The 57671-nt window shown below is 61.7% G+C and carries 51 protein-coding genes, 1 tRNA gene and 1 other RNA gene (1 of these 53 running past the window's edge); 13 read left to right on the top strand and 40 right to left on the bottom strand.

All coding sequences use genetic code 11. The annotated features are described in order from the left end of the window. Positions 1 to 699, top strand: the 3' portion of a protein-coding gene (locus tag ACFE72_RS14415) for a replication-relaxation family protein (RefSeq protein ID WP_375413782.1). It extends 135 nt beyond the left edge of the window; 699 of the gene's 834 nt are visible here — the last part of the coding sequence; its start codon lies beyond the left edge, outside the window; its stop codon occupies positions 697 to 699. A 193-nt stretch (positions 700 to 892) separates the two neighbouring features. Here ACFE72_RS14415 and ACFE72_RS14410 read toward each other — a convergent pair whose 3' ends face one another. After that, positions 893 to 1750, bottom strand: a complete 858-nt coding sequence (locus ACFE72_RS14410) for a hypothetical protein (RefSeq protein ID WP_375413781.1) — start codon at positions 1748 to 1750, stop codon at positions 893 to 895. Positions 1751 to 2140: 390 nt separating this feature from the next. Here ACFE72_RS14410 and ACFE72_RS14405 point away from each other — a divergent pair, with 390 nt between their 5' ends. Next, a complete protein-coding gene (locus tag ACFE72_RS14405) occupies positions 2141 to 2464 on the top strand; it encodes a hypothetical protein (protein WP_375413780.1) in 324 nt (107 codons plus the stop codon). Between the two features lie 259 nt (positions 2465 to 2723). On the opposite strand, the gene ACFE72_RS14400 is transcribed toward ACFE72_RS14405, so the two are convergent. From ACFE72_RS14400 to ACFE72_RS14350, 11 genes are all read right to left on the bottom strand, one after another. Continuing rightward, the gene (locus ACFE72_RS14400) at positions 2724 to 5162 is read right to left on the bottom strand and encodes an AAA family ATPase (RefSeq protein ID WP_375413779.1); all 2439 of its coding nucleotides are present in this window, start codon (positions 5160 to 5162) and stop codon (positions 2724 to 2726) included. Between the two features lie 404 nt (positions 5163 to 5566). Then, positions 5567 to 5642: transfer RNA gene (locus tag ACFE72_RS14395), tRNA-Lys, on the bottom strand. Positions 5643 to 5810: 168 nt separating this feature from the next. Next, the gene (locus ACFE72_RS14390; RefSeq protein ID WP_375413778.1) at positions 5811 to 6398 is read right to left on the bottom strand and encodes a Spy/CpxP family protein refolding chaperone; all 588 of its coding nucleotides are present in this window, start codon (positions 6396 to 6398) and stop codon (positions 5811 to 5813) included. A 117-nt stretch (positions 6399 to 6515) separates the two neighbouring features. Continuing rightward, positions 6516 to 7799, bottom strand: coding sequence for a TRAP transporter large permease (locus ACFE72_RS14385; protein ID WP_375413777.1), 1284 nt, complete (start codon positions 7797 to 7799; stop codon positions 6516 to 6518). Next, positions 7799 to 8374: a TRAP transporter small permease gene (locus ACFE72_RS14380; RefSeq protein WP_375413776.1), complete on the bottom strand. Its 576-nt coding sequence runs from the start codon at positions 8372 to 8374 to the stop codon at positions 7799 to 7801. Before ACFE72_RS14380 ends, ACFE72_RS14385 begins: the two co-directional genes overlap by 1 nt. 202 nt (positions 8375 to 8576) lie before the next feature. Beyond that, positions 8577 to 9578 carry a TRAP transporter substrate-binding protein gene (locus ACFE72_RS14375; protein WP_375413775.1) on the bottom strand — a complete coding sequence of 334 codons (1002 nt, stop codon included), beginning with the start codon at positions 9576 to 9578 and terminating at the stop codon, positions 8577 to 8579. Positions 9579 to 9825: 247 nt separating this feature from the next. After that, the gene (locus ACFE72_RS14370) at positions 9826 to 11385 is read right to left on the bottom strand and encodes a 2-isopropylmalate synthase (RefSeq protein ID WP_375413774.1); all 1560 of its coding nucleotides are present in this window, start codon (positions 11383 to 11385) and stop codon (positions 9826 to 9828) included. Between the two features lie 101 nt (positions 11386 to 11486). Beyond that, on the bottom strand, positions 11487 to 11615 hold the full coding sequence (locus tag ACFE72_RS14365; RefSeq protein WP_375413773.1) for a hypothetical protein: 129 nt from the start codon (positions 11613 to 11615) through the stop codon (positions 11487 to 11489). Between the two features lie 189 nt (positions 11616 to 11804). Further along, on the bottom strand, positions 11805 to 12773 hold the full coding sequence (locus ACFE72_RS14360; RefSeq protein ID WP_375413772.1) for a polyphosphate kinase 2 family protein: 969 nt from the start codon (positions 12771 to 12773) through the stop codon (positions 11805 to 11807). Positions 12774 to 13014: 241 nt separating this feature from the next. After that, positions 13015 to 13713 (bottom strand): NUDIX hydrolase, encoded by a 699-nt coding sequence (locus tag ACFE72_RS14355; protein ID WP_375413771.1) that lies wholly within the window; start codon positions 13711 to 13713, stop codon positions 13015 to 13017. Between the two features lie 13 nt (positions 13714 to 13726). Beyond that, complete coding sequence (locus tag ACFE72_RS14350; RefSeq protein WP_375413770.1) at positions 13727 to 14755, bottom strand: ABC transporter substrate-binding protein; 1029 nt, start codon at positions 14753 to 14755, stop codon at positions 13727 to 13729. Positions 14756 to 14891: 136 nt separating this feature from the next. On the opposite strand from ACFE72_RS14350, the gene ACFE72_RS14345 reads away from it, so the two are divergent. Next, positions 14892 to 15341 carry a cupin domain-containing protein gene (locus tag ACFE72_RS14345; protein ID WP_375413769.1) on the top strand — a complete coding sequence of 150 codons (450 nt, stop codon included), beginning with the start codon at positions 14892 to 14894 and terminating at the stop codon, positions 15339 to 15341. 114 nt (positions 15342 to 15455) lie between these two features. Here ACFE72_RS14345 and ACFE72_RS14340 read toward each other — a convergent pair whose 3' ends face one another. Together ACFE72_RS14340 and ACFE72_RS14335 are read right to left on the bottom strand one after the other, a co-directional pair. Next, complete coding sequence (locus tag ACFE72_RS14340; protein ID WP_375413768.1) at positions 15456 to 16244, bottom strand: ABC transporter permease; 789 nt, start codon at positions 16242 to 16244, stop codon at positions 15456 to 15458. A gap of 175 nt (positions 16245 to 16419) precedes the next feature. Next, positions 16420 to 17253: an ABC transporter ATP-binding protein gene (locus ACFE72_RS14335; protein ID WP_375413767.1), complete on the bottom strand. Its 834-nt coding sequence runs from the start codon at positions 17251 to 17253 to the stop codon at positions 16420 to 16422. 130 nt (positions 17254 to 17383) lie between these two features. Here ACFE72_RS14335 and ACFE72_RS14330 point away from each other — a divergent pair, with 130 nt between their 5' ends. Both ACFE72_RS14330 and ACFE72_RS14325 read left to right on the top strand, forming a co-directional pair. Further along, the gene (locus tag ACFE72_RS14330; protein WP_375413766.1) at positions 17384 to 18172 is read left to right on the top strand and encodes an ATP-binding cassette domain-containing protein; all 789 of its coding nucleotides are present in this window, start codon (positions 17384 to 17386) and stop codon (positions 18170 to 18172) included. Next, positions 18169 to 19728, top strand: coding sequence for a glycine betaine ABC transporter substrate-binding protein (locus ACFE72_RS14325; protein WP_375413765.1), 1560 nt, complete (start codon positions 18169 to 18171; stop codon positions 19726 to 19728). The genes ACFE72_RS14330 and ACFE72_RS14325 overlap by 4 nt, the downstream gene beginning before the upstream one ends. A gap of 372 nt (positions 19729 to 20100) precedes the next feature. Here ACFE72_RS14325 and ACFE72_RS14320 read toward each other — a convergent pair whose 3' ends face one another. From ACFE72_RS14320 to miaA, 9 genes are all read right to left on the bottom strand, one after another. After that, positions 20101 to 21801 (bottom strand): sulfatase-like hydrolase/transferase, encoded by a 1701-nt coding sequence (locus tag ACFE72_RS14320; RefSeq protein ID WP_375413790.1) that lies wholly within the window; start codon positions 21799 to 21801, stop codon positions 20101 to 20103. A 275-nt stretch (positions 21802 to 22076) separates the two neighbouring features. Continuing rightward, complete coding sequence (locus tag ACFE72_RS14315; protein ID WP_375413764.1) at positions 22077 to 23303, bottom strand: ABC transporter substrate-binding protein; 1227 nt, start codon at positions 23301 to 23303, stop codon at positions 22077 to 22079. Positions 23304 to 23888: 585 nt separating this feature from the next. Then, complete coding sequence (gene ilvC, locus ACFE72_RS14310; protein WP_375413763.1) at positions 23889 to 24908, bottom strand: ketol-acid reductoisomerase; 1020 nt, start codon at positions 24906 to 24908, stop codon at positions 23889 to 23891. A 120-nt stretch (positions 24909 to 25028) separates the two neighbouring features. Further along, a complete protein-coding gene (locus ACFE72_RS14305) occupies positions 25029 to 25601 on the bottom strand; it encodes a LysE family translocator (RefSeq protein WP_375413789.1) in 573 nt (190 codons plus the stop codon). Positions 25602 to 25636: 35 nt separating this feature from the next. Beyond that, positions 25637 to 26512 carry an EamA family transporter gene (locus ACFE72_RS14300; RefSeq protein ID WP_375413762.1) on the bottom strand — a complete coding sequence of 292 codons (876 nt, stop codon included), beginning with the start codon at positions 26510 to 26512 and terminating at the stop codon, positions 25637 to 25639. Between the two features lie 10 nt (positions 26513 to 26522). Beyond that, the gene (gene ilvN / locus ACFE72_RS14295) at positions 26523 to 27068 is read right to left on the bottom strand and encodes an acetolactate synthase small subunit (protein ID WP_375413761.1); all 546 of its coding nucleotides are present in this window, start codon (positions 27066 to 27068) and stop codon (positions 26523 to 26525) included. Positions 27069 to 27196: 128 nt separating this feature from the next. Beyond that, positions 27197 to 28183, bottom strand: coding sequence for a threonine dehydratase (locus tag ACFE72_RS14290; protein WP_375413760.1), 987 nt, complete (start codon positions 28181 to 28183; stop codon positions 27197 to 27199). A gap of 55 nt (positions 28184 to 28238) precedes the next feature. Beyond that, a complete protein-coding gene (locus ACFE72_RS14285) occupies positions 28239 to 30017 on the bottom strand; it encodes an acetolactate synthase 3 large subunit (protein ID WP_375413759.1) in 1779 nt (592 codons plus the stop codon). Between the two features lie 394 nt (positions 30018 to 30411). Beyond that, on the bottom strand, positions 30412 to 31341 hold the full coding sequence (gene miaA / locus ACFE72_RS14280; protein WP_375413758.1) for a tRNA (adenosine(37)-N6)-dimethylallyltransferase MiaA: 930 nt from the start codon (positions 31339 to 31341) through the stop codon (positions 30412 to 30414). 3 nt (positions 31342 to 31344) lie between these two features. Between miaA and serB the strand changes: the two genes are divergently transcribed. After that, positions 31345 to 32235, top strand: a complete 891-nt coding sequence (gene serB / locus ACFE72_RS14275; protein WP_375413757.1) for a phosphoserine phosphatase SerB — start codon at positions 31345 to 31347, stop codon at positions 32233 to 32235. A gap of 283 nt (positions 32236 to 32518) precedes the next feature. Here the strand turns inward: serB and ACFE72_RS14270 are convergent, their stop codons facing one another. The 12 genes from ACFE72_RS14270 to ACFE72_RS14215 all read right to left on the bottom strand — a co-directional run bounded on the left by ACFE72_RS14270 (position 32519) and on the right by ACFE72_RS14215 (position 43274). After that, on the bottom strand, positions 32519 to 34030 hold the full coding sequence (locus tag ACFE72_RS14270) for a Do family serine endopeptidase (protein ID WP_375413756.1): 1512 nt from the start codon (positions 34028 to 34030) through the stop codon (positions 32519 to 32521). Positions 34031 to 34224: 194 nt separating this feature from the next. Further along, the gene (locus ACFE72_RS14265) at positions 34225 to 34425 is read right to left on the bottom strand and encodes a DUF2065 domain-containing protein (protein WP_375413755.1); all 201 of its coding nucleotides are present in this window, start codon (positions 34423 to 34425) and stop codon (positions 34225 to 34227) included. 226 nt (positions 34426 to 34651) lie between these two features. Next, positions 34652 to 35569 (bottom strand): protease modulator HflC, encoded by a 918-nt coding sequence (hflC, locus tag ACFE72_RS14260; RefSeq protein ID WP_375413754.1) that lies wholly within the window; start codon positions 35567 to 35569, stop codon positions 34652 to 34654. Beyond that, on the bottom strand, positions 35566 to 36714 hold the full coding sequence (gene hflK, locus ACFE72_RS14255) for an FtsH protease activity modulator HflK (RefSeq protein WP_375413753.1): 1149 nt from the start codon (positions 36712 to 36714) through the stop codon (positions 35566 to 35568). The genes hflC and hflK overlap by 4 nt, the downstream gene beginning before the upstream one ends. Before the next feature lie 155 nt (positions 36715 to 36869). Further along, entirely contained in the window at positions 36870 to 37391 is a 522-nt protein-coding gene (locus tag ACFE72_RS14250; RefSeq protein WP_375413752.1) for a dihydrofolate reductase, read from the bottom strand. Between the two features lie 29 nt (positions 37392 to 37420). Continuing rightward, complete coding sequence (locus ACFE72_RS14245; protein WP_375413751.1) at positions 37421 to 37828, bottom strand: hypothetical protein; 408 nt, start codon at positions 37826 to 37828, stop codon at positions 37421 to 37423. A gap of 129 nt (positions 37829 to 37957) precedes the next feature. After that, positions 37958 to 38752: a thymidylate synthase gene (locus ACFE72_RS14240; protein WP_375413750.1), complete on the bottom strand. Its 795-nt coding sequence runs from the start codon at positions 38750 to 38752 to the stop codon at positions 37958 to 37960. Between the two features lie 175 nt (positions 38753 to 38927). Further along, positions 38928 to 39914 carry a tripartite tricarboxylate transporter substrate binding protein BugD gene (locus tag ACFE72_RS14235; RefSeq protein WP_375413749.1) on the bottom strand — a complete coding sequence of 329 codons (987 nt, stop codon included), beginning with the start codon at positions 39912 to 39914 and terminating at the stop codon, positions 38928 to 38930. Positions 39915 to 40024: 110 nt separating this feature from the next. Continuing rightward, positions 40025 to 41542, bottom strand: coding sequence for a tripartite tricarboxylate transporter permease (locus ACFE72_RS14230; protein WP_375413748.1), 1518 nt, complete (start codon positions 41540 to 41542; stop codon positions 40025 to 40027). A 7-nt stretch (positions 41543 to 41549) separates the two neighbouring features. Beyond that, a complete protein-coding gene (locus ACFE72_RS14225; RefSeq protein WP_375413747.1) occupies positions 41550 to 42050 on the bottom strand; it encodes a tripartite tricarboxylate transporter TctB family protein in 501 nt (166 codons plus the stop codon). Positions 42051 to 42138: 88 nt separating this feature from the next. Beyond that, positions 42139 to 42672: a chromate transporter gene (locus tag ACFE72_RS14220; protein ID WP_375413746.1), complete on the bottom strand. Its 534-nt coding sequence runs from the start codon at positions 42670 to 42672 to the stop codon at positions 42139 to 42141. Continuing rightward, on the bottom strand, positions 42669 to 43274 hold the full coding sequence (locus ACFE72_RS14215; protein ID WP_375413745.1) for a chromate transporter: 606 nt from the start codon (positions 43272 to 43274) through the stop codon (positions 42669 to 42671). The genes ACFE72_RS14220 and ACFE72_RS14215 overlap by 4 nt, the downstream gene beginning before the upstream one ends. 93 nt (positions 43275 to 43367) lie before the next feature. Here ACFE72_RS14215 and ssrA point away from each other — a divergent pair. The 5 genes from ssrA (at position 43368) to ACFE72_RS14190 (ending at position 46655) form a co-directional block, all read left to right on the top strand. Continuing rightward, positions 43368 to 43729, top strand: a transfer-messenger RNA (tmRNA) gene (gene ssrA, locus ACFE72_RS14210). 171 nt (positions 43730 to 43900) lie between these two features. Then, a complete protein-coding gene (locus ACFE72_RS14205) occupies positions 43901 to 44413 on the top strand; it encodes an SspB family protein (protein WP_375413744.1) in 513 nt (170 codons plus the stop codon). Positions 44414 to 44511: 98 nt separating this feature from the next. Then, positions 44512 to 45945: a class II fumarate hydratase gene (fumC, locus tag ACFE72_RS14200; protein ID WP_375413743.1), complete on the top strand. Its 1434-nt coding sequence runs from the start codon at positions 44512 to 44514 to the stop codon at positions 45943 to 45945. A 276-nt stretch (positions 45946 to 46221) separates the two neighbouring features. After that, positions 46222 to 46410, top strand: coding sequence for a DUF4169 family protein (locus ACFE72_RS14195; protein ID WP_375413788.1), 189 nt, complete (start codon positions 46222 to 46224; stop codon positions 46408 to 46410). After that, positions 46407 to 46655 (top strand): ribbon-helix-helix domain-containing protein, encoded by a 249-nt coding sequence (locus tag ACFE72_RS14190; protein ID WP_375413742.1) that lies wholly within the window; start codon positions 46407 to 46409, stop codon positions 46653 to 46655. Before ACFE72_RS14195 ends, ACFE72_RS14190 begins: the two co-directional genes overlap by 4 nt. A 7-nt stretch (positions 46656 to 46662) precedes the next feature. Here ACFE72_RS14190 and ACFE72_RS14185 read toward each other — a convergent pair whose 3' ends face one another. The 4 genes from ACFE72_RS14185 to ACFE72_RS14170 all read right to left on the bottom strand — a co-directional run bounded on the left by ACFE72_RS14185 (position 46663) and on the right by ACFE72_RS14170 (position 54881). Beyond that, positions 46663 to 50328, bottom strand: a complete 3666-nt coding sequence (locus ACFE72_RS14185; RefSeq protein ID WP_375413741.1) for an AsmA-like C-terminal region-containing protein — start codon at positions 50326 to 50328, stop codon at positions 46663 to 46665. 216 nt (positions 50329 to 50544) lie between these two features. Next, positions 50545 to 51777, bottom strand: coding sequence for a cytochrome P450 (locus ACFE72_RS14180; protein WP_375413740.1), 1233 nt, complete (start codon positions 51775 to 51777; stop codon positions 50545 to 50547). A gap of 111 nt (positions 51778 to 51888) precedes the next feature. Continuing rightward, positions 51889 to 53205, bottom strand: a complete 1317-nt coding sequence (locus ACFE72_RS14175) for an MFS transporter (protein WP_375413739.1) — start codon at positions 53203 to 53205, stop codon at positions 51889 to 51891. Positions 53206 to 53450: 245 nt separating this feature from the next. Continuing rightward, positions 53451 to 54881: an FAD-binding oxidoreductase gene (locus ACFE72_RS14170; RefSeq protein ID WP_375413738.1), complete on the bottom strand. Its 1431-nt coding sequence runs from the start codon at positions 54879 to 54881 to the stop codon at positions 53451 to 53453. Positions 54882 to 54962: 81 nt separating this feature from the next. Between ACFE72_RS14170 and ACFE72_RS14165 the strand changes: the two genes are divergently transcribed. Beyond that, the gene (locus ACFE72_RS14165) at positions 54963 to 55475 is read left to right on the top strand and encodes a thioesterase family protein (RefSeq protein ID WP_375413737.1); all 513 of its coding nucleotides are present in this window, start codon (positions 54963 to 54965) and stop codon (positions 55473 to 55475) included. Positions 55476 to 55507: 32 nt separating this feature from the next. On the opposite strand, the gene ACFE72_RS14160 is transcribed toward ACFE72_RS14165, so the two are convergent. Beyond that, positions 55508 to 55681, bottom strand: coding sequence for a DUF1328 domain-containing protein (locus ACFE72_RS14160; RefSeq protein ID WP_375413736.1), 174 nt, complete (start codon positions 55679 to 55681; stop codon positions 55508 to 55510). Positions 55682 to 55967: 286 nt separating this feature from the next. Here ACFE72_RS14160 and ACFE72_RS14155 point away from each other — a divergent pair. Then, positions 55968 to 57671, top strand: a 1704-nt coding sequence (locus ACFE72_RS14155; protein WP_375413735.1) for an ATP-dependent helicase, incomplete at its 3' end; no start/stop codon positions are given.

The following is a 57671-nucleotide window of genomic DNA, read 5'->3' as shown; positions in this document are numbered from 1 at the left end:
TATTTGCGCCGGCCGTCGCAACAAAAGGACAGCGCCAACTACCGCTACAGCCCAAAGATTTATGAGCTGGGCACCCTCGGCAAAGCTGAGTTGAGAAATCTCGGCGTTGAACCAACCGTGTGGAAGGGGGAGCGGCATTTCTGGCATCAACTCATGGTCGCCGATTTCGTACTCTCTATCGAGATCTGTTGCCGCTCGCGCGGCTTACGATTCAGGCACCGGCGAGAACTGCTCGGCAGCCTCCCTGTTTCATTCTCAACGGATATTTCCTTCCGATATCCGAGTGGGAAGATCGAAAGTTACAGTGGACGGCTGCAACCGGACGATTTTTTCGCTATCAACGATACATACTTCGCCTTAGAAGCCGATCGCGAGAACGAACCGATCACGAGACTAACGCTCCAGAGTTCAAGCTACGCGCGCAAGCTGCTGCAGTATCGCGAGGTGCTGATCGGAGAAAAGTATAAACAGCTGTTCCCCAATCTAATCGTTCTGAACATCACCACGAGCCCCCAACATGCCGCCAACATCATGACGTTCATGGATGGTGTACTTGGGGCCAAATCCAAGTTTCTCCTTTTTAAAGGAATACCAATTTTGGCGTCCCGAAAAGAATGCCTCAATCCCCTGACCGGCCTGCTCGATGAACCATTCGATCGAGTTGGCTATGAGCCGTACGTAATATCACAGGAGGTATAAATGGAAATCGATATCCCGCGCTTGAAAGAATTGATCGACAAACGAGAGCCATTGACGCAGAGATCGCCATTGTTGCGAGCGGCGGCGCGCCGGTCCGGAAATCCGTCACCTGCAGCGTCTGCAAGTCCGAAGGGCACACGGCGCGGAATTGCCCGGACAAATTATCGGGGTAGGCGCCTATTCGACTGCGCCTTTAGCTGAGTGCGAGACCGACGGCGACTTCTGATGGGAGAGCAAGCCTAAGCTTGTGGAGTTCCTCAGTATACGCACTCAGGATAGGTCTGATATCAGAGCGCGGAGTGTAAACCCAGATATCGGATGACTTTCCCTCTTCGAGTATTCCCAATGCACAAAGCTCATTGAGAACCGCTTCGACATCACCTGCTGGCATTCCTATGGTCGTATAGATTTCCCGCTTAAACCCCTCCACAGTGTTGATTGTTTCTCTGTCACCCAAGTGCTTTTTCCATGTCGCTAGAATTATGACCCAGTAGGTCGAGTTGCGAATTATCTTATCCCGGTCGCCACCGCCACTCGCGGCTAAAATTTGATCGATGGCTTGCTGCCAAGCGTCCCAGTGTTTTGTCCTGATAAATTTTATGATATGTCTAAATAGCCGCTTGGCCTCACTCGTAGGCATCTTTTCGGGAATTGATAAATTTGGCACCACCATTTCCTTGAACTTTGCGAGGTACCGCCGAACGCATTCGTCGTAGTTGCTGTTGAAAGCAATGTATCGGTCCTTGTGCGGCCGGGTCCTTATCAGACGCCACAAGGAGCCAGCCTCATTCTTAAATCCATTCATCAGGCCGTCAAACTTGTGGCGAGGCTCTTGGCCCTCCTTGAGGTCTAGGAGTTTGTGAATGCGCTTATTTTGCATTAACGCTTTCACTTTTAGTTCCTCCGGGCGGCAGTCCAGCAAGATATTCAACAAATCGAAATACTTGATCCGGTCATTCCCAATCATGAACGCGTCGAAATAGACCCTAGAAAATCGCGTAACAAACGTGATCTCCTGACGCATCTCCTCATTTGTCAGCGCCATCGGCATCTCCCACTCCTACGAGTGGTAGTTGCAACGTATTTCTGCGGAAAAAACCAGCTTTTTAACGCAAAAATGCACAACGAGCGCAAAAGCCAATCTTGGATTTGCATCAGTATAATGTATCAAAACAGCAGACAAAGAGCTTTTCGGCTCACGATATAAAATATAAAAATGCTAGAATATGTACGTTAAGCTTTTAGAGGACCGCTATCAAGGATTTTAACCTGACTAAACAGCTGGTTTTATTGCAATTACAATCAAAATTATTAGATTATGCATGGTTAAATTTGAGTTATAACAAGAACCCCCACAAGGAAGACCTTGTGGGAGCCTTTCACAGCGGCTGGCAGGCCCCGTGAAACCGGCTACGAACCCTACACAAGAAGGTCCGCAACAATGGGAATTTTATCACAATATGCACCTGATTGGAAGGGAGGCCATAAGCCGGCCCCCGCTCGTTTGAAATCAGGCGTTGCGCCTGAGGCAAAAGTTCACGTACGCACAATCAAATCAAAGCCGGATTTGAAGGGAGATGAGCATCGGAATTGGCGTTTTACAAAAGTTTTGTTCAAGCGATTACGTGAACTTTCCGCTTCTGCATTTCGGCGAACTTCTTCAAAACGTTTGGTTCAATCCAGTCGAGGAAAGGTCTACGAGCTCAAAGTTACGGAAGAGGTGGTCGCTGCCATGCGCGCTCGTGAAGAACGCTTTAACGATTGAATATAAAGCGACGTCGCTATATGTGGAATTTAGTGACCCTGGTGGCGGTAGTGCCAGCGCCTCAGGATATCCTGCAACACTTGGTCGAATTTGATATAAGTGCTGTTTCAACGAACTTCAGAGACGATCGAAGCTGGGTGAATAAAATGTGTCTATCTGGATAAACGAAGGGCATCCGACCGGCCTTGCACTCTTAGAGCCTTGCCCTTCGCTACGTCATATTATGCGCGCATATTTTTAAACGTGAGATTCCTAACCTTCAGCGAGCCGTCCGACCGCGTTGTGATGTCATACGCTCAATCTGTTTGTGCGCCATCTGCAATTGCGAATACAGATCGTTGGGCGGAATAGTAATTCGACCCGAATCTATCTTAATGATGTAGCGAAGAAATTGGTCACGAATATCGTTGAACCTTCCTGCGAAAAGTGATTTTCGGATTTCATCGCGCGCAAATATTTCATTGATACCTGTCACTAGACCCATTTGGTCGATGTACACAGGCGACGATAGCAAGAGCTCAAGGTGAGCAACACCGCTCTCCTTGATCGCCACTTTATCGGCGAGGGTCACGTTTCGAATGTTCGGGTCAAGAGCCTCGATCAGTCGGCGATCGTATAGCCGCTTGACGGCGGCAACGACTAGTTCCTCCGCTACACCGCATCCTTCAAAGAATTGCACAAAATTCGATACGGCCCAGTGTGCCGCCTCGATATTCTCATCTTGATTGTTGCGCGCATTTTGCATTTGCCGGCGCAAAATCCAAAGGATGTAATAGCCGAGCAGCGGCGGGCCGGGCTTCTGCGGGTTGGTTTGGAACAGGTTCGAGATAAACTCATTTTCTCGTTCACTAAACCGGTCGTACTCACCCCTTATCAGAGCTCGGTGCGTTCGAACGCGATCAGTCGTTACGTCCTCGCCGGAAAACTTTGATTTGATAATGTCGTCGATCGCAAGTTCGGGAGATAGGAATATTCTTTCTGCGATCTTGAGCATGCGCCGAATGTCAAAATTCCCGAGGCGCCCGATAAAGCCGGAAACATAATCGTTTTCGACGAAGATCTTGCCTACCGCGTCGGCCAAAATGGCGAGGTCGTTGACCTTAACCTGGAAACCACGCCGTGAAAAATAAGATTCCGTGGCCTTAGGTTCACCCCTCACTTTTCCCTTCAAAAAATTTACGCGGCGCGAGATGATTTCCTTCGCATCGGGTACCGGCAGATAAAAGCTCTTGGCCGAATAGCTCTGCAGAGCGCCCGCTTTCGACAACCGCCACACCGTCCTGTCAGTGATCGGTACAATAGTAAACACAGGTGCGGCGCTTTCAAGGGAATGCGCCAACTGGTAGACCATGTCCTGAATATCCGCAGGAAACTGATCCGTGTTGTCGAATACCAGACACGATAATTTTTGATGGCCGGAAGCTGCCCAAGCGAGCAAGAGCCTCACGTATTCGTCAGGCTGTTTCTCACGTCGCTCTTCGATGTGCTGACCAAATTTATCCCTGAATTCTGTTCTATTGGTCTCGTAAAGGTGCTTCCGCGATCCAGTAGATAGCCGCTGGTATTCGGCGAAAAAGATGCCACGCAGCTCATCATAACTCGGCGGGTTTGTCGCACAGACGGCCGACTCAAGTTTTTCACGCAACTGCAATATCGCCCACGGAACAATAGCTTTGGGATCCGCGTGGTATTCCTCCAGATCGACCCGGGAGACGATACACTTTTCGCGAAGCTGTCGCGCTAGAACCTGTTCGAAAAACCTATCCACGAAGGTCGATTTGCCGGCACCTTTGTTTCCGACGAGCAAGATTGTTTCAGATCGGCGCGTTGTGATAACGCGCTGAATCTCACTCTGAAGCTCGTTGCTCTGAGCCGTGTCGAGTGAGGAGATATTGTTCAACACCCGCTGTACGATCTTCTCTAGCTCGAAGTCGGCTCTCTGGCTCTCTGACGTTTCGACAAAGCAATCTCGCAACATCTCTCGATCTTTTTCATTCGATAATCGGGAGAAGAACTGCTGGAACAAAAGTGCCGCGTCGCTCGCAAGGGGGTCTCGCTGTTTCATACTCGCTTCGCCAGGATCGAGGACAAAGAGTTGTTGCTCTGCTTCCGGCACCCCTAAACCATCCGCATCAGCCAAATGCGCCAAATGTAAACGCTTTACGATTGCGGAGACGTTCAGCAACTCGACAAATTTGGCGAAATTCGCAATAACCGTCTCAAAACAAGGGAAGAGAACACCCTTCCCTTCTAGCGGCTTTAAACCGTCTGTACGAGACGCTCGGAAAAATAGCCAAGTATTCCCATCTGTCACCGCGGCGACCGCAACGCCATTTTCAAGTGCGTACCACATGGCCTGCTTGATGCCTGGCATCAGCGGTTTGACCACCGGGCCAGACAGCGTGACGATCATCACGTCTTTGGTTTTGGTGGCCGGATGAAGCAGTCCGGGCTTCTTCGCTTCGATAACCATGGCTCCGCGGCGATCACCAATCGTCAGAAGGTAATCGATATATCCTGACGCCGTTGGTGGTTCGGTGAATACTGCCTCGTGCTTCCACTCCAGTACCTCGAACAAAAACCGGTCCAGAACCTTCAGCCGCGTATCGGCCTCATTCAGTTTTGCCGCGAGTGCCGCTTCAATATCGGGCTTCAGTTTCAGCAGACGCTCATACGCTTGGTCGATGGAGTTGGTCATAGAATTCCTGCCCCGATACGCCAGGACAGCCGAATAGCTGAAAAACGACGCGAAATCGAGCTTAGGATTGGTAGGCCTACCAGAGCTGTTTTGTTGCCGTCGTACTCGTTTTGCCTGTCATTAAAGGCCATCATGGACGAGGTCCACGGGCGCCACTTAAGATGGTTGAGTAATGAAAATGTATGCTCAACCACAGTACAGATCAGGCGGGATATGGTGAACAGCTATGGTGAACAGCTACGCCGCCTTACGCCTCAATCGAGATCAACGGCACTTATTAACACAGCCAACGCAAACGGTGCCAAATCGGTGCCACGTAGATTTCGCGCTGTTGGACCGTCGCCATCTAACTAAAAACTGAAATAAAAAAGAGTCTTGTTTCCAGTAGGTTGCCTGCTAAGGCTTGGTGGGCGCACCAGGGCTCGAACCTGGGACCCGATGATTAAGAGTCATCTGCTCTACCAACTGAGCTATGCGCCCGGAACCCATCCGGCAAAGCCCTTCGCAAGAGGGCGTCGTTTAGCAAAGCGACCCGGTGATGTCCAGCAATGCGCAGGCGCTTTTCCCCGCTTAGAGCCTTGTCCGACAGACGAAAGCCGCCGGGTTGCGGCGGCTCTCCTGTAATGGGCGGAAGCCTGTGCTAGGCGATCAAAGCCGCTCGGGCCCGCCTCGCCCTTCCCGATCCCGACCGGGTCCGCGATCACGGTCATAACCGCGGTCCCGATCGCCGCCATCATCGCGCTCGAAGCCGCGATCGCGATGACGCCAGCCGTCATGGCCGAACCGGCGTTCCATATGGGTCAGGATCGCTAGACGGCGCTTCTGGCCATCGTCGAGGGTCTTATAGAGCGGATCGGCCGCATCGGCGATCTTCTTCATGGCCGCCGCGGTGGCCGCCATGGTGTCGGCGCGGTCGCGCAGGCGCGAAACCGGATCCCCGGACTTCTGCTGATCGCGCGAGTCGTCACGCGCCGCGTTCATGCGCGCATTGGCGCGGTCGATCCGCAGCTTGGCGAATTCCTTCACCGCGGTTTCAACCGGCGGCCAGAGCTTGTCCTGGTCTGGATTGAGCTTCAGCCCGGCATGGACCGCGGCAATCCGCGCGTCGGCGAACGCCGCCCGGTCTTCGGCGCTCATGCGCATATGGCCATGGAGCCAGGGGCGGTGCTGGGCATAGACGGCGGTGGAGCCGACGATGGCGAGTGCCGCCACGCCGGCGAGAAGGACTTTCTTCATGCGAACCTCCATTGAGAAGTTGCCTGAGGATGGGCGCGCGGGGGGCCGCAATCAAATTACATCTTGGACAGAGAACCTCTGTTACCAACATTTAATACGGCGTCATTCACCGATCGTTCAGATCATGCCAAGCAGCCGCGGCAGCCACAGCGAGATTTCCGGGACGTAGGTTATCAGCCCCAGGAAAACCAGCATCGCGCACAGCCATGGCAGCACCGCGATGGTGATTTCGCTGATCCCCATCTTGGCGATGCTGGAGGCGATGTAGAGATTGAGTCCTACGGGCGGATGACACAATCCCACTTCGGTATTGACGATCATCAGTATGCCGAGATGAACCGGATGCACGCCGAGCTTGGTGGCGAGCGGAAACAGGATCGGCGCCATGATCAGCAGGATCGAGGACGGGTCCATCACGTTGCCCGCAAGCAGCAGGATAATGTTAACGACCAGGAGGAACACTACAATCGAGAAATTCTTGTCGATGATCCAGGCCGCCATCTCCTGCGGAATCTGCTCGCTCGTCATCAGGAATGAGAACAATACCGCGTTGGTGATGATATAGAGCAGCATCGAGCTCATGCTGGCCGCCTGCAGCAGCACCTTCGGCACTTCGCTGAGCTTCAGCTCCTTGTAAACGAATACGGTAATGAAGAAGGCGTAAGTTGCAGCGACGGCGGCGGCCTCGGTCGGCGTGAAGATGCCGCCATAGATGCCGCCGAGCACGATGCCGATTAGCAGCAGGCCCCACAGGCTTTCGCGGAACGCGGTCACTATCTGTTTCAAACTCGCGCGGGGCATCTTCGGATAGCCGTTGCGCAGGGCGACGACGAACGTCACCGCCGCCAGCATCAGCGCCAGAATAATGCCAGGCACGATTCCGGCCATGAACAGCGCGCCGATCGACGTATTGGTCGAAACGCCATACAGCACCAAGATGATCGAGGGCGGCACCAGAATGCCGAGCGCGCCGGAGGTCGCGATCACGCCGACGCCGAACCGGCGTGGATAGCCATGCTCCACCATGGCTGGCATCATGATCGAGCCGATTGCCACCACGGTTGCGACGCTTGAACCTGAGATTGCGGCAAACATGGCGCAGGCGGCGACGCCCGCCAACCCGAGGCCGCCGGGAAAGTGACCGACCAACGAGGTCGTGAACGCGATCATACGCCGCGCGACTCCGCCCCGGGTCATGAAGGTGCCGGTAAGAATGAAAAACGGAATCGCCATGATGCCGAAATTGTCGAGGCCGGAAAACAGTTTCAGGCCAACGCTTTCGATCGGCACCTGCGTCATCGTAAACAGGAAGGTCAAAACGGTAAGGCCGAGCGAGATCGAAATCGGCATGCCGGTCAGCATCAGGGCGAACAGCAGAACGAAAATGAGAGTAGCGTTCATCACGCTTCTCCCATGGCAATCGGCGCTTTCGCGCTGGTAACCTCGATTCCTTCGACATGCGCCGCGTCATGATGCGGCAGGTCGCCGGTTCGCCAGTAGGTCCATATCACCTGCAGGAAGCGGAAGCTCATCAGATACGAGCCGAGCGGGATGCAGGCATAGACCAGCCAGCTCGGCAATTCGAGATCGGGCGAGACCTGGTCGGTGTACATCAGCTCATAGACGAATTTCGCGCCCATGGTGCCGACGATGGCGGTGAAAAGCGCGCCGCCCGCCAGGCCGAACAGAATGGTTACCCTGCGCCAGCGGTCGTTGAGCCGGTTGATCAAAACGTCGACGCCGACATGGATACCGGTCCGTACGCCATAGGCGGCGCCGAACTTCGCCATCCAGATGAACATGTAGATGCAAAGCTCCTGCGTCCAGGCGATGTGGATCTGGATCAGATAAGGATAGAGAAACGGGATACCGGTGCCGAACCGGTGCAGCACGGCCACGAAAATCAGCACCGTCGCCGCACCCATCAGCGTACTGATCAGGATTTCCTCGAAACGATCAAGGATACGAAGAAACACCAAGCCCCCCTTTGGAATTCGGCCGGAAATGCAGCCAGCAGAACGCGCCGTTTATAACAGAACTCGTCATGCCGGGCTTGTCCCGGTTATCCACGTCTTAAAGGTTGCGTAAGAAGACGTGGATGGCCGGGACAAGCCCGGCCATAACGGATGAGATATTGCTCGTACCTACCAAAGCGGAAAACGACCTGTCGCTATCGCGCTAGTGGCCGGCCTGACCGGTCTCCTTTAGGAATTCGTCGATCAGCGGTTGCCCGACGCGGGTTGCAACATCCTTGTAGACCGGCTCCATCGACTTGCGCATCGCAGCGTCCTGCTCCGGCGTCAGGGAGACGATCTCGGTCTTGCCGCTCTTCTTGATTTCGGCCAGCGCGTCCTCGTTTTCCTTGGCGGACTGGCCGTTACCGAACGCGGTAGCTTCCTTCATCGCCTTGTCGAGGTTGGTTCGAACGTCGGCAGGCAGGCCGTCCCAGAATTTCTTGTTCACGACCACGACGTAGCCGATGTAGCCATGATTGGTGACCGTGGCGTACTTCTGCACTTCATGCATTTTCTGCGTATAGATGTTCGACCAGGTGTTTTCCTGGCCATCGACCACGCCGGTCTGCAGCGCCTGGTAGACCTCGCCGAACGCCATCACCTGCGGAATCGAGCCGAGCGCGCGGAACTGCGCTTCGAGAACCTTGGACGACTGGATGCGGAACTTGACGCCTTTGTAGTCGGCGGGCGCAACCAGCTTCTTGTTGGCGGTCATTTCCTTGAAGCCGTTGTCCCAATAAGCCAGACCCGTCATGCCTTTTGAATCGAGCAGCTTGAGCAGCCGGGCGCCGAGCGGGCCGTCGGTGACTTTGCGCAAGGTGATGAGATCGGGAAGGATGTAGGGGAGATCGAACACCTCGAATTCCTTCACCCCGATCGGGCCGAACTTCGAGTTCGACGGCGCCAGCATCTGGACCGCGCCCAGTTGCAGCGCCTCGAGCTCTTCCTTGTCCTTGTACAGCGTCGAGTTCGGATAGACTTCGATCTTGACCTTGCCGGCGGTGTATTTCTCGGCCAACTCCTTGAACTTGTCCGCCGCCTTGCCCTTGGGCGTGTCGGACGCCACCACGTGGCTGAATTTGATGACCACCGGCGCCTGCGCCGAAGCCGGTCCGATCAGAGCCAAAGCCGCGACCGATGCCGCGGCCAAAATCAGTTTGCGCATGTTTCCTCCGGATTTTATTGGAAGCGCGCAATGGCGCCGCTCCTGTGGACGTTGGTTGCCAGCGGGACCAATACAGAGAAGCAGGCGGAAATGCCATTGCTCGTTAGCAGGGGCTCTGCGCGAGCTTTGCTGCAATGCAAAATTCTCTGACCATCCTGCCGGGCTTCCAGGTTTTTCTGCCGGGCCGTAAGACGTAGATGGCCGGGACAACAAGCCCGGCCATGACCGTAGGCGAGAAATCGAGCAATCAGCTCGCCGCCGCTTCCGGCAGGTCCCGCTGCCGCTTCATGACGATCTTGTTGAGCGCGCCGAGATAGGCCTTGGCCGAGGCCACCAGCGTATCCGGATCGGCGGCCTTGGCCGTCATCGAGCGGCCTTCATGCGCCAGCCGTACCGACACTTCGGCCTGCGCGTCGGTACCCTCGGTCACGGCATGGACCTGATAGAGTTCCAGCTTGGCTTCGTGCGGCACCAAGGCCTTGATGCAGTTGAACACCGCATCGACCGGGCCGTTGCCTTCGGCTTCCTCGATTCTGACCTGACCGCCGATGTTGAGCTTCATGGTGGCGCGTTGCGGGCCATGGGTACCTGCGATGACCGTGAGGGACGCCAGCTTGATGTGGTCATGCGCGTTGGCGATCTCCTGGTCGACCAGCGCCTCGATGTCCTCGTCGTAAATGTCCTTCTTGCGGTCGGCCAGCGCCTTCATCCGGACGAAGGCATCTTCGAGCTGGTTGGCGCCGAGCCTATAGCCCATTTCTTCCAGCTTGTGCACGAACGCATGCCGCCCGGAATGCTTGCCCAGCACCAGCGAGGAGTGCTTCAGGCCGACGGTTTCCGGCCGCATGATTTCATAGGTCGAGGCATCCTTGAGAACGCCGTCCTGATGGATGCCGCTTTCATGGGCGAACGCGTTACGGCCGACGATCGCCTTGTTGTACTGCACCGGAAACGACGTCGCCGCCGAGACCAGCTTGGACGCCCGGGTCAGCATGGTGGTGTCGATCTTGTTCCACCACGGAAACTTGTCGTTGCGGACGTTGATCGCCATCACGACTTCCTCAAGCGCGGCATTGCCGGCCCGCTCGCCGATGCCGTTGACGGTGCATTCGATCTGCCGCGCGCCGCCGGAAATGCCGGCCAGCGAATTCGCCACCGCCATGCCAAGATCGTTGTGGCAATGCACCGAGAATACCGCCTTGTCGGAATTCGGCACCCGTTCGATCAGGGTGCGCATGAAGTGGGTGTATTCCTCGGGCACCGTGTAGCCGACGGTGTCCGGAATATTGACCGTGGTGGCGCCGGCCTTGATCACGGCTTCGACGATGCGGCAGAGAAAATCCATCTCGCTGCGGGTGCCATCCTCCGCCGACCACTCGACGTCGTCGATATGGTTGCGGGCGCGGGTGACGTTGGCGACCGACAGTTCTAGCACCTGCTCGGGCGTCATGTTCAGCTTCACCCGCATATGCAGTGGCGAGGTGGCGATCACGGTATGGACGCGCCCGCGCCTGCCGAACTTCACGGCTTCCGCGCAGCGGTCGATGTCTTTCGGATTCGCCCGCGACAGGCCGGCGATCACGGCATTTTTGGAGCGCCGGGCGATCTCGCTGACCGCCTGGAAATCCCCCTCCGAGGTGATCGGGAAACCGGCCTCGATGACATCGACGCCCATGTCGTCGAGCATCTCGGCGATGTCGAGCTTCTCTTCGAACGTCATGGTGGCGCCAGGGCACTGTTCGCCGTCGCGCAAGGTGGTGTCGAATATGATGACGCGGTCCTTGTCGGACTTGTTCACGGTGGTCATGGAAGATTCCTTATGGTCGGTAGCGCTGCTCTGAAGCGCTGAAGGGTTCTGGTGATCTCGCGCAACCCCTGAGTGCCCAGGCATAACTGCCCAGACGGCTCTCAGGGGCCGATAAGAAGCAGCAGCCCGCCGATAAGCAGGATTGGCATGGACGCAGCCGGAATCGCGCCGGGATTAACGGCATCGGCCGATCCTCCGGTCATTCCTGGTTTTTCGCTGCGAATCAGCATTGCCCAACCCTTGAGAGGCGTATCCTCAGCCAAAACCATTGACGGTTTGTTGCCAAAGGCGCTTCGGCACGGTTTTAGACGAAAACCGGGGGAAATCGCAATGCCAAAAGATAGTCAGACCGGCTGGCCTACCTACTTTCATAGGTCGGTAGTCCGCAGGATGGCAAAGCGACGCGTGCTCCCTACGCCTTACGGTCCAAGCTCGCCTCGCCTGGAATCCTTGTTCACCACCGCCTCGTTCGCTTGCCCGCTTTTTCCCTCATTCTCGAGCGCCGTACGCACCGTCTTGAACTCCTGCAGCGAGTCGGCGTCGACTTTCGGGAAACGCAAATCCAGCTTGTCCAGCGCGCTGACGATGGTCGAACCTATCACCACGCGTGCAAACCATTTATGGTCGGCCGGTACCACATGCCAAGGCGCCGCCGCCGTCGAGGTGGCACGGATCAGGTCCTGATATGCCGCCTGGTATTTGTCCCACAGCGCCCGTTCGGCGACGTCGTCCATCGAAAATTTCCAGTTCTTCGACGGCTCTTCCAGCCGGTCCAGAAAACGGCGGCGTTGTTCTTCCTTCGAGACGTTGAGGAAGAATTTCAGAACTATCGTGCCGTTACGCGCAAGATATTTCTCGAATGCCGAAATATCCTCGAACCGCTCGCGCCAGATGGTCTTCTTGACCAGCTCCGGCGGCAGCTTTTCCTTGGCGAGAATTTCCGGATGCACCCGCACAATCAGGACCTCCTCGTAATAGGAGCGGTTGAAAATGCCGATGCGGCCACGCTCGGGCAGGCAGATCATGCTACGCCACAGGAAATCGTGGTCGAGTTCCTTTGACGACGGCGCCTTGAACGAGAACACCTGACAGCCCTGCGGGTTGACGCCGTCGAACACGCTCTTGATGGCGCTGTCCTTGCCGGAGGCGTCCATGCCCTGGAAAATCAGCAGCAGCGACCAGCGGTTCTGTGCGTAAAGTCTGGCCTGGGAATCGCTCAGGCGCTTGCGGTTCGCCTCGATGATTTTTTTGCCCTTGTCCTTGTCGAGACCTCCCTTTTCGCTGGTTTTTTGCGACTTGAGGTGAAACTCGCCCGACCCATCGAAGCAGAACGGCGCGACGTATGGCTTCAATTCAGCCGCCAGGGGCTCTTGCTTCTTTTTGCTCATGACGGCAACACTCCGGGTTGCGGGTACGGTATATCGCGGGTGTCATGAACGCCAGACCTGACCGGCTTTGCGAGCAGAGCCAAGCAATCCGGAGGCGCCCGGACAACCGGATTGCTTCGTCGCTGCGCTCGTCGCAATGACGATGCGCAGCCATGCTGCTGAGGCGGCCACCAATCGCTTCATCACGCAATCAAACAGGGAGGCCGCTCGATCGGCCAGTTGTTGCCGGTGCTGGCGAGGCTTAGAATGCTTCCTGCGCCTCGATGAATGCCGTGACGAAGCGCGGCATGGCAGGCGTAACATCACCCGCGCCGCGCACCAGATGGATGGCGCTGAGCTCCGGCGACCGGTGCGTGGCGAGACTGGCTTCGATCTTCCTGCGCAGCGCCTCGCCGGTCATCTCCACGTCCAGGATGCGGATGATGGCAATTGCGGCACCGGAGACGACGCAATCCCAATGAGCGGCAGCGGTATAGTCCGCAGCCGTCAGGCCGGTTTCTTCTTCGACCTCGCGCGCGACGCTGCCGGCGATGTCGACCATCCCGCCTCGGAGATCATCGAGGTCGGGAGTGCCGGAGGGAAAATAAATTCGCCCCGCATTCGCGGTGTGAGCGGCCATCTCGCCGAGCACGAACGCGCCGTCCTCGCCGCGCAACGCCCCCATTCCAAAGCCGTTGAATACGCTGCCATCCGGAAAACCCCAGTCGCGCCATGCCAGGAAACTGGCGAAATCGGTCTCAAAATACGCGGCGCTAAAGCGGTCGCCGGCGAAGACCGGATTGCGGCCGAGCAGCACCCGGCCATTCCACAGTTGCGGTTTTTCGCGCTGCTTCCGCGCAAAATGCGCATCAATCTCGGCGCGCCGCGCTTCCGCAAACGACCACGTCCATGAATTGCATTTGAGATCGAGCTGCGTGACACGATGAATGGTGACCGGCACCGGCGCCGCCGCTCTATTTTACGCTCATCCCCGTCGTCTTGTGGGCTTGGTCGACGTACTTGTTGGTGTAGGTTTTTGTGACATCGATGTTGGCCTTGGCGACTTCCGGCGAGCTCGCGCTGAACACCGCGAGCACGGCCTCGGCACCCTTGGGATCCATTCTGCCGGTTTCCGAGTACATCGGAATCGTGTTTTTCAGGGCCGCGAGATACAGCGCCCTGTCCTTGCCGACGATCTCGGCGGGCATTTTCGCCATGATGTCCTCCGGTGAATGCGTGTGTATCCATTTCAAGGTGTTCACGATGGCATCGGTCAACGCCTGCACTTCCCTTTCGTGCGAGGCGACCCACGCCGTGGTCGAATAAAGCGCGCCGCCCGGGTAATCGCCGCCGAACACGGCCTGATTGTCTTTCTCCGTCCGGGTGTCGCTGAAAATGCGCAGGTCCGGATGGGCGCCTTGAAGCACGGTCACGGCGGGATCCAGCATGACGGCCGCATCGATCTGGCCCTGCTCCATCGCCGCCACCACGGTGGCGCCGAGGCCGACGCCGATCACGGCAACCGCCGTCGCATCGACACCGTTTTTCTTCAGCAGGTATTTGAGAAAGAAATCGGTCGAGGAGCCCGGCGCGCTGACCCCAACTTTCTTGCCGGCCAAGTCCCTGATCGACTTGATTTCATCATTGTGCCTGGGCGACACCACCAGAACCAATCCCGGATAACGGTCATACACAACGAAGGCTTGCAAATCCTGCTTCTTGGCCGCCAGATTGACGCAGTGGTCGAAATAGCCGGAAACCACGTCGGCACTGCCGCCGAGCACCGCCTTCAGCGCATCGGAGCCGCCCTTCAGATCGACCAGTTCGACGGCAAGTCCGGCCTTGTCATACTCGCCGAGCTGTTTCGCCAGCACGGTCGGCAGATAGCACAGGCAGGCACCGCCCCCGAGGGCAATGGTGATTTTGGTTTGCGCTGCGGCAAAACCGGACGTCAGAAATAACGTCAGCAGCATCGCAAAAAGCCTGCCGAACATCGTCCTCATGGTTTCCTCCACGGTCCCTGGTCTGGCGCACGATAGGCGAGCGGGCGCAGCTTGAGAAGCCGCCTTTAGAAGGCCTAGCCAGCACGCTTCTGGCGACATAGCATCGACGCCATAAAATCTCAGGGAGGACTAATCGATGAACCGTACTGTTTTTGCCGTGTCGGTCGCTGCAGCCTTCGCCGCCGGCTGCGGCATAACGCATCTGTTGCGCCCCGCGCTCGCTGCCGAGACCATCACCGCGCAGATCATCCATACCGGCGACCTGAACGGCGACCAGCTCGGCCCGGCCAATGCAGGCGGGATGCACTCCAAGACGTACGTCTCCGCGGATGGAGCCACAATCTCGATTCAGGACGGCAATGTGGGCAAGCACATGCATCCCAACACCAACGAGATCCAGTACATCCTCGATGGCACCGGGACGATCTGGCTCGGCGACAAGGAAGTGAAGGTCAAACCGGGCGATCTCGTCGTGATCCCCAAGGGCACTCCGCACGGCGGCACCAAGCCGGACGGACGCACGCTCAAGGCGATCGCGATCAAGACCCCGCCGCAGGCGCCGGATGACACCAAGATGCTGAACTGACGGCGTAGCCGTCATTCCAGGGCGCGGGCAAAGCCCGAGAGCCCGGAATCCATAATCGCGATGGGTGTTTATGTATCCGGGGCTGCGCCAAGGCGCATCCCGGAATGACGAATTCTACCCCCGCCCCTCCGCCGCTTCCGGCCGCCACACCAGCAGCCGCCGTTCGACCACCGTCACCAGCAGGTCGATAAGGATCACAAACGCGGAAAGCACGGCCATGCCGGCGAACACGCCGGCGACGTCGAAAACACCTTCGGCCTGCTGGACCAGATAGCCGAGCCCCGCCGCCGACCCGAGATATTCGCCGACCACGGCGCCGACGACGGCGAAACCGACCGAGGTATGCAGCGACGAAAACATCCAGGACAGCGCCGACGGCCAAAACACATGGCGCATCAATTGCCGTTCGCTCATGCCGAGCATGCGGCCGTTGGCGAGCACGGTGGGTGAGACTTCCTTGACGCCCTGGTAGACGTTGAAGAAGACGATGAAGAACACCAGCGTAACGCCAAGTGCCACCTTCGACCAAATGCCGAGGCCGAGCCACAGCGTGAAAATAGGGGCAAGAACGACGCGCGGAAGCGCGTTGGCCATTTTCACATAGGGGTCGAAGATCGCGGCTATTCGAGGCTGACGCGCGAACCAGAACCCGACAAGCACGCCGCTGAGCGAGCCGATCACGAAAGCGAGAATCGACTCCCACAGCGTGATCAACAGATGTTTCCAGATCACGCCGGTAGCAAACCAGACCACGATCTGACTGCCGACATCGACCGGATTGGAAAAGAAGAACGGCGGCAGCAGCAGCCGGCCGAAGATCGGCACGGTGGTGAGTAATTGCCACAGCCCGAGGAATACGACCGCGACGAGCAATTGGCAGACCAGGAGCGTCAGGCGCGACATGGCGCATCCATGGCGTTCCCGCAATGATCTCTCCACGAATCGTCTCCGCGAAGGCGGGGACGATTATGCTGTGTCCTTCCGTTTCGGCACTGGGAGGTATGCTTTCTGCAACAAGCACCGCGGGTGGTTATGGGTCCCCGCCTTCGCGGGGACGCTTCGTTGAGAGCTAAGGCCATCATCCAGCCTCCGCGGCCTGCGACGATTGCGCGTAGCCCTTCATGACTTCGTCCTTGAGCACACTCCAGATCTCGCGATGCAGCGTGTGGAATTCACTCGAGAGCCGGACCTCGAATATATCGCGCGGCCGTGGCAGCGGCACGCGCCAGTTGCCGATGATACGCGCATTCGGCCCCGCCGACATGATCACCACCCGGTCCGCAAGCGCGATCGCTTCTTCAAGGTCATGGGTGACGAACAGCACCGCCTTGCGGTCCGCGCCCCATAACCGCAGCAGCAGATTGCCCATGATCTGCCTGGTCTGGGCATCGAGCGGCCCGAACGGTTCGTCCATCAGCAGGATTTTGGGATCACGGATCAGCACCTGCGCGAGCCCGACGCGCTTGCGTTGGCCGCCCGACAGCATATGCGGATAACGGCCGGCGAAGGCGCCGAGTCCCACCGAGGTCAGCCAGTCCTGCGCTCGGCCAAGCGCCTCGGCGCGCGGCACGCCCTTGATCTCCAGTCCGATCGCGATGTTGTCGATCGACGTCTTCCACGGGAACAGCGCGTCGGCCTGGAACAGGTAGCCGGCCTTTCGGTTGAGGCCGGCCAGCGGCTGATCGAAAACGCGAACCGCGCCCGATACCGGCTGGAGCAAGCCCGCCACCAGATTCAGCAGCGTCGATTTTCCGCATCCGGTCGGGCCGACGATGGCAACGAACTCGCCGTGGTCGACCGTCAGTTGCGCCCGTTCCACCGCGGTATAGGCCCGCCCATTCCGCAGCCGGAACGCCACCGTCGCGCGGTCAAGCACGACCGCCGTCGATGCTGCGGCCTCATTTGCCTGCACGCGTTTTCCCCGATTTGATGCAAGTTGGACGATTGGCTTACCGCCGTCGCCGCGACAATTCAACGGACCGCGGCAATAGGCAAGCGCCGCGTCGGCTTGGTGGCTCGAAGGCCGTGTGATATTCCACCCCATGACCATGGCCCCACTCATCGCCTTCGCGCATGTCGGCAAGAGTTTTGACCGCGGCCGGGTAAAAGCCGTCGACGACGTCTCGCTCGACGTCGCGGAAGGCGAATTGCTCGCCATTGTCGGCGGCTCCGGCTCCGGCAAGACCACGCTGCTGCGGCTCGCCAACCGGTTGATCGAGGCCGACAGCGGCTCTGTCCGGATCGAGGGCGCGGATGTGCGCGCGGTGGACCCGATCGGACTGCGTCGCCGCATCGGCTATGTGTTCCAGAGCGGCGGGCTGTTCCCGCATATGAGCGTCGCCGACAATATCGGCATTACGCCGAGACTGCAGGGCACACCGGCGGCGGAAATCTCGGCGCGGATCGATGAACTGCTCGATCTGGTGCGGCTCGACTGCAATCATCATCGCAACCGCTTTCCCCACGAATTGTCCGGCGGCCAGCGCCAGCGCGTCGGCGTCGCGCGGGCGCTGGCAGCCAAGCCGCGCATCGTGCTGATGGACGAGCCGTTCGGCGCACTCGATCCCCTCACCCGCGACGCGCTCGGCGATGATTTTCGCGCGCTGCACCGCAAGCTCAGGCTGACCACCATCATGATCACCCATGACATGACCGAGGCGGTGCTGCTGGCCGACCGCGTCGCGGTGATGCGCGGCGGACGGCTGCTGGCCCAGGGCACGCCGGCGGAACTTGGCGGGAGCGCGGACCCGTACGTCTTGGAATTGCTGGGCACGCCACGACGGCAGGCCGAACGGCTGCAAAGGCTGTTGCCGAAGGACGGCGCGGCATGAACCCCTGGTCGGACCCGCGCTGGAACGAGGCGCTCGGCCATCTGCCGGATTATCTCGGCAATCATGTGCGCGTCAGCGTGACGGCGCTGGGGTTGGGATTGCTGGTCAGCCTGCCGCTGGCGCTGTTCGCGCGTAACAAACCGGTGCTGCGCGGCGCACTGCTCGGCTTCGCCAGCATCGTGCAAACCGTTCCCGGGCTCGCGCTGCTGGCGCTGTTCTATCCGCTGCTGCTGGCGCTGGCCGCAATCTCGCTGACCTGGCTGGGCGTCGCCTTCTCCGCCTTCGGATTCCTCCCCACGGTGCTGGCGCTGGCGCTCTATTCGATGCTGCCGGTGCTGCGCAACACAATTGCAGGCCTGCAGGGCGTGGACCCGGCGGTCCTTGAAGCTGCCCAGGGCGTCGGCATGACGCCTTGGCAGTCGCTGTTCATGGTGGAACTGCCGCTGGCGCTGCCGGTGATGATGGCGGGCATCCGCACTGCCGCGGTCTGGGTGATCGGCACCGCGACGCTGTCCACTCCAATTGGGCAGACCAGCCTCGGTAATTATATCTTCGCGGGGTTGCAGACCCAGAACTGGGTGTTCGTGCTGTTCGGCTGCTTTGCCGCCGCGGCGCTGGCGCTGATCGTCGATCAATTGCTGGCGCTGGCCGAAACCGGCGTTCGCACCCGCAACCGGATACGGGCCGCTATCGGCTGCGCCGGCTTGCTGGCGCTGCTGGCGGCGACGCTGGTGCCGTCGATGACGCGCCTGCAATCGACGACCATTGTTGGCGCTAAAACCTTTACGGAGCAGTATGTGTTGGCGGCGCTGATGGCGCAGCGGCTACAGGCGGCGGGACTCTCGGCCTCGTCGCGCGAGGGCCTCGGTTCCAATGTCATCTTCGATGCGCTGGCCTCGAACGATATCGACGTCTATGTCGATTACTCCGGCACGCTGTGGGCCAACCAGTTTCACCGCACCGACGTCAAACCGCGCGAGCAACTGCTCGCCGACTTGAAAGCGACGCTGGCGCGGCAGAATATCGCGCTGCTCGGCGAACTCGGCTTTGCCAACGCCTATGCCCTGGTGATGCCGCGCCAGCGCGCCGAGGCGCTCGGCATCCGTTCCATTGCCGATCTGACTTCGCATGCGGCGACGATGTCGATGGCGGCCGACTACGAATTTTTCTCGCGGCCGGAATGGGCCGGGCTTCGGAAGGCATACGGCCTGCCCTTCCGCGCGCAACGGCAGATGCAACCGGATTTCATGTATGCCGCCGTCGCCTCGGGAGAGGTAGACGTGATCGCGGGTTACACCAGCGACGGGCTGATCGCAAAATACGATCTGCTGGTGCTGGACGATCCCAGACATGCCATCCCTCCTTACGATGCGATCGTCCTGATTTCGCCGAAACGCGCAGAAGACCAGGCACTGCGCGCGGCGCTCACGCCGCTGCTGGGGGCGATCGATATCGCCACCATGCGCGAGGCCAATCTGCGCGCCGCCGGCAACGACGCCGCCAGTTCGCCCGACGCCGTCGCGCACTGGCTGTGGGAGAGGATTGGCAAACGATAGCGCGACCGCCACACTGTGGACCGGTGCAACTTGATGTGACAGGTGTTTATGATGTCCCTCAGCCTCGGCCGCACCCTCTCCCGCATTTGCTTTAAGGCTGCTGTCGACAATCCGACGCGACTGTATTGGCCGGAAAAAGGGCGACACGTCGTTGCCGGGCTTGACTTCACACATCTCGTCATGCGCGGGCTTGACCCGCGTATCCATCCAGCATCGGAAGATGTCGTTTCGAGGGGGTTGGATTGCCGGGTCAAGCCCGGCAACGGCCGAGATGTGTGCATCCAAGAGGGCCTGACCCGGCAATCCATCCCCTTTGAAGGACTCTTGCGAAGATGGATGGGTAGCCCGTGCAAGGCGGCGTTTGGTTTTACCCTACAAATTCTTGATCATCCCGGCGTCGATCAAGAGCCGGTTGAAGCGCCGCGCCTCGGCGCCGTCCTTGCAGGCGTAGAACAGCCCCTTGCAGCGGAGCATGATCTTCTTCTGCTCCTCGAACGAGGGATCGAGCGGGATGCCGGCGGCCTCCTGGACCACCAGCGGCAGATACGCGGCATCGACGGTATCCATCACCGCCGGGCTCCTGACCGGCTCGAAATTGATCGCATCGATCGCGTAATAGGTGCCGTAATAACGCGGGTCATAGTCCATCAGCTTCTTGCCGACGCCTGCTTCATCGAGGTCGGGATCCAGCAAATGCGGCGAGAATTCCGGTTGGTGGTCGCCATAGCGCACGATCAGGAACGGCTCGGCGGGAAATCGTTTTTTCAGGTTGGCGACGAAGGCGCTGTAATCGTCGAAACTCATGGCCTGCCGCCGCAGATATTCGTCGACCACCGGCGCGTTACCGAGACCGCGCCAGCCCGGCGTCAGGTCGGGGCGAAACCTGGTTTCCCACGGAAAATGATTGGCGGCGAGATAGATGAAGGTGAACAGCGGCGTCGCCGGAGGTTCCTGCGACATCAGCCTGAGCGCCTTGTCGTAGAAGAAGCTGTCGGGCTCGACATCCTTGGCGCCGAGATCGCGCGCGTCGAGAAACCGCTGGATGCCGGTGGTGGTCTGGAAGCTGCGCGCGCTCATGAACGCGCCATAGGCCGGATACAGCGAGGTCGTGCTGTAGCCGCAGCGGCGCAGCGCCAGCGGCAATCCGCGCTCGACACGCCCGGTCGCGATCCGCGTCACGAAATAGGAAAACCGGCCAAACGAACGCGAGGAAAGCCCGGCAAGTACGTTGTATTCGGTGAACCAGCTCGGGCCGCCGTTGCTCTCGGCAAGGAACGTGCGCGCCTTGCCGTCGAACGAATTGAAGTGGCCGCCATACCCTTGCGGCACCTTGACCCCGGCTGCCCGGCGAATGTCGAAGCTGGATTCGTCGTGGATCATGATGATGTGCGGCCGCCGTCCCGCGGGATGGCAGGAATCCAGCAGCGGCGTTTTCAGGCGCTCGGCGACCGCGGCGTCGGATTCCATGAATCCGTAATTGATGAAATCCGACACCGCGGTGACGCCGGAACGCGCAAATTTCGAGAGATAACCGTCGTCGTAATAGCCGCGCCAGGCTTCGTCCGGCCAGGTTAAGGAATACCCGACCAGCGCCGCGAGACACGCCAGCGCGCAAGCCGCGGCGGGCAGGCGACGGATCCGGAACGGATCAAGCCACCACAGCGCATACATCAAGGGCAAGGTGACGAAAGCAGCGCCGATCACCGACCAGCGCAGATTCGGGAAGATCGTAAACAGGAACGCGGCGGTGTCGCGGTCGATCACCATCACGTCGACGAAGTTCGCGGTCATCTGCACGATATCGTGCTTCAGCCGCGACAGCAGCACGAGAACGACGATCAAGGTCAGCGACAGCGCGCCCGAGAGCGCCGGCCGCCGCAGCAATGCGATCCAGAGGAAATTCAGGATTCCCCATGCCAGCAGAAATCCGACCCGCGCGCCGAAATCGGTTTCGGTCTGCATCATCACGGCCAGCGCGCCGAGCTGAGGCGCCGCCACGGCGAGCAGCCGCCAGATTCCGACGGAAGCGACGCCGCTCGCGATGGCGGCAGATGAATTAGGCAACGGCGCCATGGCCTGATCGCAAAAAACCCGGGCACTGCGGCCTTTGCTGGCGCCGGCCAGAAAGGCGGACATCGCAACCGGAAACTGCGAGGTGTCATGAAAACGTAATGGAACCGTCATGACCGCGCAATGTATTTTGCATCGTCATTGCCGGGCGCGACCTGCGGATCGATGCGCGGGTCGAACCCGCGCATGACGCCCCTAAGGGGGAATTTAATGCGCCGCCCAACCCTTAGGGCAACAGCCCGGCCGACTGGCGATGACCCGGGCTACGTAATGCACTCCTATTCGGCATGCCCGTCAATGACCGGGCCGAACAACTGCCATTTCTCGCCGGTGAATGTCATCATCTGAACCTGTTCGATCGGATAGAAATCCGTCGGCGAGGTCTTGATGCGGATCCCGGGAATGTAGGTGTCGATCTCGAAATCCATGTTCGAGACCACCTTCATGACGTTCTCGCGCGTCAGATTGTCGCCGCAGCGCTTCAGCACCTCCACCAATGCGGTCGACGTGTTGTAGCCCGTCAGCGGCCCGCTCTCGGATTTATCGGCTTCCGGATAATACTTCGCCATGAAGGCGCGGTATTTCTGCATCCCCGGATAGCCGTCCCATTGTGGATCGGTGACGTCCATCTGATAGCCCGCGCTCAGGATGCCCTTGGAATTGTTGAGGCCGGCCGGCCCGAGCACGGCTCCGACGGAGGCCGATACGTTGGTCATGATGTGAATCGGATGCCAGTCGAGCTCGGCGATCTTCTTGATCGCCTGGGCGGCGAATTTCGGCGTGCCGATGTTGACGAAGATCTCCGGGTTCGCGGTCTTGATCGCCACCACCTGGGAATCCACGGTCGGCACGCTGGTCTCGTAGGGAATGCTGGCGACGACCATCCTGTCATATTTGTCACGCAGCACATCCTTGAGGCCGAGGACATAGTCCTTGCCGAAATCGTCGTTCTGGTAGAGCACCCCGATCCTGGCGTTCGGATGGTGCTGCAGGATGTAGGTCGCATAGATGCGCGCTTCGGCCCGGTAGTTCGGCTGCCAGCCGATAGTCCAGGGAAAATGTTCGGGATCGCCCCAGCGCGAGGCGCCGGTGGCGACGAACAGCTGCGGCACTTTCATGGTGTTCATGTATTTCTGGATCGCCGCGTTGGACGCGGTACCCAGCGAGGCGAAGATCAAAAACACCTCGTCGCTTTCGACCAGCTTGCGCGCCTGCTCCACGGTTTTCGGCGGCGAGTAGGCGTCGTCGTAGGAAATGAAGTTGATCTTGCGGCCGTTGATGCCGCCGCTGTCGTTGATCATGCGGAAGTAAGCGCTCATCGTCTTGCCGATGATGCCGTAGGCCGAGGCCGGTCCGCTGTACGGCATGATGTTGCCGATCTTGATCTCGGTGTCGGTGATACCCTTGTCGTATTTCTTCTGCGCAAGCGCGGAAGCCGAGGCTGCGGCGAGGATGGCTGCGGAAATTCCAAGCGTCTTTACGAAATCCTTGAGCGCGCGCTTCATAGAGTCTCCTCCTGCAGGGCTGGGCCAGGCGTGACGGCTTTGGGGGGCGGGTCCTCAAATGTTCTTTGTATTGGCCGCACGATAGCAGCCGGCCAGAATTCCCGAAAGGCGCCGGCCAATATGCCGAGACGTGATCAGCAGGGACGATTTGTCGCGTGAGGGCGCGAGGTGCAGTGCAACAATCCTCTGGCGCAAAATACGCGCAGTCGTTCCAGCAAAACGCATCGTCCATTAAGCGTCGAAGGATGCGCGGGTCGAGCCCGCGCATGACGCTGTGTAAGGCGCGAGCGTTTGGGGCGGTCCCGGTTCTGCGAAGCGCATGAGAATGCCGCATCGCGCCCGGGCAACGGCAGTTCGTCATGGCCGGGCTTGTCACATCTCGTCATACGCGGGCTGACCCGCGTATCCATCACCTTTGGAAGACTCTTTGAAAGGATGGATTTCCGGGTCAAGCCAGCAATGACGATGAGATGTGTGCATCAGTAGGGCTTGTCCCGGCCATCCACGTCTCTCTCGCCTGGATGCGGAAAAGACGTGGATGCGGGGACGAACCGGGCATGACGAATGCCCGGCCAGAGCACAGCCTCAGTTCTTCGTCTTGTCGACCAGCGCGCCCTTCTTGATCCAGGGCATCATGTCGCGCAGCTTGACGCCGACTTCCTCGATCGGGTGCGCGGCGAGTTTTGCGCGGGTGGCCTTGAACGAGGTCTGGTTGACCTTGTTCTCGAGCATCCAGTCGCGGGCGAATTTTCCGGACTGGATGTCGTGCAATACGCGCTTCATCTCGGCCTTGGTCTCGTCGGTGACGATGCGGGGACCGGTGATGTATTCGCCGTATTCGGCGGTGTTGGAAATTGAATAATTCATGTTGGCGATGCCGCCCTCATAGATCAGGTCGACGATCAGCTTCACTTCGTGCAGGCATTCGAAATACGCCATCTCAGGCGCATAGCCTGCTTCCACCAGCGTCTCGAAGCCGCCCTTGATCAGTTCGACCAGGCCGCCGCACAGCACCACCTGCTCGCCGAACAGGTCGGTTTCGCACTCTTCCTTGAACGAGGTTTCGATGATGCCGGCGCGGCCTCCGCCGATCGCCGAGGCATAGCTGAGGCCGAGATCATGGGCATTGCCCGAAGGGTCCTTGTGGATCGCGATCAGGCAGGGCACGCCGCCGCCGCGCTGGTATTCCGAGCGCACGGTGTGGCCCGGACCCTTTGGCGCGATCATCAGCACGTCGAGGTCGGGCCGCGGGTCGAGCAGGTTGAAGTGCACGTTGAGGCCGTGCGCGAACACCAAGGCCGCGCCCTTTTTCATGTTGTCGTGCAGGTGGTCGCGGTAGATATCGCCCTGCAGTTCGTCGGGTGTCAGCATCATCACGAGGTCGGCCCATTTCGCAGCCTCGGCGACTTCCATGACCTTGAAGCCGGCGGTTTCGGCTTTTTGCGCCGACGCCGAGCCCTTGCGCAGCGCAATCGCGACGTCCTTGACGCCGGAATCCTTCAGGTTGAGCGCGTGTGCATGGCCCTGGCTGCCATAGCCGACGATGCAGACCTTCTTGCCCTTGATCAGGTTGATGTCGGCGTCGCGATCGTAATAAACCCGCATTGGTCGTTCCTCTGCTACGGCGGCCGTTTGCCGGCCCCTCAAGTCGAATTGCGCCCGGTTTCTAGGGCGCTGGGTGCCACGAGACAAGCCCGCGGCGGCGATTTCCGGCTCGCACCTGCCTCATGGCTCGCGCAGAACCGGATACAGGGAGGCCAGCAGCAGCATAGCCATGACGATGTTGAAGCCCCGTACCGCCTTCGGCGAGGTCAGAACTGGCCGCAGCGCACTGCCGAACAGCGCCCAGGCCGAGCAAGCCACCGCTCCCAGCAGCAGACTGAGCCCGACCTGCAGAACGATATTCCAGGGAAAGCTGGCGATGCCCGCATAGGCGGTGATGGTGCCGATCACCATCACCCAGCCCTTGACGTTGATCCACTGGAACATCGCCGCACCCCAAAAGGACATCGGGCCGCGACGGTTGGCTGACGCGGATTCGACCGGTCCGGATATCGCGATCGCGGCGGCGAGATAGACCAGATAGGCGATGCCGGCGTATTTGAGGATGGTGTGCAGCACCGGGCAGGCGATGAAGACGGCGCCGAGGCCAAGGCCCACCGCCCCGATCATGAAGGCGAAGCCGATCGTGATGCCGGCGACGTGCGGCAAGGTCCGGCGGAAACCGTAGGTCAGGCCGGACGACAGCAGCATGATGTTGTTGGGGCCGGGCGTGAAAAACATCACGGTGGCGAACATCACGAAGGCGATGAAAAGCTGGGACACGTTTCCGCTCACGCGATGTTCGGCACGGCCTGCGGCCGCTTCGACAGCAGCATGATCGCAATCCCCGCGACCACGACGATCATGCCGGCCAGCCGCAGCGGCCCGAAGCGCTCGCCGAACACGATGCTGGACGCGGCGGCGCCCACGAACGGCACCAGCAGCGCGAACGGCACCACCTGCGCCGCCGTATAATCGCGCAGCAGCCGGCCCCACAGCCAGTACGCGATGCTGGTCGAGACGGCGCCGATGGTCAGGATGCTGACGACGCCGATCAGCGACATGTTGAGCAGTGCGTGAGCGGCCGCGGATGGGCCATCCGTGATCAGTGTCAGCGCCAATAGCGGCACCGCCGCCGCGAGGCAAAGCCAGGCGAACAGGTCGAACATCGGCACGTCACGCGCCCGGCGCAGCAAGAGATTGCCGATCGCGAACACGACCGGCGAAATCATCAGCACGGCAAAGGCGCCCACGCTGAAATCATAGCCGACGGTGCCGCAGATCATCAGCAAGCCGATCGCGGCAATGCTGATTCCGATCACCTGCATCCGGGTCGGCACCTCGCCAAAGGCGATGACAGCCAACGCGACCGTAAACAGCGCCTGGCTCTGCACGATCACGCTGGCGAGGCCGACCGGCACGCCATGCGCGATGCCGAAGGCCTGCGCCAGGAACTGGCCGAGGAACAGCGTGGAGCTGATGGCGATCAGCAGCGGCCACGATACGTCCGGCTTGCGGAGAAACAGGCACGGCGCCGCGGCGATGGCAAAACGCATCATCGTCATCAGCGTCGGCGGCAGTTCGTCGAGCGCCAGCCGGCTCGCCACGAAGCCGAGGCCCCAGATCACCGCGACGAGGGTGGCAAGGAAGATGTCGGCGAGTTTCATGAATATGCCGCTACATCCCCTCCGCGCCGCGGCCGATGGCGGCGACGCCGGTGCGGGACACTTCGACCAGGCCGAGCGGACGCATCAGGTCGACGAACTGGTTGATCTTGGAGGAACTGCCGGTGATCTCGAATACGAAACTCTCGGTCGAGGCGTCGATCACGCGCGCGCGGAACGCATCCGCCAGCCGCATCGCTTCCACGCGCGGCTCGCCGAAGCCCCGTACCTTCACCATCGCCAGTTCGCGCTCGATCGAACGGCCGCCGATCAGCGTCATGTCAACCACGCGATACACGGGAATCATGCGGTCGAGCTGGTTCTTGATCTGCTGGATCACCATCGGTGTTCCGGTGGTGACGATGGTGATGCGCGAGACGTGCTTCTGGCTTTCGGTCTCCGACACGGTGAGACTTTCGATGTTGTAGCCGCGTCCGGAAAACAGCCCGATTACCCGCGCCAGCACGCCCGGCTCGTTCTGCACCAGCACCGAGAGCGTATGGGTCTCGCTGGGGTCGCGCCGGTCTTCCATGAAGTAGGCGGATGCGGGCTGATTCATTGTCGTCCCTCAGTCTCTCGTTCGTCACGCCCAGCCTCGTGCCGGGCATCCACGTCTTTAAAGTCTTCGCAAGAGAGAGGACGTGGATGGCCGGGACGCGCCCGGCCATGACGGCTTCCATCTTGTCGTTATGCAGACACGCCGTCCCCGGTCAGGGCGGCCTCCGGCATCACCCATCGGTGAAACAGATCGAGATCGATATTGCCGCCGCTCAGGACAAGGCCGATGCGCTTGCCGCGGATGTTCGGCTTGTCCTGCAGCGCGGCGGCGAGCGCCGCAGCGCCGGCGCCTTCGGCAAGGTTGTGGGTGTCGGTCCAATACGCCCGCATGGCTGCTGCGATCTCATCGTCCGTGACCTGCAGGATGCGGGAGGCGCCCTTGCGGATGATCGCAAGCGCCTCGGGATCGGGAACGCGCGTCGCCATGCCGTCGGCACGCGTATTGCTGCTGGCGGTCGTCACCACCGTGCCGGCGGCGAACGACAGCGCATAAGCCGGCGCCTCGGTCGATTGCACGCCGACGATATCGGTAGCCAGCCCCAGCAGGTCTCGGGCCAGGATGCAGCCGCAAATGCCGGACCCCTGCCCGATCGGGACATAGAGAACATCGAGATCCGGCGCCTTCCGAAACAGCTCGAGCGCATAGGTCGCCACGCCCAATACCAGATCGGGATGAAACGCGGCCACGAACTCGAGCCCATCGCGCGCGGCGCGGCGATGGGCTTCCTCGCGCGCGGCCTGAAAGTCTTCGCCGTATTCGACCAGGTCGGCGCCGAACGCCCGCATCGCGTGATTTTGATCGACCGAATTACCCAACGGCACCAGGATCGTAACCGGCACGCCATGGCGGCGCGCGGCAAAGGCGAGGCTCTGGCCATGATTGCCGCGCGTGGCCGAGATCAGTCCCGGCGTACCCGGCCGTTCACGCTTCAGGCGGTCGATATAGACGAGCCCGCCGCGCACCTTGAAGGCCCCGGTCGGGGTATGATTTTCATGCTTGACGATCACCGCGGCTCCCAGCCGCTCCGACAGCCGCGGCCAGGCATGCGCCGGCGTCGGCGATATCGCCGCTCCGACGATCGCGTGTGCCCGTTCCAGTTGCCGCAAATCAAACATCCGCCGTTCTCATCGTCTCGCCGTCACTGTTGCGCAACGGGATGCCGTCAGTGTCTCACACCAGTGCCTTGCCGCCGGAAAACGCGGCCGCGGTGGTCTCGTCGTTGGCTTCCGCCGGCAGCAGCATTTCGTTATGCGCCTTGCCGGACGGAATCATCGGGAAGCAGTTTTCCAGAGCAGCCACCCGGCAATCGAACAGCACCGGCTTTTTCACGCTGATCATCTCCTTGATCGCACCATCGAGATCGCCGGGTTTTGTCGCCTGGATGCCGACGGCGCCGAACGCATCCGCCATCTTGACGAAATCCGGCAGTGCTTCCGAGTAGGAGTGCGACAACCGGTTGCCGTGCAGCAACTGCTGCCACTGCCGCACCATGCCCATGTACTGGTTGTTGAGGATGAAGATCTTGATCGGCAGTTCATACTGCACGGCCGTCGACATCTCCTGCATGGTCATCTGTACCGAGGCGTCGCCGGCGATATCGATTACGAGGCTGTCGGGATGCGCGACCTGCACGCCGAGCGCCGCCGGCAGGCCGTAGCCCATGGTGCCGAGCCCGCCCGAGGTCATCCAGCGATGCGGATGTTCGAAGCCGAAGAACTGCGCCGCCCACATCTGATGCTGGCCGACCTCGGTGGTGATGTAGGTGTCGCGGCCTCGCGTCGCATCGAACAGGCGCTGGATCGCGAATTGCGGCAGGATCACGTCGTTGTTCTTCTTGTACGCAAGCGAATTGCGCGCGCGCCAGCGTCCGATCTCGAACCACCACGGATCGATTTTCGGTTTCTTGGCTTCCGCCTTGAACACCTGCAGGATGTCGCCAAGCACGTTGCCGCAATCGCCGATGATCGGCACGTCGACGCGGATATTCTTGTTGATCGACGACGGATCGATATCGATATGAATCTTCTTCGAGTTCGGCGAGAAGGCGTCGGTACGCCCGGTAATGCGGTCGTCGAACCGCGCGCCGACGCACAGCATGACGTCGCAATCATGCATCGCCATGTTGGCTTCGTAAGTGCCGTGCATCCCGAGCATGCCCAACCAGTTGGGACCCGAAGCCGGATAGGCGCCGAGGCCCATCAAGGTCGACGTGATCGGAAAGCCGGTGGTTTCGACCAGTTCGCGCAGCAGCTTCGAGGCCTCGCGGCCGGAATTGATCACGCCGCCGCCGGAATAGATCACCGGACGCCTTGCGGACGCCAGCAACTCCACCGCCTTGCGGATTTGCACGGCGTCGCCCTTCACCCGCGGCGAATAGGAGATGTGCACGTCGGATTTGCGCGGCGGATGGTAGGTGCCGGTGGCGAACTGCACGTCCTTCGGCACGTCCACCACAACCGGGCCGGGACGGCCGGTGGTCGCGACGTAAAACGCCTCGTGCAGCACCTTGGGCAGATCCTCGATCCGGCGCACCAGCCAGTTGTGCTTGGTGCAGGGCCGGGTGATGCCGACGGTGTCGCATTCCTGGAACGCGTCGTTGCCGATCAAATGCGTCGGCACCTGGCCGGTGATGCACACCAGCGGTATCGAGTCCATCAGCGCATCGGTGAGCGGCGTCACCATGTTGGTGGCGCCCGGGCCCGAGGTCACCAGCACCACGCCGGGCAAACCGGTGGAGCGCGCATAGCCCTCGGCGGCGTGGCCGGCGCCTTGCTCGTGCCGCACCAGGATGTGCTCGACCTCGCTCTGCTGGAAAAGCTCGTCATAAATCGGCAGCACGGCGCCGCCGGGATAGCCGAAGATGTGCTTGACGCCATGATCGGCCAAGGCGCGCACGATCATTGCGGCGCCGGTCATCTGGTTGGGATCGTGGCTCTTGCTGTCGCTCATGGCTAGCTCCGATGCGCCGGTTGGCGCGACTTCGTCGTTTCAGTTTCGGAAAATAAAAAAGGGCCCAAAAGGCCCCATGCACACCGCCCGTTGCGGGATGGCCTCAGCCAGCCCCGGCGGTGCGCCTGGGTCCGACGACAATAAGAGGTTGGGTAATTTTATTACGCATTTGCTGCTCGGACTTCCCAAAGGTTGCGCAGAACATAGTCGCCAAGCCTAGAAAGTCAAGGGAGATGGCCAGCGCCTACCAAAGATTAGCGGGCTTCAGCGCGTTCGGCGAGCGTTTTTCACGCTCCATGTTTCTCCGTCGTGACGACGGAGTGAAGCTGCGGCGGTTCTTCGGACATGACGACGGAGCCAAGTCGCAACGGTTTCTTCGGTCATGAGGACGGGGTCAAGTCGCGGCGGTTCGATCCAACCGTACCGGCGCCTGCGCCGGGCTCACCCATTCGAATTCCGGCAGTTGATGCCTGAACCAGGTGAACTGCCGCTTGGCATAATGTCGGGTGTCGGCGCGGCCGGTCACCGCGGCCTGTTCGAGCGTGATCTCGCCTGCCAAGTGCCGGATCAGCGCCGGCACGCCGTGCGCCTTCAATGCCGGCAGCAGCGGATCGAGGTTTCGCGATGCCAGCGCTGCCACTTCGTCGAGCGCGCCTGCGCCCAGCATCGCATCGAAACGCCGGTCGATCCGCGCATAAAGCTGGTCGCGCTCGGGCGCCAGAAACACTGCGGTAAACGTCCCTGCCGGCAACAGCGGCGGCGAGCCCTCGCGATGCCAGTCGGTCAGCGAACGCCCGGTCGCTTCCACCACCTCAAGCGCGCGCGCGACGCGGGCCTTGTCGCGCGCTTTCAGCCTTTCGGCCGATGCCGGATCGCGGTGCATCAACTCCGCATGCAGCGCCTCGACCCCGTCGCGCTGCAGCCGCGCGCGGACATCCTGGCGCACCAGAAGAGGAATCGGCGGCACCGCCGACAGGCCGCGCGTCAGCGCCTTGAAGTAAAGCCCGGAGCCGCCGACCAGGATCGGCAGCCGGTTCTGCGCGCGCGCCTCCGACAGCGCGCGGCCCGCGTCGGCGGCCCACGCCCCGGCGGAAAAATTCATCGCGGCATCGACATGGCCATACAGCCGGTGCGGCACGGCCCCCTCGTCTTCCGGCGTCGGCCGCGCGGTGAGCACGCGCAGGTCGCGATACACCTGCATGGAATCGGCGTTGATGATCAACCCGCCATGCGCCTTGGCCAGCGCCAGCGCCAGCGCCGACTTGCCGCTGGCGGTCGGCCCTGCGATAAGCACCGCCTTGTTCTTCTCTCGGCTCGAACTCACGTCATGTCTCTCGTCGCCACCCTGATATGCAATCCCGCCAACCCCGCGCTGGATTCGACCATCGTCGACGGTGCGCGCGCCGTTCTACCCGCGTCCGGTCCGGCAATATGGCTATTCGACGAAGTCGCCGTCGACATTCCCTTTACCTCGTCCGAAGACATCGGCGCCATCGCCGGCCGCCTGCGCGAGGCGCGCGGCGACCTGCCGATCGATATCGTGGTGCAGCCCCGAATCGCCAGGCGCAAGAAGCTTTTTCTGGCCGACATGGATTCCACCATGATCGGCCAGGAATGCATCGACGAACTGGCGGATTTCGTAGGTCTCAAGCCGCACGTCGCCGCGATTACCGAGCGCGCGATGCGCGGCGAGATCGAATTCGAACCGGCGCTGCGCGAGCGCGTGGCGCTGCTCAAGGGATTGCCGGTCACGGTGGTCGATGAGGTGCTGGCCCAGCGCATCACCCTGACGCCAGGCGGCCGCGACCTGGTCGCGACCATGCGCGCGCACGGCGCTTACACCTGCCTGATCTCCGGCGGTTTTACCCTGTTCACCAACCGTGTCGCCGCAATGATAGGGTTTGAGGAAAACCGCGGCAACGAATTGTTGGTCGAGCACGGCAGATTGACCGGCACCGTCGCCGAGCCGATTTTAGGCCGCGCGGCGAAACTGGCGACGCTCGACGAACTGCGCGAAGCCTTCGACCTCGACGATCTCGACACGCTGGTGGCCGGCGACGGCGCCAACGATCTCGGCATGATCCAGCGCGCCGGCCTTGGCATCGCCTACCACGCCAAGCCCGCCGTCGCCGCCGCGGCGCATGCGCGGATCGACCATGGCGACCTCACCGCGCTGCTCTATGCGCAGGGATACCGGCGCAGCGAGTTTGCGGGGTGACGGCGTCCCATGCGGGCTTGACCCCGCGTATCCATCGACTTTCGCAAGACTCTCCCGAAGCAGGATGGCTTGCCGGGTCAAGCCCTACGGGATGCACACATCTCATCGTCATTGCCGGGCTTGACCTACCATACGCACACATCTCGCCGTCATTGCCGGGCTTGACCCGGCAATCCATCCCTTCGAAACGACTCTTCCGAAGATGGATGGATACGCGGGTCAAGCCCGCGTATGACGGGATGTGTGAATCCCGTAGGACGAGCCCGGCAATGACGGCGGGGTACTACTGCACGCTCAACGCAACGAACCGCAATTCGCCCTCGGCGTTGGAAACCAGCAGCAGGATCGATTTCTTGCCGTCCTTTTTCAACTGATCGACGCGCTTCTTGACGTCGGCGGCGTTGGACACGGCCTCCTGTGCCACCTCGACGATCACCTCGCCGGCGCTGAGCCGCTTCTCGGCGGCGTCGGACGTTGAGTCGACATTGGTGATGACCACGCCCTTGACGCTGTCCTTGATCTTGTAGCGGCTGCGCAGATCCTTGCTGAGGCCGGCGAGATCGAGGCCCAGCGCCTTCTGGGTCGCGGGCTTCTCGGCTTCGGGCTGGGACTTGCTGGAGGCCTGCACCGCCTTCTCGCCGTCCTCCAGACGGCCGAGCGTGACCTGCTTGGTTTCCTCCTGGCCCTTGCGGATGACGACGACATCGACCGCCTTGCCGACCGCGGTGTCGGCGACCACGCGCGACAGGTCCTTCGGCTCCTTGATGTCCTTGCCGTCGAACTTTATCACAACGTCGCCCGGCTCGATCCCGGCGGGTTTCGCTGGGCCTTTCTCCTCGACGCCGGCGATCAGGGCGCCGCGCGCGGGCTTGATGTTGAGGCTCTCGGCGATCTCGTCGGTGACCTGCTGGATGCGCACGCCGAGCCAGCCGCGCCTGAGTTCGCCGAACTGGCGCAGCGAATCCACAACGCCCACGACGGTCTTCGACGGCACTGCAAAGCCGATGCCGATCGAGCCGCCCGACGGCGAAATGATCAGCGTGTTGACGCCGATGACCTCGCCGTCGAGGTTGAACAACGGGCCGCCGGAATTGCCGCGATTGATCGCGGCGTCGGTCTGGATGTAGCTGTCGTAGGGTCCGGAATTGATGTCGCGGTTCCGCGCCGAGACGATGCCTGCGGTGACGGTGCCGCCAAGGCTGAACGGATTGCCGATGGCGATCACCCATTCGCCGAGGCGAAGCTTGTCGGAATCGCCGAATTTTACCGCGACCAGCGGTTTCGCCGGAGGCGTGAATTTCAGCACTGCCAGATCGGTCTTCTTGTCGACCCCGACCAGCGCCGCCCTGATCTTGGTGCCGTCGTTCATGATGATGTTGATTTCGTCGGCGTCCGCAATGACGTGGTTGTTGGTCACGGCGATGCCCGCGGTATCGACGATGAATCCGGAGCCGAGCGAATTGGTTTTGCGCGGCTGCATGCCGCCGCCCTTGTCCCCTCCGGGTCCGCCGCGGCGGTTCTTGAAGAAATCGTCAAAGAATTCCTCGAACGGCGAGCCTGGCGGCAATTGCGGCATGGCGCCGCGATCCCCGCCGCCACCGCCGGCCTTGGCCTCGACGGTCTGGGTCGTCGAAATGTTGACGACCGCGTCGATCACTCTCTCGGCGACGTCCGCGATGCCGTCGGGGCCTCGCGCAAACCCGGGAACGGATATCAGGGCAGCAGCGGCACCGAGACAGATAGCCGCCAGCCATGGGCGCCGGCGATGGCTCAACGCGGGGATCGCACCGGTCATGTCTGGTCTCTCTCCTGGAAAGGGCACGAATTTGAAGTTCACAGTGCGCCCGAACAGGGCGAAGGCGCAAGCATGCGCGCCGAGCAATTTCACGCTATCAGCCGTGCCGATTACGGCAAAAAGCGGACGCCGGCGCTGACGACGGGGTTGATTCTTATGGTATTTCAGGAGATTGGGTTCGGTTTTCCGAATCGTCAGCGCCGCACGAACCATATCAGGATCAGGCCGGCGACGGCCGACCCAAGTCCCACCGCGCGCAGGATATTGTCGGGCGTGGCAAGGGCGGACTTCATGGCCCGCCGCATCCATGCAGGACTGGCCGCGAACAACAGGCCTTCGAGCACAAACAGGATACCCACACCGATGAGGAAGTCGGCAAACGCTATGGACCTCATCCGACTGAAACCTCCCGCTGCTGTTTTTGGCGCGTCTTTTTCAGCGAGGCGGAATCGGAGCCGCCTCGAAGGACCTGCTTCTTCATAGAGGAGAGCGGGTTCGAACGCAAAACGGCGTCCGGGCGGGCCTCGGGGGGCACGGTCATTGCGAGCGAAGCAAAGCAATCCAGGCCGCAAAAGGACCGGACCGCTTCGTCACTAACGCGCCTGCAAGGACGTCAAGTACTTACGGCTTCGGCGCCGCGCTCGCAGCGGGTTGGGCCGGCTCGGGCGGCTTGCCCGATGAATTGCTGAAGAACCTGAAGAAGTCGGAGTCCGGCCGCAGCAGGAACCGGGTGTCGTTGCTCTTCAGCCCGTTCTCGTAGGCCGTCATCGAACGGTAGAACCCGAAGAAGTCGGGATCCTTGCCATAGGCCTCGGCGAACAGCCGGTTGCGCTCGCCGTCACCGGCGCCGCGCACCTGCTCGGCGGTGGAGTTCGCTTCGGCGACGATGACGGTTGCTTCGCGATCGGCCCTGGAGCGGATTTCCTGCGCCTTCTGTCCGCCCTGGGCGCGGAATTCGGCAGCCTCGCGCTGCCGCTCGGTCTGCATGCGCTGGTAGACCGCCTGGCTGTTCTGTTCGGGAAGATCGGCCCGCCTGATCCGCACGTCGACCACCTGGATGCCATAGCCATCGGCTTCCTTGTCGAGCTGATCGCGAATCCGCGCCATCAAGGCTTCGCGCTCGTCGCGCACCACCGTGATAAACGTGACTTCGCCGAGCACCCGGCGCAGCGACGCGTTGAGCAGCGTCGTCAACTGGATGTTGGCGGCCTGGATCGAACCGACGCTTTGATAGAACCGCAGCGCGTTCTTGATCCGGTAGCGCGCAAAGGCGTCCACCACCAGCCGCTTCTGATCCGACGCGATGACTTCCTGCGAGGGGTTTTCAAGGTCGAGTATGCGCTTGTCGATGCTGATCACGGTGTCGATGAACGGCGCCTTGAAATTCAGTCCGGGTTCGGTGACGACCCGGACCGGTTCGCCGAGCCGCACCAGCAGGACCTGTTCGGTCTGGTTCACCGTGAAGACCGAGCTGTAGCCGACGATGGCGACAACCAACAGCACCAGCACCGCGACAATGCCTGAAATTCCGGATCTCATCGGGTGCTCCCGCTCTGCTGTTGCGGCTGGCCCGATGTCGCCGGCGGACGCCGCGGCGTCAGTTCGTTGAGCGGCAGATAGGGCACGACGCCCTGGGAGGACGACGAGCCGCCGTCATACACCAGCTTTTCGGCGCCGCCGAGGATGCGCTCCATGGTTTCGAGATAGATGCGCTGCCGCGTCACGTCAGGCGCCTTCTTGTATTCGTCATACACCTTGAGGAAACGCGCGCTCTGGCCCTTGGCTTCGGCCACCGCCTGTTCCTTGTAGCCTTCCGCGATCTGGATGATCTGCGCAGCGCGTCCGCGCGCATCCGGAACCACGCGGTTGGCATAGGTCTGGGCCTCGTTCTGCAATCGCTCGAGATCGGCGCGCGCCGCCTGCACGTCGCGGAACGCATCGATCACTTGCGCCGGCGGATCGACCTTCTGCATCTGCACCTGCTGCACAAGGATGCCGGACCCATAGCTGTCGAGCGTCTTCTGCATCAGTTCCTGCACCCCGGCCTCATTGGTGGTGCGGGCGCCGGTCAGGATCGGCTGGATGTTGGAGCGGCCGACCACCTCGCGCATCGCGCTTTCGGCGACCGCCTTCACGGTGCCTTCTGGGTTCTGGATATTGAACAGATAATTGCCGACGCCGTCGGGCTTGATCCGCCACAGCACGGTGAAGTCGACGTCGACGATGTTCTCGTCGCCGGTAAGCATCAGGCTTTCCTCCGGCACGTCGCGCATGGTCCTGCCACGCCGCGCCGGGTCGTCGATCAGGGTCATGCCGATGCTGATGGTGGAGACGCGCAACGCCTTCGGCAGCAGCACGGTCTCGATCGGATACGGCAGATGATAGTTCAGGCCCGGCTGCACGGTTCGCACGTGCTTGCCGAACCGCAGCACGACGCCGAGTTCTTCGGACTGGACGCGGAAAAATCCCGACAGCCCCCAGATCGCCAATGCGCCGATCAACAGCAGCGCGATGCCCATGCCGCTGAAATACCCGCCCGGCAAAATCTGCTGCAGCCGGTCCTGACCGCGGCGCAGCAGATCCTCGAGATCAGGCGGTCTCGGTCCGACCGGTTGCGGACCGGAGCCCCACGGTCCTTTCGGACCCGAGCCCCACGGGCCCCCGCCTTGATTCTTCCACGGCATCGACAATCTCCTCCGCGGGCCTGGGCCAAAACACCCGGCCTCGCAAACGCTGCAGCGCCTTATAGGGGACCGCCCCGGCCCTTACAACGCGGCTTGTTGCCCGCAGCAGCTAAGCCTGAAGCGGTATTTGTCAATGTAAACATCGACTGAGGCGGTTAACGCGGCTTTCGCCTGCGGTAGGTCACATAAGAATAGTCGGCGCTGTCGTCGTACGAGGCGGAATTCCGCGTCCGGGACGCTTCCTGCCAGTCCGCGGGATCGATGGGGGAAAGAACCGTATCGCCCTCAGGCCTGGCGTGAACCTCGGTGACCTCCAGACGGTCGGCGGACGCCATCCACTGCGCGTAGATTTCCGCGCCGCCGATCACGGCGATCTCAGTGGCTAAACGCCGCAGCGCATCTCCAACCGCTGCCGCGCAAGCGTCCGTGAACGACGTCGTAACCAGCGCCCCCGCTGCGCGGAAATTTTCATCCCGCGTGATGACGATGTTGGTCCGTCCGGGCAGCGGGCGGCGCAACGACTGGAAGGTCTTGCGGCCCATCACCACCGGTTTGCCCATGGTCATGGTCTTGAGGCGCCGCATATCGGATTTGAGCCGCCACGGAATGGCGCCGTTCGAGCCGATCACGCCGTTCTCGGCGACCGCGACGATGAGGACGATTTCAGGGCGTGGCATGTGAGACGCGAATGGGCAATCCCTGACCATCAGGCCACATGAAGATGCGTCATCAATTCCGGCGCCAGATAAACCGGAACGACGCTCTCGAAATATTGGTGACCGGTAAAGGTCGTATCAAACCGTTGTCCTATGTAAGGCTCGGTGCGAATGTATGCACCGAGCGCCCTGGCACGATCAATCTGACGGCTGTCGATTGCTGAATCGAACAGCGACAATGTGAGGCGATACGGCGCCTCAACCAGTAAATCAGTTGCGTCCTTGATCAGGCGGCGTTTTTCTTCAGCTGCAGTCGGCACCAACACCAATCTCCACCCGCCCAACTCTTCCCGGAACTCCCAATATGCAGCAAGCAGGGGACTCGTCCTTCTAATCAGATCCTGGGCCAATTCTTCCGACGCGTCGATCTTTCGATCGCCTAGCGCTTCTGTAACCATTGCAGCAGTCCTTTGTCAGCCGCTCCAACCGATTCCAGCATAATTGCTGCGGCAAAAGCACCTTCGCCTCCGCCAAGCGCATTTGAGCAAGCTGCTGGAATGTGGCTCTATCCTGACTCATCCAGCCCCCTACACCGCGACCTCGGCCTTGATGTGCGGGTGCGGGTCGTAGCCCTCGAGCGCGAAGTCCTCGTAGCGGAAGCCGAAGATGTCCTTCACGTCAGGATTGATCTTCATCGCCGGCAGGGCGCGGGTCGGCCGTGTCAGTTGCAGCCGGGCCTGCTCGAGGTGGTTCGAATAGAGATGCGCGTCGCCGAGCGAGTGAACGAAGTCGCCGGGCTTCAACCCGGTGACCTGCGCCACCATCATCGTCAGCAGCGCATAGGATGCGATGTTGAAGGGCACGCCGAGGAAGACGTCGGCGGACCGCTGGTAGAGCTGACACGAGAGCCTGCCGTTCGCGACATAGAACTGGAACAGGCAATGGCACGGCGGCAGCGCCATCCTGTCGACGTCGGCCGGATTCCACGCGCTTACGATCAGGCGGCGCGAATCCGGATTGCGTCTGATCATGTCGACCACGTTGGAAATCTGGTCGATGCTGCGTCCGTCCGGCGCGGGCCACGAGCGCCACTGCGATCCGTAAACCGGGCCGAGATCGCCATTGGCGTCGGCCCATTCGTCCCAGATCGAAACGCCGTTGTCCTTGAGATATTTGATATTGGTGTCGCCTTTGAGAAACCACAGCAGCTCGTGCACGATCGCCTTGAGCGGCAGTTTCTTGGTCGTCAGCATCGGAAAGCCGGAGGCCAGATTGAATCGCATCTGGTGCCCGAACACCGACAGCGTGCCGGTGCCGGTGCGGTCGTGCTTTTCCGCGCCGTCGCTTAAGATCCGTTCGAGCAGGTCGTGATACTGGTTCATGGTCTTGTCTATGGGGGCGTTGCAGCAGCGAACCTATCGTCCGAGCCGTCCATCCGACAGCGCCGATTCGGCGAACGAGGTCGATTATACCCGTAAAAATCGGGTTCCGGCCGGCAAACGGCAAGGGCGGAACGTGCGTGCCGCCACCGCCTCCAGGCGACTGGACCAGCTTAAATCAGTTGCTCGCCTGCTTGAGAACCGGCGTCCATTTCGCGATTTCGCTTTTCACCAGCGCAGCCAGCGCTTCCGGCGTGCGTTCCGCCGGCTTCGGAATGACGCTGCCGAGATCGAGCAATCGCTTGCGGACGGTTTCGTCGTCGAGCGCCTTGGAGGCGGCGGCGTTGAGCTTGGCGATAACGGACGCCGGCGTGCCCTTCGGCGCAAAGATCGCGTTCCAGGCCTGCGCCTGGAATGCCGGAAGGCCGGCCTCCGCCGTGGTCGGCAGATCGGGCAGCGACGGATTGCGCTCGGGCGTGGCAATCGCATAGGCCTTGATGGTGCCGCCATTGATCTGCGGCACCGCGTTGACGATCTGGTCGCACATGTAATCGACCTGTCCGCCGACCAGCGCGTTCATGGCAGGGCCCGTGCCGTTGAAAGGAACGCCGGTCGGCTTGACGTCGAGCAGCGCGTTCAGCAGTTCGCATGACACATGTGAAACCGAGCCGATGCCGGCATGCGCCGCGTTGAGCTTTTCGGTATTGGCCTTCACATAGGCAACGAACTCCTTGAAATCCTTCGGCGGAAAATCCTTGCGCGCAAGGATCAGGATCGGCGTGCCGGCGAGCAGCGATACCGGCTCGAAGTCCTTTTCCGGATGATAGGTAAGCTTGGGATATAACGGCACCGACGCAGCATGGGTGCCCATGTGTCCGGTGATCAGGGTGTATCCGTCATTCGCAGCCCGCGCGGCGCGGGACGTCGCCGTGGTGCCGGCTGCGCCGACCACGTTCTCGATGATGATGCTTTGCCCGAGCGTCTGCGCCATGTGCCCGGTGACGATGCGGGAAATCACGTCGGTCGGGCCGCCGGCTGCGAACGGCACGATCATGGTGATGGCGCGTACGGGATAATCCTGCGCCTGAACAGGAGCAACCACCGGTCCAAGGCAGGCCACCGCCGCGAAACCCCCGGTTGCAAGCAAGCGACTGAACAAATTCATCATGTTTCTCCGAGAGCACGCGTTGCGTGAATGCCGACCACAGCCGGCTTTCATCAATACAACATCGTCCCGAAGTCCATTCGACTTCGGGACGCGGCGCAACGCCGCACTTAGGTCTCGGACTCCACGAACACCTCGTCGCGCTTCTTGCGCAGCGAGGGCAGCACCGCGAGCAGCAGCAGAAAGGCGGCCACTGCCAGCAGAACAGCCGAAAGCGGACGGGTGACAAACACCGTCACGTCGCCGCGCGAGATCAGTAGCGCCCGGCGCAGGTTCTCTTCCATCAATGGTCCGAGCACCATCCCCAGCAACAGCGGGGCCGGCTCGAAATCGTGCTTGATCAGCCAGTAACCGACCAGGCCGAAGGCGCCGGCAAGGATAACGTCGACCGGAGCATTGTTCAGCGAGTAGATGCCGATCGCGCAAAAGATCACGATCGACGGAAATAGCAGCCGGTACGGCACGCGCAGCAACCGGACCCAGATGCCCACCAGCGGCAGGTTGATGACCAGCAGCATCAGATTGCCGATCCACATCGAGGCGATCATGCCCCACACCAGTTCCGGCTGCTTCTGCATCACCTGCGGACCCGGCACGATGCCATGAATGGTCATCGCGCCGACCATCAGCGCCATCACCGCGTTAGGCGGAATGCCCAGCGTCAACAGCGGGATGAACGACGTCTGCGCCGCCGCATTGTTAGCGCTCTCCGGCGCCGCGACGCCTTCGATCGCGCCGCGGCCGAAGCGCGACGGGTTCTTTGCGATCTTCTTCTCGAACGTATAGGCCGCAAACGACGCGATCACCGCGCCGCCGCCCGGCAGAATGCCAAGAATGGATCCCAGGATCGTCCCGCGGACGATCGCGGGGGCGGAATCGATCAGGTCTTTCCTGGTCGGCATCAATCCGGTGACTTTCTGCTGGACCAGTTCGCGATCCATTTCCGCGCCGGCATCAAGGTTGCGGATGATTTCGGCAAATCCGAATACGCCCATCGCGACCGTGGCGAAGCCAAGACCGTCAGCCAGTTCGGGGATATTGAAGGCCATCCGGGAGGCGCCGGTTTCGATATCCGATCCCACCATCGAAAGCAGCAACCCGAACACGATCATCGCGATCGCCTTCAGCACCGACCCCTTCGCCAGCACCACCGCGAAGATAAGGCCGAGCACCATCAGCGAGAAATATTCGGCCGGCCCGAACGCCAGCGCCAGTTTGGTCAGCGGCGCTCCCAGCACCGCGATCAAAACGGTCGCGACACAGCCTGCAAAAAAGGAGCCGATCGCGGCGATCGCCAGCGCAGGGCCCGCCCGGCCTTGCTTTGCCATCTGGAAGCCGTCCAGCGTGGTGACGACCGAGCCCGCTTCGCCGGGGATATTGACGAGGATCGACGTGGTCGAGCCGCCATATTGCGCGCCGTAGTAGATGCCGGCGAGCATGATCAGCGCGCCGACCGGCGGCAGGCCGAAGGTGATCGGCAGCAGCATGGCGACGGTTGCGATGGTGCCGATACCCGGCAGAACGCCGACCAGGGTTCCCACCAAGGCGCCGATCAGGCAAAGGAGAAGGTTGATCGGCGTCAGCGCGACACCGAAGCCGAGGGCGAGATTTGAAAAGAGATCAGCCATCGCGCCCTCAATGATTCATGAATTGCGGCTTGAGCTGCAGCGGCAGCCCCAGCACAACCGGAAACAGAAAGCTACAGAACGCCGTCAGTAGAATTCCGACGATGATGGTTTCCTTCCATCTGGTTTCCGGTGTTCCCAGCGCGGCAATCAGGAAACTGGCCATTGCTGAAACCACCAGCCCCAGTGGCCGGATCGTAAGGGCAAAGGAAAGGATCGACAGCGAGACGAACAGCGGCCCGCGCCAATGATAGGTCGCCAGATGCTGGCCTTCGACCAAAACGCCCATCAGCGCAATCGCGGCTCCAAGGCCAAGAAGCAGAACCGCGAACATGCGCGGCGCAGTCCCGGCGCCGAACGAAAACCCGTGCATGCCCTGCAAGTCGCTCGATGCCCACAAGGCAAACAGCGCGAGCGCCATCAGCGCTATCCCACCAACGAAATCCTGCGGTCCGCGGACCCAGCTCGGCATGATGGATTTGACCGGCACATGGCTCGGCGCGTCACTCATCGATCTCACTCCCCTGTCGGACTTTTCGCCCATTGTTTCTGGATGGCCGCTGATGCTGCCCCGCCCCGACATTGCCTAGCGATTTTCGTCAGACAACGCCAGCTAAACCAAGGCATCCCCCCGCGAGCAATAACCACAGCGGGTTAAGACGCGTGGCAAGCGTTAAAATTGCCGCGCTCCCGGTCAGGGCGACCGCGAGCCAGGTACGGTCCGCGGCCTGCGCCAGCACCAATGCGCTTGCGGACATCAGGCCGATCGACAGCGGAACCAGCGCTGCCTGAATGATGCCGGGCCATTTCGATTGGGTGGACCGATGCAGCAAACGGCTGACATTATAGGCCACCACTGCCGTCGGCCCGCACATTGCGAGCGTCGCCACCGCCCCGCCGGCGACCCCGGCAACCTGATAGCCGATCAGGGTGACGATCAAGATGTTCGGGCCGGGCGACAGTTGCGAAATCGCGAAGGCGTCCGCAAATTGCGCGTCCGTCATCCAATGGTGCAGATCGACCGCGATGCGGTGCATTTCAGGAATTGCCGACGCGGCGCCCCCGATCGCAAACAACGACAGCAGCCCGAAGGTCCAGGCCAGGGTCCAGATGTCGTCGAGATCACCGTTCATGACGTCCTGTTTCTCCGCATCGCATAGGTGACGGCGATGCTCAGAGGGATCGCGACGAGCAGAACCGGCGGCAGCGGCAGCCGCAGCAGGCCGATCGCCGCAAATACCGCGACCAGAAAACCGAGGGCGGCAGGATCGCGCCGCTTCAGAAGCGGCCCCATCATTCGGGCCGCGACGCCGATGACAAGGCCGACCGCGGCGCATGAGACCCCGGCGAGCGTCCGTTGCAGCGCCGGAATTTCACCGTAGCGGGCATAGATCATCGCCAAGGTGGAAACGATGATCATCGGCGGACCGACCAGACCCGTAAAGGCTGCCAGACTGCCGGGAATGCCTCTTATACGGGCACCAAAAACCACCGAAAGGTTGCAGATATTGGGACCGGGCAGGAAGTGGCACAGCGCGTAGGTTTCATTGAATTCGTCCGCCGTCATCCAGTGATATTTTTCGACGATTGCGCGCCGGGCGAACACCAGAACCCCCCCGAACCCGGAAAGCGATATTTTGGCGAAGGCCAGGAATAGGTGCAGCAGACCAGGCGGCGCGGCTGGTGTCTGGATATCGGGGGCCGGAATGGCGGCGGGAGGCGAATCCGGAGGCATACCGTGATTTAGAACGAAGGCTGCGGCGGGCCAACCGGTTTTCCCGGGTTTCAGCCCGCAGCCGCCCATTAGGCGCTAAATGCCGCAATCATCGCTCTTTTTTCCTCCGCACTTGCCCCCTATATTGGAGGTGCCGGTTCGCCGGCTATGGAAATAAATGGCCGTCGTAATAAACCATTCGGACCCGGGGGCGGTACCCGGCGCCTCCACCCAAGCCCGGCGCCTGCTTCCTGGCCGGGCTTTGGCGGGGGCGAAATAGCATCGACGAGGGCGTAAAGGGCTCGCTTTTTCTCGGTATGGTTCCGCCGTTATCGGGCTATGCAATAGTTGCAAACGACAACTATGCTCCGGTTGCTCAGGCCGCGTAAGCGGTTTGAAAAACCAAGTCTGAAGTCCTGACGGGTTAAGCTCCGTTTGGCGGGGTTCGGAGGCACCTGGCAACAGAAGCCTCCACTTTTTTCGCTCCGCTCTGACGGTTACGGACCGGCTCCCGGCAGAATTTCCATCATGAGCTGGGACGCCTGCTGACCTCGGCTCGCCGCCGGGGTAGCATGGGCGGAACGCGCGAGTCGGGCGACGACCTCCCGGCGATTTGCGTGAGGCAACAAATGCGACGGGACCGACCAATGGCGACCGATCATATCCGATATGACGTCCTGGCGCGCGACGCGTTGCTCGGCGTGTTGCGCCGCGTGTTGACCGACGCCGCCGAGCACGGTTTGCCGGGTGAGCATCATTTCTTCATCACATTTGTCTCGACCGCCGGGGGCGTAAAACTGTCGCCGCGGCTGCTGGCGCAGTATCCGGAAGAGATGACGGTGATCCTGCAGCACCAGTTCTGGGATCTGGTCGTTACGGAAGATCGCTTTGAGGTCGGGCTGTCGTTCGGCGGCATTCCCGAGCGGCTGGTTGTTCCCTTCAACTCCATCAAAAGCTTCTTCGATCCGTCGGTGCAGTTTGGCCTGCAGTTCGATGCGTCGGAATCCGCCGCGGCGCCCGCGGCCAACCTTCCGGCGGTGCCGGCCCCATCGGCCGTGACCGTTGCCCCTGCCGCCTCCGCTTCCGAAAATCAGGGCGAGCCGCCGAAGCCCGGCGAGGGCGCCGAGGTGGTGCGGCTGGATCGCTTCCGCAAGAAATAATCCACGCTTCCATGTAAGGTGACCCGTCTCGCCGTGCATGCGTGGCGGGCGCATGGACCGCTCCCATATTGAGCGCGGTCGTCGCAACGGACAGGATCATGGCTTCATCATCATCCAGAGCTTCGCGCTCCACCGACACAGGTCGGCCCACCCGCACCGAAACCGACAGCTTCGGCCCGATCGAAGTTGCCGCGGACCGCTACTGGGGCGCGCAGACCGAACGCTCACGGCAGAATTTCCGTATCGGCCACGATCGGATGCCGATGCCGATCGTCCGCGCGCTCGGCATCGTCAAGCTGGCTGCGGCGGAAACCAACCGCGAACTCGGCCTGCTCGACCAACGCCGCGCCGGCGCCATCGTCCGCGCCGCGCGCGAAGTGATCGCCGGCAAACTCGACGACCATTTCCCGCTGGTGGTTTGGCAAACCGGCTCCGGCACACAAACCAACATGAACCTCAATGAGGTGATCGCCAATCGCGCCAGTGAGATACTCGGCGGCAAACCGGGAACCAAGAAGCCGGTTCATCCCAACGACCACGTCAATATGAGCCAGTCGTCGAACGATTCGTTCCCGACGGCAATGCACATCGCCGCGGCCGAGCGAATCCTTGCCGATCTGATACCGGCGCTGGGCGAGCTTCACGCCGCCTTGCGCAAAAAAGAAAAGGCCTTCGCCGGGATCGTCAAGATCGGACGGACCCACACCCAGGATGCAACGCCCCTGACCCTCGGCCAGGAATTTTCCGGCTATGCGTCTCAGGTCGAAAGCGGCATCGCGCGGCTGCGCACGGCGGTGAAAGACCTCTATCCACTGGCGCAGGGCGGGACCGCCGTCGGCACCGGCCTCAATTCGAAACCGAGATTTGCAAAACTGTTCGCCAGACATGTGGCGGCGATCACCAAGCTCCCGTTCACCAGCGCCTCCAACAAGTTCGAAGCGCTGGCATCCAACGACGCTTTTGTTTTCGTGCACGGCGCGATCAACTCGCTGGCCGCCGGCTTGTTCAAGATCGCCAACGACATCCGGCTGCTGGGTTCGGGACCGCGCTCGGGCTTGGGCGAACTGATCCTGCCCGAAAATGAGCCGGGGTCATCGATCATGCCGGGGAAGGTCAACCCGACGCAGTGCGAGGCCATGACCATGGTCTGCTGCCAGGTGTTCGGCAATCACACCGCGATCACGGTGGGCGGCAGCCAAGGCCACTTCGAGCTGAACGTCTACAAGCCCGTACTGGCATATTGTATGATGCATTCCATACAACTTCTGGCCGATGTCGCGCGCTCGTTCACCGAGCATTGCGTGGAAGGCATTCGTGCCGATGAAAAACGCATAAGGGAGTTGATGGAGCGCTCGTTGATGCTGGTCACGGCGCTGGCGCCGAAGATCGGTTATGACAACGCTGCCAAGGTCGCAAAATCAGCCCATGCCAAGGGCACGACATTGAAGGAAGAAGCCGTGGCGCAGGGCTTTGTCACTGTTGCGGAGTTCGACCGGCTGGTGCAGCCGGACAAAATGACACACCCGGGATGACGGTCAGCACACTCAATTTTTATTGAGATAACGCGGCGCCGAAATAGTTATAAATCATATCGCCGAAAGGCTTAGACTGATCCGTCTACCATCCTTGCGTTGCATCGTGGTAGAGCACAAAAATATGCCGCTTTTGCAGCGAAATGTGATTCTTAGACCTTTCCGGCGACGAGGAAATTTCCCTGATGGCCACCGATGTGATGAGAACCAAGCGCGAGGGTTGGCGCGGGGTTGGAATCGCCGCGCGATACCAACCGTTTGATTGATGGAATGGTCATGGGGGACACCATTAATCTCAAGCACTTCAGGAAGCGGCGGGAACGTGATCGGTCGGCGAAACAGGCCGAGACCAATCGTGCACGCTTCGGCCGCACCAAATCCGAGCGCGCCCGCGATGAGCAGCGCGAGCGCCGCGCCGGCGAATTGCTGGATCAGCATCGCCTCAACGGCAAGGACGCGTCATGAAATCGCCGGTCGTGAAACGGTCCATCGTGGTCGCCGGCCACAAGACCAGCGTCAGCCTTGAAGAAGCATTCTGGAATGGAATGAAGGAAATCTCGGGCCTTCGCGACATGACGTTGTCCGAACTGGTGGGCGAAATCGACAGCAACCGCCAGCAGGGCAACCTGTCGTCCGCGATCCGCCTTTTTGTGCTCGACTATTTCCGGACCCGCGCGACGCCGCCGGCACCGGACCGGGCGCCATCATAGTCGCATGTTAGAACGCCGATCGCGGCCCGGCCTGGAGCGGCGGCGTCAGCACCAGCGGCGGGCGCGGCTTTGGCTTTGCAGCCGGACCCGGTGCTGGCCGGATTTCGATCGGCGGCGGCAACGGCGCTAGGTGCTGGCTGACCACCGGCGCGGCGGGCAGCGGCGCGGCAGGAACGCTCACCCTGGGTTTTGGCGCAGGCCGGCGCGGATCGCGCCCCGGTATCGGGATTTCGGAAACCGGCGCGTCGGGAAGGCCTGCAGGAGCCGCTTCCACCGGAGGCAGCGCGATCGCGGGTGGAATTGATGCGGGCAGCGCCGGCGGCCGTATTTCGCCCCGCTCTATTGCATCCAGGCGGCGGGTTTCGCGATCGATGGCCCTTACTGCTAGCCATGCAGACAGCGTGGCGACATCCACCGTTCGGTCGAGGGCATCGGGCGATCCGACGGCGAATACCTGAATTTCCGGGCGGCTGGCCGCCGAGCCGGCGGTGGTCGAGGAGAGTGTCGCGCGAATATCGGTTTGGTCGGCCGCCATATCGTAACCGCCGGACACGATAACGCGCGCACCCTCGGCATCGAGCGTTGTGGCGCTGACGCGCAGCCGCCCCTCCTTGATCGTGAACGGAATCTGCGCCGACGCGACCGACAATGCCCCTGCCGACAGCGCCGGTTCGACGATCTGCCGCAGTTTGACGTCATCGGTAGCCTCGCCGATGTCGCTGGCGCGGATCGCGACCTCGAAGGCCCGTGGATCGAAACCGGCGATCCGCGCGGACTGAAGCGTCAGCGATCCGCCGCCGGACAAGGCGCCGGACAGCGCGGACGCGCTACGGCCCTGGCTCGCCAGCGTCATCTGCATCGAGGCGCGCCCGGTGGGCATCGCCAACCCGCGATAGCGTAGAGCGGCACCATCGACGCCCGAAAGTTGAAGGCGCGCATTCAATGCGACGCCGTCGGGGGTCCGCTTCGCCTCGACATCCGCCGTCGCCGCGCCGCCGCCGATCGTCCCCTTAAGATTTTCGAATGTGAACGACTGGCCGTCGCTCTTGACGACACCGCCAACCGGCCGCAGTTCGCCGCCGCCGGGCAGCGTGCCGCGCAGCGCCTGAAACGCCAGACGGCCGCGCCAGCCCTGCAGCAGCCCGCGGCCGAGCGGTTCGCTCGCGTCATGGCCTGCTGCGCCGATCGCAAGACCAAATGCAGCGGCAAGGTCGAACGTGTCCAGTCCGATTCCGCCGTCGACGGATTTTTCATCGCCGAACGTCAATGCAACGCGGCCACGCATCCGCGAGCCGCCCACCGTGCTGTCCATGTCATCGAAGACCAGCTTGCTGCCGGCAAGGGTGAGGCGCGACGACAGGGTGATGTTTGGCGCGAGCGGATCGGATGGACCGCGATCGGACAGCGGTGCAAGGCTGGCGCGGCGAACCGAGAGGTTGACGGCGGCCGCAGGTTCCGCCGCCCATGGCTCGGCGGTGCCCTGCACGTCGGCGTCGAGTTCGGCGCCCGACAGTCTTGCCTTGAGTCGGATCGGCGCGCCCCACACTCCCGTCGCCGATCCTTCGAATTGCGCTCGCCCGTCTCCGGCGCCGAGCAGGCGGTCAAGCCCCAGCAGCGTGAGCAGCAAAGGTCCGCGCGCCGACGATAATTTCGCCTCGATGCCGATCTCGCCGTGCGCCAGCGCATCGAGATCGATCCCGCGCATTGCCGCGATCACCGGCGTCGCGGTGACTGTGGTGACGCCCTTGAATTCCGGCGCGTCGATGTCGAGCACGGCACGGGCTTTGGCGCGATCGGCACGGTCGGGGTTCTTGTCGAGATCGAGCGACAGCTTGAGCCGGGCCGGACCGGGCCGGACCGCCATGGCATTGAGCCGCGCCGTCAAAACAGGAGCGACGGGCGCGATCAGGGCCGTAAATCGCGCGAACGAGGCCGTGGATGCATTCAGGGTCAGCCTGCCGGTTGCATTGGCGCGATCGAAGCTGCCCGCGCCGTCCATCATCACGCCGCCGGCGTCGCCGATCTGCAGCCGGTCCAGCGAGATCGTGTTCGGTCCGTAGCTCAGTTTCGTCACGAATGGACGCAACTCCTGGCTTCCGGATACGGCTCGGCCGATGTCCAGGGACAGCTCGGCCTGCTTCGGCCATTCGGCCTGCGGTCCCGCCAGCGAGCGCGTGAAGGCGACCGCGGCATCGAGATCGAGCTGATCGGCCTTCAGCGCCGCCTCGATGCGAGCCCCCTCGCCCGCGGCAAGATTTAAAATTGCGACGCGCCCCTCCAATGCGCCGCCGTCGATCTCGGCTTTCAGCCCGTCAATCGCGACGCGATCCGACGCCGCGGCCAGATTGCCGCTCACGCGCAACGGTTTCTGACTGCGGTAGACGATTTCGCCGCGGCCCTGCAGCCAGCCGGCAAGCGTATCAGGATCGGAGGAGTCGATGCTGACCGCTCCTTTGAAACTTGCGGATGGCCCGGGCTGCGCGATCTCGCCCCGCAGATGCACCCGCGTGGAGCCGGGCGCGCCAAACTCCAGCCTGTCGATGGTCCAGGACCTGGGGTCGCCCCGCAAATCGGCGGCAATATTCTGGATCGGACGGCCACCAAGCATGATCTGCTCGGCGCTGAGCTCGATCTGCGTCGCCAGCGATGCCGGCGGAATCGCCGTGACAAGATAGCGCAAGCCAGGCAGCAACCGCGTCGGCTCCGCCGCGCCGCTATCCCTGGCGAGCAATTTATCCGCATCAAGCCGCCGCGCCGACAGCAGGGCATGCAGCAGCGGCGCTGCTCCGAAGCGGACATCCGCGGAGCCCGAAAGTTTCAACGGATTTTCCTCGGCGCCGTAACTCGCCTCGATCTGCTCGAGCCGTGCGGCCGAGGGATCGGCCTTGAGCTTCGCGGACAGCCGCCATGGCATCTGCGTCGCATCGCCGGTCGCGGGCTTCGGCCCGGCCGGACCGGCCAGATTGACCGCGCCGTCGAAACGCGGTGAGCGGGCGTCAAAGGTGAGTACGCCATCGAGGTCGACCGAGCGGGCGCGCGCACCGGCATCGACCGTGAGATGCACGCGGGTGCCGCTGCCGCCGGGACTTTGGCCGGACGACACGCGGAACGGATAGCGAATCCCTGCCAGCATGAAATTGCCGTCGCCGCGGATCGACCCCGCCAGCGATCGCACGTCGCCGCTGAATGCGATGTCGTCCAGTTCGAGCGTGCCGCGGCTGGCGGCGTCGTGCAGCACAATACGGCCGGTCAGGTTCAGCCGGTCGATCGCCAGCGAACCAAGATTGAACGTTCCGGTCGATGCCGGCCCGTCGATGCGGCCCTGCCCGTCGAGACCGAGATCGAGCGCCATGCCGTTGACCGTCAATTCGGTGGCACGCCATTCGCCGCGCATCAGCGAACCGAGACTGAACTCCACGTCGAGCGTGTCGGCGCCCACCTTGCCGCGATCGCCGGCGCCGCCGACCACGACGGAGCGTAACCGCAGCGACGGGGTCGGCAGCAACCGCGCATCAAGCGCACCACCAACCCGCACCGGCGCTCCGACCACGCGCGTGGCCTCCGCCTCGAATTGCGGCCGGAACCGGTTCCAGTCGATGAAATACGGCCCGACCAATGCGGCAATCAGCGCAATGATAAAGGCAATCGCCAATCCGAGCAGCGTCGTCTGCACGGCGTCTCCCTTGAAGCTACGTCCGGCGTCTTGAACCGCACCCATAGCTGCGTCGGCGGAAACCCGCAGCCGCGCGGAATCAACGTCGAAGCAGCGACATATATAGAGACAACTGTGGCGAAGTCACAGCAGCGCCGCGAAACCGCCCCTTCACCCTACACGTGTCCGCGCATCCCGCGTTCGGATGGCGCATCCCGCGCTGACAGGGCCGCACAATCACCAGCTGGCGGGTAAGGTTTTCAGGCCGCGCAGCACAAAGGTCGGCCGCCACTCCGGGTTTTCGGCGTCGTCGAGCCTGAGATCCGGAAGACGCCGCAGCAGGGTCGCAATGGCGATTTCGGCTTCGATACGGGCAAGCTGGGCGCCGAGGCAAAAATGGATGCCGCCGCCGAACGACAGCGGCCGCACATTCGGCCGCTGGATGTCGAGACGATCCGGCCGATCAGGGTAGACCGCCGGGTCGCGGTTGGCGGAGCCGAGCAGGCAGAGCACGCTCTCACCCTTCGGGATTTTCTTGCCGCCGAGATCGTCGATGTCTTCCAGCGCCACCCGCCCCGTCATCTGGACCGACGAATCATAGCGCAGGAACTCCTCGACGGCATTGCCGATGAGGGCCGGATCGGCGTTGAGCAGCGCGAGCTGATCGGGATTGCGATGCAGCGCCAGAAGTCCGTTTCCGATCAGATTGACCGTGGTCTCGTGCCCCGCGCCGAACAGCAGGATGATGTTGCCGGTCAGCTCCTCGTTGGACAGCTTGCTGCCATCCTCTTCGGCCTGCACCAATTGCGTCGTCAGGTCGTCTCCGGGGCTGCGCCGCCGCAGTTCGAACAACTGCTGGAAATACGCCTGGGCCATCAGGTTGCCGGTATTGCCTTCGTCGATTTCGGCGCGCGACAGCGGCACCGGATCGAGCAGCCGCCCGCCGTTGCGCGCGCCGGTGTAGAACACCTCGCGATGCTCTTCCGGTATCCCCAGCATATCGCAGATGATCGTCACCGGCAGGCGGAACGCAAAATCCTCGATCAAATCCATATGCCCTTGATCGACAATCCGGTCGAGGGTTTGGTCGACGACCTGCTGGATGCGGGGACGCATGTCCTCGACCCTGCGGGCCGTAAAGGCTTTCACCACGAGGCCGCGCAACCGCGTGTGATCCGGCGGGTCCTGCTGCAGCATCCAGTGCCGCATGTTGCGAAATACCGGCTCCTCCATGATCTGCGGCCCATAACGGCGCGACGACCGCTCGACGAAATCCTTGCCGAAACGCTTGTCGCGCAAAACCAGACTCACCTCCGCATGCCGGCTCGCGACATAGGCTCCGAAGGGCGTGAGGTGCATCGGATCGGTCGTCCGCAACCGCTCATAGGACGGATAGGGGTTGCGGATGTAGTCCGGCGACAGCGGATTGAACAGCGGCTCGGTGGTCGCGGTCTGAGCAAGCTCGTTCATATCGGCCTCGCAGCACAGGGGTGATGCTTCATCATGCCGATTTAGCTCACAACGGGCAACCATCGGCAAGGCAATCGCCGATCGCATCGAACGTTTCCGCAGCCGGCGCTGTCAAGCATTACGAGCGTTTTGGCCACCGGCCATGACGGCGTGGGAGCGATGCAGCTGACCCGCGACGGCCCTCACTTTGCGCGGGGCGGCCAGCCAGATGGTGGCGGCGGACAGTCCGCTCACCGCGATGCCGATCGCGAAGGCGATCGTGTAGTCGCCGTAGATGTCGTGCAGGACGCCGGTCACCCAGGGACCGGCGGCGCCACCCGCCAGCGCCGACAACATCAGGGTACCGAAGATCGTTCCGTAATGCTCGCCCTCGAATATCTCCAGCACGACCGCGCCCATGATCGACGTCACGCCATAGCCGAGCGCGCCCTGCGCCGCGACCATCACGTACAGCAGCGTGAAGGTGGGAACGCGCGCAAGCGCGATCAGCGCCGCGAAGCAAATCGCGAATCCAAGACAGCTCGCGGTCCATATCCATTCGCGGCCGACCCGGTCGGAAAGATGGCCGAGCAGGATTTGGCCGGGAATGCCGAGCAGGCTGACCATGCCCAGCGCCCACGCCGCCGTCCCCGGATTAAATCCGATGTCGAGCAGGTATTTGGTCTGATGAACCTGCACCGCATACCAGCCATACAGGCCGCAGAAATAGCCGAGCGCCAGCCACCAGAACCGCCGGGTCCGGATCGCCCGCCGCAGGGTCCAGTCGACCTCGGTCCACGCCGGATCGACGACGTTGGAAACCGGCCGCGCCGACGCACTGCTCGACGCGTCCCCGTCCGGCTCCAGTCCTAGCTCCTCCGGCCGCTTGCGCAGCAACAGATTGATCGGCGCCAGCGCGACCAGAACCACGATGCCCATGGCCGAACAGGCTGTGCGCCATCCGGTCTGTTCGATCACGCTCTGCACCCAGGGCAGCATGATGATGGAGCCGATGCCGACGCCCGCGAATGCAATGCCCATGGCCAAGCCGCGCCGGCGCACGAACCAGTTGGGCAGGAATAGCGATTGACCGGAATAGCCGAGGCAGACGCTTCCGCCACCGACCAGCACGCCAATCGTAAGATAGAGATGCCATGGTTGCGTCGTCAGCGGCGCCAGCAGCAAGCCGCTCGCCATCAGCACGACACCGAGTTCCATGACCGCGCGCGGACCATGCCGATCCATCATCCGGCCGATCAGCGGGCTCAGCGCGCCCGAAACCAGAAAGCCAAACGAAAAGGCTCCCGCGGTGACCCCGCGCTCCCAGCCGAACTCCTCGATGATCGGAGGAAACAGCAGCGAAAAGGAGGTACGGGCCGTCACCCCGATCGCCATGGTGACGAACGCCACCGCAACAATGATCCAGCCGTAAAAAAAGGGAAGCCGCATAAAGAGCCTGTTTATTATAGGGCGCGTTATTATGTTATTATAGAGTGCGTTTCAGGACGGAGGCATCCTGCTGTCTGGCGCCTTTGACTGACTGCAGCGTCGCAATCAATGACCGCGCATGACAGTCAATACAATCTCAAACTGTTAATCCACCGATAATGTCGGCGTGAACCCACTGCAATTTTCGGTGATTACGCTCTGGCCGACGCTTTACAACTTCCGCGCGAGTAGCGGCCAGATCGGCTTCAGCTCATGCCTCCGGTTGCAGGCAATATCTTTCCCGGATTGAGGATATTATATGGATCAAGCGCGTGCTTGAGCGCACGCATCGCGTCGATGGCTTCCGGGCCGAGCTCGGCCTTGAGATATTTTTGCTTGCCCTGCCCGATTCCGTGCTCGCCGGTACACGTTCCGCCCATCGCCTGCGCACGCTCGACAAGGCGATGCATGAAATCCTCGCCGCGCGCCATCTCGTCGGGATCGTCGACATCGCACAACAGCGAGCAATGGAAATTGCCGTCGCCGACATGGCCCACGATCGGCGACATCAGATTGAGGCGCCGAAGGTCCTCTTCGGTTTCGGCGACACAATCGGCAAGACGCGAAATCGGCACGCAAACATCCGTGGCCACGACCCCGGAGCCGGGGCGCAGGCTCTTCACCGCCCAGTAGGCGTCATGCCTCGCCTGCCACAGCCGGGTGCGATCTTCGGGCTTCGTGGTCCAGCTGAAATCTCCGCCGCCGCACTCCCTTGCGATTTCGCTGAAGTTTTTCGACTGCTCGGCGACGTCGTTCTCGCTGCCATGAAATTCCAGCAGCAGCAGCGGCGTTTCCGGCAGCGACAGTTTGGAATAGGCATTGCAAGCGCGCACCTGGGCGGCGTTCAACAGTTCGAGGCGGGCAACCGGAATTCCGGTCTGAATCGCCAGAATGGTGGCCTGACAGGCGCCCTGCACGCTCTCGAACGAACATGCCGCCGCGGCGATGGTGTCGGGAATGCCGCGCAGCTTGATGGTGAGTTCGCAGATGATGCCAAGCGTGCCTTCGGCGCCGACAAACAGATGCGTCAGGTCATAACCGGCGGACGATTTCTTGGCGCGGGTGCCGGTGGTGATGATCTCGCCGTCGGCGCGCACCACCTTCAGCGCCAGAACATTGTCCCGCATCGTGCCGTATCGCACCGCGTTGGTGCCGGATGCGCGGGTCGATGCCATGCCGCCGATCGAGGCGTCGGCGCCGGGATCGATCGGGAAGAACAATCCCCGGTCGCGCAGATGCTCGTTCAGCGCCTTGCGGGTCACGCCGGGCTGGATCACGCAATCCAGATCCTCGGCATGGACTTCAAGTACGCTGTTCATGTCGCGCAGGTCGATGCAGACGCCCCCGGCGGGTGCATTGACCTGACCTTCCAGCGAGGTGCCGGTGCCGAAGGCGATCACGGGTACGCGATGGCGTGCGCAAATCCGCACCACGTCCTGAATGTCCGATGTTTCCTGCGCCATCACCACCGCGTCCGGCGGCTGCGACGCCAGCCACGTGGTGGTATGGGCATGCTGGTCGCGCACCGCCTGCGACGTCACCAGCCGGTTGCCGAACCGCGCGGCCAGCGCCTCGATGGTGCTCTGCAGCGCCTGCGGCTCCGGCCGCTTCAAATCATGGGCAATCGACGGATCCACCTGGATTCCTCCCCGCGCGCGACCGTGGCAAAGGATGTATAACGGGTCAAGGGATGAAGATCGCTCCAACGGGGGTAGCCGATGACGACTCTTGCCGCCGACGATGACCTGGTGCACCGGCCAGGGCCGTTTGTGTCGTCCGTCATGCAGATCGAACCCCAGTGGATCGATTATAACGGCCATCTCAACATGGCCTATTACAACGTGATGTTCGACCGCGCCATCGACGAGCTATGGCTAAGGCTCGGGATCGGCCCCGGCTATATGAAGGCGCGCAACGGCTCGACCTTTACCGCCGAATGCCACGTCCGCTATCTCAGGGAAATTCATTTTGGCGACCCGGCGCAGGTTTCGATCCTGCTGCTCGCCGCCGATGAAAAGCGGCTGCATACGTTTGAGGAATTGCGCCACGCCACCGAGGGCTGGCTGTCCGCCACGTCGGAAAACATGACCATTCATATCGACATGGAAACGCGGAAAACGGCGCCGTTTCCGCCGGATATCCGCGCTCGCATCGATGCGGTGGCGGATGCCCACCGCGCCGTCGCTCGTCCCGCCGGCATCGGCCGCAAGGTTGCGATGCCTTCGAAATAGCCAAGCGGCGCATGGCCGAAACGACGGCGAGGTCAGACGCTGGCGCGGCCGCGCGCGACACCGACCACGGCTGAAATCAGGAACAACACCACCGCGACGACGAAAATCGCCTTGGTGATTTCGATGGATGCGCCGGCAATGCCGCAGAAGCCCAAACCGCCTGCGACCAGCGCAACGATGAGAAGTGCGACAACCCAGCCGAACATGACACGATCCTCTGGTCCGCTTCCGCCTGACAAGCGCGATGGAACAAGCGCGCCGGAGCCAATCGGTAATTGGAACAAAAGTTCCGCACAGTAACCCGGCCGGACGGAAGCGATCGAAATGGCGGAGGATGGGCGAAATCGGAGTGGCCACGGCTGGCCCGGCGCGGTCGCTGCGCGGGATAACTCCTGTCAGACGGCCTTGCGAACCCCCATATGCCCGTTAATCCTGCTATGAAGGCTCCTCTTCACCGCCCCGCGGTGCCATCGTGGGCGGACGACGATTCGCATGACCGAACTGAACAGATTGACCCGACCCGGCGTCCCCGATCACCAGCCCGCGGCTGGCGGCATTGCCGCGCGTGCGCGCGCCGCGGCCGCGCCGCAATATCTCGCAGGGCTTAATCCCGAACAGCGCGAGGCGGTGGAGACCCTGGACGGGCCGGTGCTGGTGCTGGCCGGCGCAGGCACCGGCAAGACCCGGGTGCTGACCTGCCGCATCGCGCACATTCTAAGCCAGGGCCGCGCGCGTCCCGGCGAAATCCTCTCCGTCACCTTTACCAACAAGGCCGCGCGCGAAATGAAGCTGCGGCTCGGCCAGATGCTCGGCCAGGCGGTGGAAGGCATGCCGTGGCTCGGCACGTTTCATTCCATCGGCGGCCGCATCCTGCGCACCCACGCCGAACTCGTGCAGTTGAAGTCCAATTTCACCGTGCTCGACGTGGACGACCAGATCCGCCTGCTGAAACAGTTGCTGCAGGCCGAGAACATCGACGACAAGCGCTGGCCGGCGCGGATGCTGGCCGGGCTGATCGACGGCTGGAAAAATCGCGGGCTGACGCCGTCGCAGGTGCCGCCGGGCGAAGCCGCGGTGTTCGGCAACGGCAAGGGCGGCAAGCTCTATACGGCCTATCAGGAACGGCTGAAGATTCTTAACGCGGCGGACTTCGGCGATCTGCTGCTGGAGAACATCCGGCTGTTCCGTGAGCATCCCGACGTGCTGCGGCAATATCAGAGCCGGTTCAAATTCATTCTGGTCGACGAATACCAGGACACCAACGTCGCGCAATATCTCTGGCTGCGATTGCTGGCGCAGGCGCCGTCTCGCGTCATTCCGGAAGCCGCGCAGCGGCTGTCCGGAAACCATAACCACCGTGCTGATGAAAAAAGCGAGACGGTGGCTATGGATTCCGGGCTCGCGCCAGGCGGCGCGCCCCGGAATGACGAAAACGCGATAGCACCACAACCCCACGCCAAGAACATCTGCTGCGTCGGCGATGACGACCAGTCGATCTACGGCTGGCGTGGCGCGGAAGTGGACAACATCCTGCGCTTCGAGCACGATTTTCCCGGCGCCAAGGTGATCCGGCTGGAGCGCAACTACCGCTCCACCGGACATATCCTCGCCGCCGCCTCGCATCTGATCGCGCATAACGAAGGCCGGCTCGGCAAAACCCTGCGCACCGAGGACGTCGACGGCGAAAAGGTCACCGTCACCGGCTCGTGGGACTCGGAAGAAGAGGCGCGCGCCATCGGTGAAGAAATCGAGCAGTTGCAGCGCGCCGGCCACAAGCTCAACGACGTCGCGATCCTGGTGCGCGCCTCGTTCCAGATGCGCGAGTTCGAGGATCGGTTCGTCACCCTCGGCCTGCCCTATCGCGTGATCGGCGGCCCGCGTTTCTATGAACGCGCCGAAATCCGCGACGCGCTCGCGTATTTGCGCGTGATCAATTCGCCGGCCGACGATCTCGCCTTCGAGCGCATCGTCAATGTCCCGAAGCGCGGGCTCGGCGACGCCACCGTGCAGATGCTGCATGACCACGCCCGCAAGCGCCGCATGCCGCTGTCGGAGGCGGCCCGCGCGGTGGTGGAAACCGACGAATTGAAGCCGAAGGCACGCAGCTCGCTGCGCGCGCTGCTCGACAGCTTCGGGCGATGGCGGGTGCAGAGCGCGGTGGTGCGGCACGCCGAATTGGCAGAGATCGTGCTCGAC

The sequence above is a fragment of the uncultured Bradyrhizobium sp. genome (assembly GCF_964252615.1).
Taxonomy (GTDB): domain Bacteria; phylum Pseudomonadota; class Alphaproteobacteria; order Rhizobiales; family Xanthobacteraceae; genus Bradyrhizobium.
Note: the sequence above shows the minus strand (reverse complement) of the source record. Positions and strands in the feature narration are given on the sequence as shown.

What these genes read in the sequence shown, in the direction of transcription:
- ACFE72_RS14410 (WP_375413781.1), bottom strand. Translation starts at nt 1,750, where the DNA reads ATGCCGATGGCGCTGACAAATGAGGAGATGCGTCAGGAGATCACGTTT.
- ACFE72_RS14405 (WP_375413780.1), top strand. Translation starts at nt 2,141, where the DNA reads ATGGGAATTTTATCACAATATGCACCTGATTGGAAGGGAGGCCATAAG.
- ACFE72_RS14400 (WP_375413779.1), bottom strand. Translation starts at nt 5,162, where the DNA reads ATGACCAACTCCATCGACCAAGCGTATGAGCGTCTGCTGAAACTGAAG.
- ACFE72_RS14390 (WP_375413778.1), bottom strand. Translation starts at nt 6,398, where the DNA reads ATGAAGAAAGTCCTTCTCGCCGGCGTGGCGGCACTCGCCATCGTCGGC.
- ACFE72_RS14385 (WP_375413777.1), bottom strand. Translation starts at nt 7,799, where the DNA reads ATGAACGCTACTCTCATTTTCGTTCTGCTGTTCGCCCTGATGCTGACC.
- ACFE72_RS14375 (WP_375413775.1), bottom strand. Translation starts at nt 9,578, where the DNA reads ATGCGCAAACTGATTTTGGCCGCGGCATCGGTCGCGGCTTTGGCTCTG.
- ACFE72_RS14370 (WP_375413774.1), bottom strand. Translation starts at nt 11,385, where the DNA reads ATGACCACCGTGAACAAGTCCGACAAGGACCGCGTCATCATATTCGAC.
- ACFE72_RS14365 (WP_375413773.1), bottom strand. Translation starts at nt 11,615, where the DNA reads ATGCTGATTCGCAGCGAAAAACCAGGAATGACCGGAGGATCGGCCGAT.
- ACFE72_RS14360 (WP_375413772.1), bottom strand. Translation starts at nt 12,773, where the DNA reads ATGAGCAAAAAGAAGCAAGAGCCCCTGGCGGCTGAATTGAAGCCATAC.
- ACFE72_RS14350 (WP_375413770.1), bottom strand. Translation starts at nt 14,755, where the DNA reads ATGAGGACGATGTTCGGCAGGCTTTTTGCGATGCTGCTGACGTTATTT.
- ACFE72_RS14345 (WP_375413769.1), top strand. Translation starts at nt 14,892, where the DNA reads ATGAACCGTACTGTTTTTGCCGTGTCGGTCGCTGCAGCCTTCGCCGCC.
- ACFE72_RS14340 (WP_375413768.1), bottom strand. Translation starts at nt 16,244, where the DNA reads ATGTCGCGCCTGACGCTCCTGGTCTGCCAATTGCTCGTCGCGGTCGTA.
- ACFE72_RS14330 (WP_375413766.1), top strand. Translation starts at nt 17,384, where the DNA reads ATGACCATGGCCCCACTCATCGCCTTCGCGCATGTCGGCAAGAGTTTT.
- ACFE72_RS14325 (WP_375413765.1), top strand. Translation starts at nt 18,169, where the DNA reads ATGAACCCCTGGTCGGACCCGCGCTGGAACGAGGCGCTCGGCCATCTG.
- ACFE72_RS14320 (WP_375413790.1), bottom strand. Translation starts at nt 21,801, where the DNA reads ATGGCGCCGTTGCCTAATTCATCTGCCGCCATCGCGAGCGGCGTCGCT.
- ACFE72_RS14315 (WP_375413764.1), bottom strand. Translation starts at nt 23,303, where the DNA reads ATGAAGCGCGCGCTCAAGGATTTCGTAAAGACGCTTGGAATTTCCGCA.
- ilvC (WP_375413763.1), bottom strand. Translation starts at nt 24,908, where the DNA reads ATGCGGGTTTATTACGATCGCGACGCCGACATCAACCTGATCAAGGGC.
- ACFE72_RS14305 (WP_375413789.1), bottom strand. Translation starts at nt 25,601, where the DNA reads ATGTTCGCCACCGTGATGTTTTTCACGCCCGGCCCCAACAACATCATG.
- ACFE72_RS14300 (WP_375413762.1), bottom strand. Translation starts at nt 26,512, where the DNA reads ATGAAACTCGCCGACATCTTCCTTGCCACCCTCGTCGCGGTGATCTGG.
- ilvN (WP_375413761.1), bottom strand. Translation starts at nt 27,068, where the DNA reads ATGAATCAGCCCGCATCCGCCTACTTCATGGAAGACCGGCGCGACCCC.
- ACFE72_RS14290 (WP_375413760.1), bottom strand. Translation starts at nt 28,183, where the DNA reads ATGTTTGATTTGCGGCAACTGGAACGGGCACACGCGATCGTCGGAGCG.
- ACFE72_RS14285 (WP_375413759.1), bottom strand. Translation starts at nt 30,017, where the DNA reads ATGAGCGACAGCAAGAGCCACGATCCCAACCAGATGACCGGCGCCGCA.
- serB (WP_375413757.1), top strand. Translation starts at nt 31,345, where the DNA reads ATGTCTCTCGTCGCCACCCTGATATGCAATCCCGCCAACCCCGCGCTG.
- ACFE72_RS14270 (WP_375413756.1), bottom strand. Translation starts at nt 34,030, where the DNA reads ATGACCGGTGCGATCCCCGCGTTGAGCCATCGCCGGCGCCCATGGCTG.
- ACFE72_RS14265 (WP_375413755.1), bottom strand. Translation starts at nt 34,425, where the DNA reads ATGAGGTCCATAGCGTTTGCCGACTTCCTCATCGGTGTGGGTATCCTG.
- hflC (WP_375413754.1), bottom strand. Translation starts at nt 35,569, where the DNA reads ATGAGATCCGGAATTTCAGGCATTGTCGCGGTGCTGGTGCTGTTGGTT.
- hflK (WP_375413753.1), bottom strand. Translation starts at nt 36,714, where the DNA reads ATGCCGTGGAAGAATCAAGGCGGGGGCCCGTGGGGCTCGGGTCCGAAA.
- ACFE72_RS14250 (WP_375413752.1), bottom strand. Translation starts at nt 37,391, where the DNA reads ATGCCACGCCCTGAAATCGTCCTCATCGTCGCGGTCGCCGAGAACGGC.
- ACFE72_RS14245 (WP_375413751.1), bottom strand. Translation starts at nt 37,828, where the DNA reads ATGGTTACAGAAGCGCTAGGCGATCGAAAGATCGACGCGTCGGAAGAA.
- ACFE72_RS14240 (WP_375413750.1), bottom strand. Translation starts at nt 38,752, where the DNA reads ATGAACCAGTATCACGACCTGCTCGAACGGATCTTAAGCGACGGCGCG.
- ACFE72_RS14235 (WP_375413749.1), bottom strand. Translation starts at nt 39,914, where the DNA reads ATGAATTTGTTCAGTCGCTTGCTTGCAACCGGGGGTTTCGCGGCGGTG.
- ACFE72_RS14230 (WP_375413748.1), bottom strand. Translation starts at nt 41,542, where the DNA reads ATGGCTGATCTCTTTTCAAATCTCGCCCTCGGCTTCGGTGTCGCGCTG.
- ACFE72_RS14225 (WP_375413747.1), bottom strand. Translation starts at nt 42,050, where the DNA reads ATGAGTGACGCGCCGAGCCATGTGCCGGTCAAATCCATCATGCCGAGC.
- ACFE72_RS14220 (WP_375413746.1), bottom strand. Translation starts at nt 42,672, where the DNA reads ATGAACGGTGATCTCGACGACATCTGGACCCTGGCCTGGACCTTCGGG.
- ACFE72_RS14215 (WP_375413745.1), bottom strand. Translation starts at nt 43,274, where the DNA reads ATGCCTCCGGATTCGCCTCCCGCCGCCATTCCGGCCCCCGATATCCAG.
- ACFE72_RS14205 (WP_375413744.1), top strand. Translation starts at nt 43,901, where the DNA reads ATGGCGACCGATCATATCCGATATGACGTCCTGGCGCGCGACGCGTTG.
- fumC (WP_375413743.1), top strand. Translation starts at nt 44,512, where the DNA reads ATGGCTTCATCATCATCCAGAGCTTCGCGCTCCACCGACACAGGTCGG.
- ACFE72_RS14195 (WP_375413788.1), top strand. Translation starts at nt 46,222, where the DNA reads ATGGGGGACACCATTAATCTCAAGCACTTCAGGAAGCGGCGGGAACGT.
- ACFE72_RS14190 (WP_375413742.1), top strand. Translation starts at nt 46,407, where the DNA reads ATGAAATCGCCGGTCGTGAAACGGTCCATCGTGGTCGCCGGCCACAAG.
- ACFE72_RS14180 (WP_375413740.1), bottom strand. Translation starts at nt 51,777, where the DNA reads ATGAACGAGCTTGCTCAGACCGCGACCACCGAGCCGCTGTTCAATCCG.
- ACFE72_RS14175 (WP_375413739.1), bottom strand. Translation starts at nt 53,205, where the DNA reads ATGCGGCTTCCCTTTTTTTACGGCTGGATCATTGTTGCGGTGGCGTTC.
- ACFE72_RS14165 (WP_375413737.1), top strand. Translation starts at nt 54,963, where the DNA reads ATGACGACTCTTGCCGCCGACGATGACCTGGTGCACCGGCCAGGGCCG.
- ACFE72_RS14160 (WP_375413736.1), bottom strand. Translation starts at nt 55,681, where the DNA reads ATGTTCGGCTGGGTTGTCGCACTTCTCATCGTTGCGCTGGTCGCAGGC.